The following is a 49,087-nucleotide window of genomic DNA, read 5'->3' on the forward strand; positions in this document are numbered from 1 at the left end:
CACCTTCAAGCCCATCGACCTGGCCGCCGCCCTCGATCACGGCGCCGTCCTCTCACCCGGGCAGCCCGCCTCACCGATCACCCCCGACTCCAAGTTCAACGGCGACGACGGCATCACCATCAAGAACCAGCAGGGCCAGGAAATGCCGGACTCCGGGGACCCCACCGGACTTCTCCACCAGCGCAACGACGTGCCCACGAAGTGGGGTTACATCACCCTGCGCAAGGCGATGGAGCAGTCGGTCAACACCCCCTACGTCCAGCTCGGCGAGTACGTCGGCTACAGCAACGTGGAGGCCGAGGCCCTCAAGGCGGGTCTGCTGCGCAAGAGCCTTCAGTACGACACTCCGGGCTTCTACATCGGCACCTCCACCCCCTCGGCGATCCGCATGGCCGACGCGTACGCCACCTTCGACGACGAAGGTGTCCAGCACGAGCCGTACTCGGTGACCAAGGTCGTCGCCGACGGCCGGGAGCTGCCCGGGTTCGACGCGCCCAAGGGCACCACGGCCATGCCCGCGTCCACCGCCGACACCGTCACCGACGTCCTGCAAGGGGTCGTGAAGAGCGGAACCGGCACGAACGCCCAGGCCCTGGGCCGCCCGACGGCCGGCAAGACCGGTACGACCGACGACTACAAGTCCGCCTGGTTCATCGGCTACACCCCGCAGCTGACCACGGCCGTCAGCATGTTCAAGGAGGACCCGAAGAAGGCGGGCCTGCAGTCGATGCAGGGCGTCGGCGGCTACTCCAAGGTCTTCGGCGCCGACATGCCCACCGAGGTGTGGACGGGTTACATGACCGCGGCCCTCGAGGGACAGCCCGTACGGCAGTTCCCGCCCGCACCCCGACCGGGCCAGAGCACCGACGAATACGGCGCACCCTCACCCACCCCTTCGGTCACCGTCACCCAGAGCACGCCCGCGGCCACCCCGACCGCACCGGTCACACCGAGCCGCACCACCGGACCGTGTCACGGGCAGAAGAAGCATTGCGTCACCCCGAGTCCGACCGACACCTCCGGCACCACGACCGGCGGCACCACCGGCGGTGCGGGTGACGGCGGGCTGCTCGGCGGCACCACCGGTGGTGGCACCTCACCCACCCCCGCGCCCACGACCAGCCCACCGGCCCAGGCCGGCATCCGCAGGGGTGCGGCGCGCTGATCCCGCTGTAGCGGCCTCGGGCGGGGTTGGGCGAAGCGCGCCGGCAGTCAGGATGCGTTCAGGTGCCCTGTGGCATGGTCGGGCAGTGTGACCTATGAAGTGTCTGTGAGTCAGGCGGTTCCGGGGGCCGGTCGGGCCCTCGCTGCTCGGGGTGGCCTGCGCCGGAACAAGGTGCCCGAGGTCACCGTCCACTTCTGGGTCATCAAGGCGCTGTGCACGACGGTCGGCGAGAGCGCGGCGGACCTGCTGAACGAGAAGGCGGGTCTCGGGCTGACCGGTGTTTCGGTGCTGATGAGTGCCCTGCTGGCCGTCGTCCTGGTGGTCCAGTTCCGCTCCAGTGCCCACCGGCCGGGCGTGTACTGGCTCGCGGTGGCGCTGATCAGCGTCGTCGGCACGCTGATCGGCGACAACCTCACCGACCGCATGGGCGTGCCGCTGGAGACGAGCACCGCGGTCTTCGCCATCGTCCTCGCGGTCGTGTTCGTCGTCTGGTACCGGCGCGAGCGGATCCTGTCCATCCACCACATCGACACCATCGGCCGCGAGTCCTTCTACTGGCCGGCGGTCCTGTTGACCTTCGCCCTCGGCACCGCGGCCGGTGACCTGGTGTCCGAGCGCATAGGCCTCGGCCACTGGCTGTCCGCCGTCCTGTTCGCGGCGGCCATCGCCGCGGTGGCCGTCGCGCACTTCGCGCTGGACCTGGACGCGGTGTGGAGCTTCTGGATCGCCTACATCCTGACCCGCCCGCTGGGCGCGTCGATCGGCGACTACCTCTCCCGGCCCACCGGCGACGGCGGCCTCGCCCTCGGCACCGTCGTGACCGGCGCTCTGTTCCTGGCGGTCATCCTCGGGCTGGTCGTCCACCTCTCCGTCACCCGAAGGGATGTCGCCGAACCGGAGCACCCCGACATCCGCTGAACCCGGGTCCGAGCATGGAACACATACACACCGACACCTGACTGGAGATCATGTGGTGACGACCGACACACCGGCCATGCAACCGTCCGAAGAGGTACTCATCAGTATCGTCCTGCCCGTCTACCAGGTGCAGGAGTATCTGCCGGAGTGCCTCGACTCGGTCCTCGGGGCGTCGCGGTCCCTTCAGGGCATCGAGGTCGTGGCCGTGGACGACTGTTCCCCCGACGCCAGCGGCGCCCTGCTCGACGAGTACGCGGCCCAGGACGAGCGGCTGCGCGTGGTCCACCTGCCGCAGAACGTCGGCCTCGGCCGAGCGCGCGGCGAGGGACTGGCCCGGGCCAGGGGCGAGTACGTGTGGTTCGTCGACAGCGACGACCGGCTGGCCGACGGGGCACTCGCCGCGGTCGCGGAGCGGCTGAAGCGAACCGAGCCCGACGTGCTTCTCGTCGACCACGCCCTCCTCGACCCGGAGGGAGGCATGGAGCGCCATGCGCACGCGCACCTGTTCCGGGACGCCCCCGAGACGTTCACGCTCGCGGAGCGCCCCAGCACCCTGGACCTCATCATGACCGCGTGGAGCAGGGTGCTGCGCCGCGACTTCCTGCTGGGCCTGGACCTGGAGTTCGGGCACGGGTACTACGAGGACATCTCCGTCACCTACCCCGTCCTGCTCGCAGCGCGCCGGCTCAGCATGCTCGACCGGATCTGCTACCACTACCGGCGCGGGCGTGCGGGAGCGATCACCAACACCTCCAGCCCGAAACACTTCGATCTCTTCGGCCAGTACGAGCGGATCTTCGCCTTCATCGACCGCGAGGCCGAGATCGCCGAGCCCTTCCGCAGGGCGGTGTTCGACCGGACCGTACGTCACGCGACGACGGTGCTCGCCGCCCCCGGACTCGTGCCGGAGACCATGCGGCGCGACTTCTTCCGGCAGGCGTCGGAACACTTCCGGAGATTCCGGCCACGTGACTACGCCCACCCGTCCGGGCTGCGCGGCCTGCAGTACCGGCTGGTGGAGCGGGGCGCCTACTCCGCGTACGCGGCCCTGGAACCGGTGAACCGGCTTCGTCTCGCACTTCGTACCGCCCTCGGCCGGGCCCGCCGTACGGCACGGCGGGCACCCCGGCTCGTGGCCACCGCGCTGCGGCGGGCCTACTACCGCGCTTGCCTGCTGCTCCCCGTCGACGACGGCCTTGCCGTCTACGCCGCCTACTGGAACCGCGGTTACGCCTGCAACCCCGCGGCCGTCTTCGAGAAGGCCCGCGAGCTCGCGCCCGGCGTCCGCGGGGTGTGGGTGGTCGCCAAGGACAGGACGGGATCCATCCCGCCGGGGGTCGAGTACGTGGTGGACGGATCGGCACGATGCCTGCGCACCATGGCGCGGGCCAAGTATCTGGTCAACAACGTCAACTTCCCCTACGAGCTGCCCAAGCGGCGCGGCGCGGTGCTGGTGCAGACACAGCACGGCACCCCCCTGAAGAAGATGGGAACCGACCTGCGGGACCACCCCGCAGCCGCACGCGGGATGAACTTCGGCCGGCTGGTGGAGCAGTGCGGGCGATGGGACTTCCTGGTCTCGCCGAACCCGCACACCACCGAGGTGTTCACCAGGGTCTACCCCGGCACCTACGAGGTGCTCGAGACGGGCTATCCGCGCGTCGACCGGCTGGTCGACGCCCCGCTCGACGAGGTGAACCGTGTGCGGGACGAACTGGGCATCGCCCCTGGTCAGACCGCCGTCCTCTATGCGCCCACCCACCGCGACCACCAGGACCAGGCGGCACCCCTGCTCGACGTGCAGCGGTTCGCCGACCAGCTCGGTGACGACCATGTCCTGCTGGTGCGTGCGCACTACTTCGACACCCCTCGGGCCGTTCCGTCGCGGGGCGTCCTGGACGTCTCGTCCCACCCGTCGATCGAAGACCTGTGCCTCGCGGCCGACGCGCTGATCACCGACTACTCGTCCGTGATGTTCGACTACGCCGCCCTGGACCGGCCGATCGTGGTCTACGCGCCCGACTGGGAGACGTACCGCCGCGCACGAGGCGTCTACTTCGACCTCCTCGCCGAGTCGCCCGGAGTGGTCGCCACCACGCAGGAGCAACTCGCCGAGATCTTCCTCAGCGGCGAGTACACGGGGCCGCACATCGCCGAGCGGCGCTCCGGATTCCGGGCACGCTTCTGCCCCTACGACGACGGGCACGCGGCCGAACGCGTGGTGCGCCGTGTCTTCCTGGGCGAGCCGGCCGACAAGAACGAACCAGCAAAGGCGGGCAGTTGACCTCGCCGCCGCTCAGCTCCGCACGCGGCGGGCGACCCGTCCCGCCACCACGCGGCGCACCCCGGAAAGGCCGTCCGCGACGCGCACGGCGAGGCAGCCGCTGTTGGTGGCGTACGGCTGGAGCAGCAGCACCCGTCCCCGACGGCCCATCCGCACCAGCCGTCTGAGGCCGGATCCCGCACGAAGCGGCCTCGTGGCCGACTCGCCGTCCCGGAAGGTCAGCGTCACCCAGGCATCCCAGGTGGTGATCGTGCCGCCCGCACAGAGCGCCGCCACGTCCGCAGCGACGACGGCACGCCAGCCGTGCCCGCCCGGCTCGGCTTCCCACTCGGCCTCGTACCGGTGTGCCGCGCCCGTCACCCGGTGCCGCAACTCGACGGTCGCCCGCTCCGGGCCGGCGTGCGCGGTCCTGCCGTAGAGGTCGGCCAGTCGCAGTTCGAGCACGAGCCGGCGACCCGTACCCACGTTCCCGACGACGTGGAAGGGCAGCAGCGCGACTGGGGCGTCGTCGAGACCGTCGAGCACGATCGCGTCCGCTCCCGCGGGGGCGGAATCCGCCTCGTCCCACAGCGGTCGCCGCGCGTCACCGGCGTACGGCGGCGTCAGCCGCGGCGGGTCGGCCGCCAACTCGGCCAGCCGCCCGATGTCCACGGCGTCCCGCTCGCGTCCGAGCAGCACCTCTGTGCGCCAACGGGCAGCGGGAGTGGCCCGGCGCACGGCCTCCGCGTCGAAGGCGCCCACGTGCTCGCGGGCGATCCGCCACCAGAGGTCCTGGTACTCCGGCGTACGCTGTGGCAGTTCGCTCAGGTAGACGGCGAGATCGAACTCGAGGAATTTCGTCTGCGCGGCGATCAGCAGATCCTGGTCGCCGCCGTCCCGCATGATCTCCAGCACCTGCTGATGGGCGGTGACCCGGTCCTGCCAGTTCTGGATCCGGTCCCGGCGCAGTGAGATCGAGGCCCGGCCGGTGCCATAGCGCACATGCCAGATGTAGACGGTTTCGGGAGTGACGGCGAAGCGCGGTCCGGCCGCGTAGACACGCGCGGTGAACACGAAGTCCTCGTAGTGCGCCGCGCCGTCGGGGAAACGGATCCGCCGGGACAGCAGGAAGTCACGGCGGTAGATCTTGTTCACCGACAGCGTGTCCCACAGGGTCTGCGGGCGCCCGGCCACCCCGTCGTGCACCGACTCCGTCGTGAACAACCGCTCCTGCCAGGGGATCTCACGTCCGCCGGGCAGCTCGCGCCGAACGCACAGACCGGCCGTCACATCGGCGCCATTTCGGCGTGCGACGGCGAGCAGCGTGTCCACGGCCTTCGGCGGAAGCACGTCGTCGCTGTCGAGGAAGACGAGCCACGGGTGGCGGGCCGCGTCGATACCGTCGTTGCGCGGGGTGCCGCAGCCGCCGCTGTTGACCGCGCGGCGTACGACGCGCACGCGCGGCTCGGTGGCTGCGAGCCGTTCCAGTACGTGAGGTGTGTCGTCGGTGGAAGCGTCGTCCACGACGACGACCTCGCCGACCGGATCGCCCTGTGCGAGAGCCGAGGCCACCGCCTCCGCGACGTGCTCCGCGTCGTTGTAGGCGATGACCACCACCGTAACCGCCCCGTCTTGCGCGCTGGACAACTCTGCTCCCGTTCGTGGTCGTGACAGGCACCCTCGCTCCCGGATGACCGGAGCCATGCTGCTCGTGCTGCACGAGTGGGGCGAGTGATACATGGTCGCAGTCAGGATGTGTTCAGGTTGCCGCTGGCACAGTCGGGAGGCAGATGCGAGGGGTGTCCCTCCGTGCTGCCGTCCGTTCCATCCGAGGGATACATGACAACTGCGACGACGCCCGAGAGTCTTCGGACGCCTGCCAGGCACATGCTGAACAAGGTTCCCGAGGTCACGATCTGGTTCTGGATCATCAAGATCCTGTGCACCACGGTCGGCGAAAGCTTCGCCGACTGGATCAATATGAACCTCGGCGTCGGCCTGATCAACACCGCATTGATCTTCACCGTCGTTCTGGCGGGCGTCATGGGCTGGCAGCTCACGACCAAGCGCTACATCCCGTTCGTGTACTGGCTCACCGTCGTGGTGGTGAGCGTGACCGGCACGCTCTACACCGACATCCTCACCGACAGCCAGGGCGTTCCCCTCGCGCTGAGCAGCAGCGTGTTCGCCGTCGTCCTCGCCGTGGTCTTCGGGATCTGGTACGCCCGCGAGCGGACCCTGTCGGTCCACAGCATCACGACCCGTCCCCGTGAACTCTTCTACTGGCTCGCGGTCCTGGTCACCTTTGCCCTCGGCACCGCGACCGGCGACTGGACCCTGGACCTGACCGGCTGGACCCCGGGCGTCTCCGTGCTGCTGCCGCTCGGGTTGATCGTCGCGGTCGTCCTGGCATGGCGCGTCGGCGCCAACGCGGTGCTCTCCTTCTGGCTGGCCTACATCCTCACCCGCCCGCTCGGCGCGAACCTCGGCGACTGGCTCGGCTCGCCCAGCGGCGACGGCGGCCTGGGCCTCGGCACCGCCGTCACCAGCGTGATCTTCCTGGCCGCGATCCTCGCCACCGTCGTGTACCTCACGCTCAGCCGCAGCGATGTCATCGAGACCCAGGACCTGACCCACACCCCGCGGACGCCGAACCCGGCGCGCGAGCGGATCATGCTCGGTTACTACGCCGTCGTAGCGGTCGCCACCGCGGCGCTTCTCATCTGGGCACACCACCAGCCCCACGCGGCCGCGGCCGGCGAGGACGACGCCCCCGCACCTGTGACCGCCCACCTCACCCCGAAGCAGGCGACGTCACCGTTCCCTCCGGCTGAGATCGCGAAGTTCCGCACGATCACGGCTGACACCCTGGCGAAGCTCAATTCGGGCAAGCAGTCCGCCGCGACCACCCGCGTGACCGACCTCGAGACCGCCTGGGACGACGCCCAGCCCACCCTCGAGCCCAAGAGCGAGCAGTCCTGGCACTTCCTCGACGGCGAGATCGACCAGGTCCTGAAGGCGCTGCGCGCCCCGAACCCCGACAAGGCCACCGAGGTCAAGGCACTCAACACCCTCCTCACCTCACTCGGCTGACCGACCACGACGACGGACTGCCCCGACGCACCCCCTGCGCCGGGGCAGTCTGGTTTCCGACGCGCGGTCGTCGTTCTGCTCGGCCGGTTGCGGTCGGCGGATCTCCTTGTTGAGCGCGGAGGCGTGCGCTGGTCGGTTATGGTCGCCTCGTGACGGGCGAACCGGCTCCGTCGCCGTGAAATCGATCGGCCTGCGGTGCATCGTGGTTGTGGGGGAGCTCGGGGTAAAGGCGCAGGTCAGACGGGTGCTTTGGGGGCTTAATGCGATTGAGAGTGGAGTTCACGACCGAGCCCTTCGACCTGGACGAGGCGCCCGCGCATGCGCTGGCGGCCCGCGAGGTGATCGAGGCGGCAGAGCTGGACGCGGTGGACGTCGGTCCCTTCGGCAACACGGCGGAGGGCGGCGCCGACGCGGTGCTGAGCGCCGTGGCGGCGCTGCTGCGCAAGTCCCTGGACGCCGGTGCCACCCGGATCTCGCTGCAGGTCAACGTGATCGGAGCGGGCGAATGACCGGCACCGGTGACGAGCCCTTCATCGCGGCCGTGAAACCGCTGGTCGACGCCATGGGCGGGGAGATGATCCCGCCCGACGAGGCCGGCGCCGAGGACGTCGTCCTCGCCTGGGAGGGCGTCGACGTCGTCGCCGTACGCCTGCCTCAGCTCGCCGACTCCCTCGACCACATCCTGGCCGCCATGGAGCGCAGACAGGGCCGGCCGCTGGCCGACCTGGACCGCAAGGCGAAACAGGAGGTCGTCCGGGTGCTGGAGGCGCGCGGCGCCTTCGCCGTGCGGCACGGCGTGGAAACCGTGGCGAGCGCGCTCGGGGTCAGCCGCTTCACGGTCTACAACTACCTCAACCGGGAGAAGGGCGACTGAGCCGGCGCCACGGGATCCCCAGCGTGCGGCCGAATTTTCAACAAAGTGTTGACGCCGTGTTTCGGAGGGCGTTAGCTGTTCGCAGCCCGTTCAGCACGAAGGCCGAAACCGGCCACGGAGGCTCCCGTGACTTCGACTTCCACGCCCCCGGGCCTGGCCCGGTTCAACGATCTGGAGGAGCGCGCGGCCCTCGCCGCCCTCCATGAGGCGTGTGCCTCCACCGAGTGGGCCCGGCGACTGCTCGCCGCCCGCCCCTACGCCACCCCCGACGCGCTCTACGCCGCCAGCGACGCCGCCATGGCCGCGCTCGGCACCGCGGACCTGGAGGAGGCGATGGCCGGGCACCCGCCGATCGGGCGCCCCAGGCCCGGGGACCCGACCTCCGCACGCGAACAGCGCGGCATGGCCGGAGCGTCCGAGGACCTCAAGGCCGAGATGCTCGAACTCAACCTGGCCTACCAGGAGAGGTTCGGCCATGTGTTCCTGATCTGCGCCACCGGCCGCACCGGTGAGCAGATGCGCGACGCGGTCAAGGAGCGGATCGGCAACGCCCCGGAGCAGGAGCGGGAGATCGTCCGCACCGAGCTGGGCAAGATCAACCGCATCCGACTGGCCCGACTCGTCGAAGAGGACGCCTGACACCATGAGCACCAGCACCACCGCCTCCGTGTCCACCCACATCCTGGACACCTCGATCGGCCGCCCCGCCGAGGGCGTCGCCGTCCAGCTCTCCGCCCGCGCCGGGCGCGGCGCGGACTGGCAGGCGCTCGGCGGCTCCGCGACCGACGCCGACGGCCGGTGCAAGGACCTGCCGGCACTGCCGGAGGGGACCACACACGTACGGCTCGACTTCGCGGTGGAGCCGTATTTCGAGAAGAAGCAAGCCGATGCGCAGCAGGACGCCCCCGCGAATCGGGACAGCGGACCGGCCGTGTTCTTCCCGGAGGTGGCGATCACGTTCACCGTCGTACCGGGCGAGCACTACCACGTACCGCTGCTGCTCAACCCGTTCGGCTACTCCGTTTACCGAGGGAGCTAGCAGAAATGCCCACGATCCTGGGACAGAACCAGTACGGCAAGGCCGAGAACCGAGTCGTAAAGATCACGCGGGACGGCGCCACCCACCACATCAAGGACCTCAACGTCTCCGTCGCCCTGAGCGGTGAGATGGACGAGGTCCACTACTCCGGCTCCAACGCCAACGTCCTGCCGACCGACACCACCAAGAACACGGTGTTCGCGTTCGCCAAGGAGTACGGCATCGAGTCCGCCGAGCAGTTCGGCATCCACCTCGCCCGCCACTTCGTCACCTCGCAGGAGCCGATCCACCGCGCCCGGATCCGCATCGAGGAGTACGCCTGGGAGCGGATCGAGACCTCCGACGCCAACTCCAGGTTCATCGGCGCGGACGAGGTCAAGCACTCGTTCGTGAAGAAGGGCCAGGAGACCCGCCTCACCCAGGTCACCTACGACGGTGAGAAGTGGGAGGTCGTCTCCGGTCTGAAGGACCTGACGGTCATGAACTCGACGAACTCTGAATTCTGGGGCTACGTCAAGGACAAGTACACCACCCTGCAGGAGGCGTACGACCGGATCCTGGCGACCTCGGTCTCCGGCCGCTGGCGGTTCAACTGGACCGACGACGAGCAGAAGATGCCCAACTGGGAGAAGTCCTACGAGCAGGTCAAGAAGCACATGCTCCAGGCCTTCGCCGAGACCTACTCCCTCTCCCTGCAGCAGACGCTGTACCAGATGGGCGCGCGCATCATCAACAACCGCAGCGAGATCGACGAGGTCCGCTTCTCGCTGCCGAACAAGCACCACTTCCTGGTCGACCTGGAGCCCTTCGGGCTCAAGAACGACAACGAGGTCTACTTCGCCGCCGACCGGCCCTACGGCCTGATCGAGGCGACCATCCTCCGGGACGGCTGTGAGCCGAGGATCCCGGTCGACATGACCAACCTCTGACACGGGACGCGTGTCCCCGGACCCGCCCACCCGGCCGGGGACACGCCACACCGGAGGGAACACCATGGCACAGCCTGCGAAGGGGTCGGCCCACGCCCCTTGTTCCACCCCGCCGGTGCACACCGGGGACACGGTCAGGTCCGTGCACCCGGTGGCCGCACCGACCTTCCACGCCGGCTTCCCGGCCTGGGCGCAGACCGTGCTCGGCTCCGGCATCAGCGCCGGCGCGCTCGTCGCGGTCCTGCGCAATCTGTTCTTCCACCATCTCGGCACCCGGAGCCGCCATCCGGCCCCGGCACTCAAATCCTCCTAGGGTCCTGCCGTGCCCTCCCCGTGGACATCTCTCCGTCCACGGACCGCCACTGACAGACAAGGAAGCACGATGGCACCATCGGCAGCCCAGCGCATCGTCATCGAGAACTGCGCGATCGCGACCGTGGACGCGGGCGACACCGAGTACGCCTCCGGACACCTGGTCCTCGCCGGCAACCGCATCGAGTCGGTCGGCGCGGGCCAGGCCCCCGAGGGCCTTGAGAACGTGGTGCGTCGGATCGACGGACGCGGCCATCTGGCCACGCCCGGTCTGGTCAACACCCACCACCACTTCTACCAGTGGATCACCCGCGGCCTCGCCACCGACCACAACCTGTTCAACTGGCTGGTCGCGCTGTACCCCACCTGGGCGCGCATCGACGAGCAGATGACGTACGCGGCCGCACAGGGTTCCCTCGCCATGATGGCCCGCGGCGGTGTCACCACCGCCATGGACCACCACTACGTCTTCCCGCACGGCTCCGGTGACCTGTCCGGCTCGATCATCCGGGCCGCCGCCGAGATGGGCGTCCGCTTCACACTGGCCCGCGGCTCGATGGACCGCAGCGTGAAGGACGGCGGCCTGCCGCCGGACTTCGCCGTGGAGACGCTGGAGGGCGCGCTCGCGGCGACCGAGGAGACGGTGCGGCGGCACCACGACGCCTCCTTCGACGCCATGACCCAAGTGGCGGTGGCCCCCTGCTCGCCGTTCTCGGTGTCGACCGAACTCCTCAAGCAGGGGGCGGAGTTGGCGCGTCGGCTGGGTGTACGGCTGCACACCCATGGCTCGGAGACCGTGGAGGAGGAGAAGTTCTGCCACGAGCTGTTCGGCATGGGCCCGACGGACTACTTCGAGTCCACGGGCTGGCTCGGTGAGGACGTGTGGATGGCGCACTGCGTCCACATGAACGACTCCGACATCGCCGCGTTCGCCCGGACGAAGACCGGTGTGGCCCACTGCCCGTCCTCCAACGCCCGCCTCGCGGCCGGTATCGCCCGTGTCCCCGACATGCTGGCCGCCGGCGTCCCCGTCGGCCTCGGCGTCGACGGCACCGCCTCCAACGAGTCCGGCGAACTCCACACCGAGCTGCGCAACGCCCTGCTGATCAACCGGCTCGGTGCGCACCGCGAGGCCGCGCTGAACGCCCGCCAGGCGCTCAGGCTCGGCACCTACGGCGGCGCGCAGGTCCTCGGCCGGGCCGACCAGATCGGCTCGCTGGAGCCGGGCAAGCTGGCCGACGTGGTGCTGTGGAAGATGGACACCCTCGCTCACGCCTCCATCGCCGACCCGGTGACCGCACTGGTCTTCGGCGCGGCGGCGCCGGTCACCGCGTCCTTCGTCAACGGTCGGCAGATCGTCACGGACGGCCGCCTGACCACCGTCGACGAGGACGCCATCGCCCGCAGCACCCGCGAGGAGGCCCAGCGCCTCGCCCGGATCGCGGCCCAGTCCTGATCCCCACCCACACGCCGGTGGGCCGGCCCCGCCTACGCCCGGCCCACCGCACACCTTCGGCGACCGCCCCCAGCGGCCCGCCGACAAACCTGGCGGTCGCCCCGTACGGGCGCTCCGCCGAGGACCCCGGCCGGCGGCCCCACAGCCGACGCGCCACCACCCTCGGCGACTGCCCCCCAAGGCCTGCCGCCGGAGACCTCGGCGGACCGGCCCCTGCGGCCGCTCTGCCGGACACCACGGCGGCCACCTCTCGCGGGTGACCCGCCGGAAGCCTTGGCGGTCGCCTCGTAGGGGCGCTCGTCGGAGGACTTGGCAGGTCGCCTCACACAGGCGGTGTGCTGGAGGCCTTGGCTGGTCGCCCCACGCGGGCGGCTTGCCGGAGATCTCGGCGGGCCGGGTTATGCGGCCGGTCTGCCGGAAGAGTTGGCGGTCGCCTCGCAGGGGCGCTCGTCGGAGGACTTGGCAGGTCGCCTCACACAGGCGGTGTGCTGGAGGCCCCTTGGCTGGTCGCCCCACGCGGGCGGCTCGTCGTAAGACGCGGTGGTCACCCCTGTGGGCGGATCGCCGGAACGCTCCGGTCGGGAGGGACGGCTCTCGACCGGGGTCCGTGGACCCGAGCGGGGTCCACGGCAGCCGTCTCCGGGGTGCGTGTGGACGCACGCGCCCCGGAGACGGTCACCGCTCGACCCCCGTCCTGGTCCCGCACGACCACTCGCACCACCTCCATGAAACCCACGTCGCCAAAGACGTGTTAGCCGCTCGGAGGAGCCGCCGTGGCCGCCCATCCTGTTGACGAGAAACTCCCCGCCCTCAAAATGGCGACCAGCGGCCTGCAGCACGTGGCCGCCATGTACGCGGGAGTCGTCGCCCCACCCCTGATCGTCGGCGCGGCCGTAGGGCTGTCCGGCAAAGACCTCACCTTCCTCACCGGAGCCTGTCTGTTCACCGCCGGGCTCGCCACCTTCCTGCAGACCCTCGGTTTCTGGAAGATCGGCGCCCGCCTGCCCTTCGTCAACGGCGTGACCTTCGCCGGTGTCGCCCCCATGACGGCGATCGTGGCGTCCGCCAAGGACAAGTCCGACGCCCTGCCGATGATCTTCGGCGCGGTCATCGTGGCCGGCCTCCTCGGCTTCATAGCGGCCCCCTTCTTCAGCAAGGCGATCCGCTTCTTCCCGCCCGTCGTCACCGGCTCGGTCATCACCCTGATCGGCGTCTCCCTGCTCCCGGTCGCGTTCGGCTGGGCCCAGGGACCGAACCCGGCCGCGCACGACTACGGCTCGATGACCAACCTCTCCCTGGCCGGCATCACCCTCCTCATCGTGCTGCTGGTGCGCCGGTTCACCCGCGGCTTCGTCAAACAGATCGCGGTCCTGCTCGGCCTGGTCCTCGGCACGCTCGTCGCGATCCCCTTCGGCGTCACCGACTTCAGCCCGGTCGCCCACGCCGCCGTCGTGGGCTTCCCGACCCCCTTCCACTTCGGCACCCCCACCTTCCACATCGCGGCGATCCTGTCGATGTGCGTGGTGATGGTCGTCTCCATGACGGAGTCCACCGCCGACATGCTGGCGCTCGGTGAGATCGTCGAGCGTCCCGCGGATGAGAAGACCATCGCGGCCGGCCTGCGCGCCGACACCCTCGGCTCCGCCCTCAGCCCGCTGTTCAACGGCTTCATGTGCAGTGCCTTCGCGCAGAACATCGGTCTCGTCGCCATGACGAGGATCCGCAGCCGCTTCGTCGTCGCCGTCGGCGGCGGCTTCCTCGCCCTGATGGGCCTGTGCCCCATGGCCGCCTCCCTCATCGCGGTCGTGCCCCGCCCGGTCCTCGGCGGCGCCGGCGTCGTCCTGTTCGGCTCGGTCGCCGCGAGCGGCATCCAGACCCTGGTCCGGGCCGGCCTGGAGAAGGACAACAACGTCCTGATCGTCGCCGTCTCCCTCGCGGTCGGCATCGTCCCGATCACCGCGCCGGACTTCTACCACGCCTTCCCCGACACCGCGAAGATCGTGCTGGACTCCGGCATCTCCACCGGCTGTGTGTCGGCCGTCGTCCTCAACCTCCTCTTCAACCACATCGGCAAGGGCAAGGAGGCGGAGGACGTCACGCACCCGATGGAGGCGGGGCAGGAACTCACGCCCACCCACTGAACACCCGCTGAACGCCCGTGCGGGGCACGGCAATCGCCGTGCCCCGCACGGGCGTGTGCGGCAGTCTTGGGCCATGAACGAGTCCGGCCGGGTCGAGGCCTTCAGCGACGGCGTGTTCGCCATCGCCATCACCCTGCTCATCCTGGACATCAAGGTGCCGACGACGGGTGACCACGGCGGCCTGTGGCACGCGATCGGCACGCAGTGGCCGTCGTACGCCGCCTATGTGGTCAGCTTCCTGGTCATCGGCATCATGTGGGTCAACCACCACCAGTTGTTCAGCTACGTCGCCAAGGTCGACCGGCCGCTGATGTTCCTGAACCTGCTGGTGCTGATGGTCGTGGCCGCCGTGCCCTGGCCGACCGCCATGCTCGCCGAGTACCTGCGCGAGGGCGCCGCCTCGCACGCGGCCGCCGCGGTCTACAGCCTGGTCATGGTCGCCATGGCCCTCACCTTCCAGGCCCTGTGGTGGCACCTCACCCGCACCGGCCACCTCTTCGACGCGCGCGTGGACACCGCGGCGGCCCGGGCCACCCGGGCCCGCTTCGCCCTCGGTTCCCTCGGCTACCCCCTGACCGTGGCCCTCGCCTTCGTCTCCGCGCCCCTCACCCTGGCCGCGCACGGCCTGCTCGCCCTCTACTACGGCTTCAACCAGATCGCGGTACCGACACGTCAGGACCCGGACCGGGCCACGCCATGAGGTTCGCCAGCAACTCGGCCTGCTCGATCGCGTCGTCCAGGGCGTGGTGAGTGTGCCGGCGCCGGGAGAGGAGGTGCCGAGGCATCGTGCCCTTGGCCACCGCCCGCAGCGGCAGCCCGGCCTTGGTGGCGTACAGCGTCTTCATGTCCAGACAGCCGGAGTGCCCGAAGGGACTCTCACCGGTGAACCGGATCAGATACCAGTACAGGAACGTCCAGTCGTACGACGCCGGGTAGCCGCACATCACCGGCTGCGCGCCCGCGCTCACCTCCCGTACCCAGGCACTGAACTCGGCGAGCGCCACGGCCGGTTCGTCGCCTTCCACGGTGAGCCGCTCCCGGTCCAGGCCGCTCACCGCCAGCGCCTCGGGGACGAAGTCCTCGGAGATCGGCCGCAGTTCGCGGTAGAAGGTCTGCTCCTCCGGGTCCGCCGCGGTGAAGCCGTCGGCGTCCTGCGTGCCGGCCACGGCCGCGCCGATGCTCAGCATGGAGTACGGCCCTGGGATCGGCCCGTCGGCCTCGATGTCGACGGAGATGCAGCGGCTGGGCTTGATGCGTCGTGCGGGCATGGTCCCGCAGCATGACAGCCACGGCCGCCGCCGCGCATCCCGTTTCCGGCGCACGACGGCATGCGGGCGGCTGTGCGGAGTCAGGCGCGCGGTCCCACCTGGCAGGGCGTGACCGCGGGCAGCCGGCCGGTGACGTACGACCTGGGCGGCACCCCCATCAGGGCACGGAAGTCGGACGTCATGTGCGACTGGTCGAAGTAGCCGGTGGCGGCGGCGAGTTCGGACCAGCGGGCGCTCCCGGCCCGGGTGACGACCGTACGGACGCGGTCGATACGGGCGTAGTGCTTGGGGGAGACCCCGACGCCCTCGGCGAACAGGTTCCGCAACTGACGCTCGCTGACGGCCAGTTCCCGGGCGACCTCCCGGACCTGCGTGGGCGCCCGGTCCAGCCGTACGGACAACGCCTCCACGCCCGCCCGCAGCAGTGCTGTACGGTCCGGATCCACGGCGTCGGACAGCAGCCCGGGCAGCACCTCGGTGAGGTGCGGCAACGCCTCCCGGGGCTCCAGCCGGCGCATCTCGCGCGCCAGCCGCCGCCCCGCCCCGCCCGGCAGTTCCTCCAGCCTCGCGACCCGGCCGACCAGCCCGGCGGCCGGAACACCCAGCAGGGGCCGGGCCGTACCCGGTGCGAGGCGCAGCTCCACACAGGAGATGCGGCTCTTCCCCTCGTGGTAGGAGGCCCGCACCCGCGGCCCGACGGCCAGCACGTCACGCCGCCCGTCCGCCGTCACCCGCAGCACCACCTTGGTCACCGCGTCGGGCAGATGGACGAACGCCTCTTCGGGTGGCTCGGCGAAGGACACGGTCCGCACCCCGGCGAGCCACGGGCGCAGCACCTCGGGCGTGCTGCGGACCTGCCAGGCGGCGGTGTCGGGCGCGGCGGTGGAGTTCGGCACCCCTCCACGGTAAGCGCCCGGCACCGCCGTCCGGGCCGGCCGGTCGTGCCGGAATTTCCAAGAGACCGGCCCCGCCTGCGGACCACCGTGGACCTCATGATTCTGGTGACGGGTGCCACGGGCACCATCGGGAGTGACGTCGTACGACAGCTGGCCGCGCGTGGTGAGAAGGTGCGCGCCCTGACCCGCGACCCGGCGAAGGCGCGGGTCCCCGCCGGAGTGGAGGTGGTGCGCGGGGACTTCCACGACCTGGCGTCCCTCGGGGCCGCGCTGGAGGGTGTGACGGCCGCCTTCCTGCTGCGTCCGCCCGGCCCCGACGAGGGCCGGGACGCGGCGCTGGTCGCGGCGGCCGGCGCGGCGGGCGTACGACGGCTGGTCAAGCTCTCCGCCATCGGCACCGGCGACCCGGCGGTCGGCCCCTCCGGGCTCTGGCACCTGGACGGCGAGCGTGCCGTGCGCGACAGCGGCGCCGAGTGGACCGTGCTGCGGCCGTCGTCGTTCGCCTCCAACACGCTGAGCTGGGCGGAGCCGCTCCGGGCGGGCGAGCCGGTGCCCAACATGACCGCGGACGGGGCGTCGGGCGTGATCGATCCGCGCGATGTGGCAGAGGTCGCCGTCCGCGCGCTCGTCGACGCCGGGCACGCGGGGCGGACGTACACCCTGACCGGGCCCGAGGCCATCACCGTCCCCGGCCAGACCGCCGTGCTCGCCGACGTCCTGGGCCGTCCGGTCCCGGTCCGGAACCTGTCTCCGGACCAGACCCGTGAATTCCTGCGCACCGCCTGGGGCTTCGACGAGGAGCGGGCGGACGGCATCCTGACCGGCGTCGCGTTCGTCCGTGACGGCGGCAACGCGGTGGTCACCGAGGACGTGCCCGAGGCGCTGGGCCGTCCTGCCCGCAGCTTCCGGGAGTGGGCCGAGGACCACAAGGAGGCCTTCGGCGCGGACTGAGGCGCGCCCGGTGTCACCTGCCCCGCGGCCGCAGCACCGCTCCCGCCAGGACCAGCGCGGCCACCGCGATCCCGGTCGCCACCCGGAACGCCAGCCGGTAGCCCCCCGCCGTGGCCGGGATCAGCTCCGCGCCCCGGTCGAGCAGACCGCCGGTGCGGCTCGCCGCCAGCGTGCTCAGCACCGCCAGACCCAGCGAACCGCCCACCACCTGCGTGGTGTTGAACAGCCCGGACGCCAGACCCGCGTCCTCCTCACGCGCCCCGGCCATCGCGAGCCCGGTCAGCGGCGGCATCGCCGCGGCGAACCCGGCGGAGAGCAGCAGCAGCGGCGGCAGCACGTCCACGGCGTAGGAGGCGCCGACCGGTGCGCGGCTCAGCAGGGCCATACCGGCGACGATCAGCGCCAGACCGGCCAGCAGCACCCGGTACGCGCCGTACCGGGCGACCGTGCGCGCGGACAGGCCCAGCATCAGCAGACCGATCGCGACCGGCGCCGGAAGAAACGCGGTGCCGGTCGCCAACGCGCCGTACCCCAGCACCCTCTGCAGATACAGCGCGCCGATGAACTGGAAGCCGTACATCGTGGCGATCATCAGCATCTGTACCGTGTTGGCGCCGGTCAGCAGCCGGGAGCGGAACAGGCGGGGCCGCAGCAGCGGGCGGGCCGCCCGGACCTGGCGCAGGGTGAACGCCGCGAACAGCACGAGCGCGAGGACCGCGAGCAGCGCGGTGCCGGCCGGGGTACGGCCACCGGCGCCGACGATGACGTACACCGTGAGCATCAGCCCGGCCGTGACCAGCGCGGCTCCCGGATAGTCGGCGCCCCTGCCGAGCCCGGCGCCGCGCTCCGGCGGGAGCACCCGCGCCGCCGCCAGCCAGGCGACCACCCCGATGGGGACGTTGATCAGGAAGATCCAGTGCCAGCTCAGGGCTTGCGTCAGCGCCCCGCCCAGGAAGGTGCCAGGCTGACCGACTGGGCCGAGCGGAACCGGACGTACATCGCCGGGGCCCGGGCGGCCTACGACGCCGAGCACCGGCCCGAGCTGCTCGACGCCTAGGCCCGCGAGGCCTACAGGCCGAACAGGGCGAGGTCCGTCGTCAGCTCCTTGAACACCTCCCGCGGGTCGGCGACCAGCTTGCGCTCCTTGAGATCCAGCAGACCGCCCACCGCGCTGACCTCGGCCGCCAGGGTGCCGTCGGTCTTGCGTATCTCCTGCACGATCCGGAAGGTCTTGCCGCCGCCCCACTCGAACTCACAGGTCACGTCGACCTCGTCACCGGCGAGCAGTTCGCGCCGGAAACGGATGGTCGTCTCCAGCGCCACCGGACCGACATCCCGGCCCACCAGCCGGGCCTGGCTGATGCCGGCCGCCTGGAGCAGCGACCAGCGGGCGTGCTCCGCGTAGTTGAGGTACACGGACTGATTGAGGTGTCCCTGGGTGTCGGTCTCATAGCCGCGGACGGTCACACGGACGGAAAACGGTTCGGACACTGCTTGCCCTTCTCGCGTTCGAATCTCCGGTCGGTCGATCTTGGCACGCCGCTCACACCCGGCGCGGCGAGGCCAGCAGATAGCGCACCCTCGTGCGCGGCTCGGTGTACTCGCCGGCCTGCCAGCCCGCGCGCTCCAGCGTGGCCGCGCAGGCCGCCAGGTGCTCCGCGTCCGGCGCGTACACGGCGACCGCCTCCGGCTGCGGGGTCGCCCGCACCCGGTAACCGTCCGCGCTCCCGCTCGCCGGAGGGTGCCCGGCCGCCTCCAGGGCCAGCGCCGCCGCCCGCACCAGATGCGCCCGCTCCCAGCCGCACGGCCGGTCCACCGCGCCGCCGGGGTTGGTCATCCGACGCAGCTCCAGCAGCCCCTGCCAGGCACTGTGCACCTCACGCAGCCGCGCCGGACCGTCCGCGGGCGGCTCCTCCTCGCCGCCGATGCGCGCCGCGAACACCCCCGCGTCCGGGGCGGGCTTCGCCGACTCCTGTGTCGCCTCGGGCACCGCCTCGCGTATGCGATGTCCCGCCGGGGTGAGAAAGTGCTCGTGCGGCGGCCGCGGATGCCGGAAGGCCAGCCCCCGCTTCACCAGCGCCGCCAGCTGCGCCTCCGTACCGCGCAGCCGCCCGGTGACCGGATCGGCGGCCTCGATCACCCGCCGCTGCGCGGCGGTCGGCGGTCGGCTCACAGCGCACTCCTTCCGGTCCCGTGCCCGTCCGGGGCCGTCCGCCGGACGGCCCATTTCGCAGAGTACGACCCGGGTCCGACAACGCGGCCGCAGCCCCCATCGGGCCCCGTACCCGGGGCCTGTCGGGGCCTACTCCGGCGGCCGGATGTTCCACCCCGCCACCACCGGCCGCTCGTGCTCGGAGCCCAGCCGGCACAGCGTCCCCGTCGCCAGCTGGAACAGCGCCCCGTGCCGGGGCCGCAGGCCGAGGCGGCGGGCGGTGAGGACACGGAGGAAGTGGCCGTGGGCGATCAGCACGACGCCGCCCTCGGCGTCGGCGAGGGCGGCGTCGACCTTGCCCAGCATCCGGTCGGCGCGCTCGCCGACCTGCTCCGGGGTCTCGCCCGGATGGTCCGGCGGCCCCGGCGCGACGCCGTCCGTGAACAGGAACCAGCCCGGCCGGCTCCGCTGGATCTCCACGGTGGTCACGCCCTCGTACCCGCCGTAGTCCCACTCGTGCAGGTCGGCGTCGACCCGCGCGTCCGGGATCCCGATCAGCTCGGCGGTCTCCCGGGCCCGCTGCAGGGGGCTGACGAACGCGGCCGCGATCCGCTGCGAGCGGATCAGCGGCAGCAGCCGGCGCGCCTCCTCCCGCCCGTGCTCGGTGAGGGGTACGTCGGTCCAGCCGGTGTGCCGTCCGGACCGCGACCACTCGGTCTCACCGTGCCGGACGAGAAAGAGGTCACCCACGTCAGCGCCCTTCCCGCTCGCCTGTCAGCACGGTGTCACAGGGATCCGGCCGCCCGCAGGACGGACTCGGCCAGACGGCCGTCCTCCAGGGCGGCGCCCACCCCGGAGGGGAAGGCGAACCGACGCCCGGTGTAGGCGTACGCGATGCCGTTCGCCGGGTCGGCGAAGCCCAGCGAGCCGGTCGCGCCGCTGTGTCCGAAATTGCCGGCGTCGAGGAACGGATAGAGCGCGGGGGTGTACTCGAAGCCGCGCGCGAAGTGGTTCTCACTGCCGGTGACCAGGTCCGGCCCGCCCGGGGTGCGCAACGCGCCGAACCGGGACGCGGTCGCGGGCGTGAGCAGCGGCGGCCGGCCGTCGACGGTGCTGATGGCGGCCGCGAACATCCCGGCGACCCCGCGCGCGTTGCCCACGCCGCCCGAGGAGGCCGGCCCGAGCGCCTTCACCCGGGGGTGATTGCCGAAGGCCACCAGGTCGGTCCGCTCCGGCCCGTGCGCGTTGAAGGCGACGCCCCTGATGGTGTCCGGGGCCGCCACCCGCTCCTTCAGCAGTACGGCCTCCTCCGGGGTCGGCACCAGCGGCTGCACGTCCAACCAGCGCGGCTCCGCCCGAGCCCGCAGACCCAGGTAGTAGTCGAGACCGTACGGCTCCCGGATCCGCTCCTCGTACAGTTCCTGGATGGACCAGCCGGTCACCTGGCGCACCACCTCGCCGGTGAGGGCGCCGATGACGAAGGCGTGGTAGCCCCAGGCGGTGCCCGGCTCCCACAGCGGCGCGCGTCCCGCCAGCCGGGCCGCGCTGATCCGGTCGTCGGCCAACTCCTCGATGGTGAAGGCCTGTTCGGGCCGCCGACGAGTCCGGCGCGGTGCTCCAGCAGCTCGCCCAGCGGCAGCCGGTCCTTGCCGTGGGCGGCGAACTCCGGCCAGTGCGCGGCGACTTCGTGATCCAGGTCGAGCACAGCGTGCTGCACCAGCAGGGCGACGACCAGTTGCGCGACACCCTTGGCGATGGAGTACAGGTTCGTCAGTGAGTCCCCGTCGACGCCGTCGCCGCCCCACAGGTCACCACCCGCCGCCCGTGCCGGTACACCACGAGCTGTGCGCCCGGGTCGTCCCGCTCCTCGGCGAGCACCGAAGCGAACTCCTCGCGGACGCCCTCGAATCCCTGCGCGACCGTTCCGTGCACGTCGATCGGCATGTGTCGTGCCCCCTGTTCGGTGATGGCCGGCGGAGACCGTCAACAGACGGCCGCCGCCGGCGATTCCCCGATTGGTGCACGAACCCTCACGCTCGGTCAGCTGCCGGGTGGGACCAGTGTGTTCTCGGTGCCGAGGGCCTTGGCGCCGGTGTCGGCGTACAGCGAGGTCTCGCCGTCGGACCAGCGCACGACGAGGTCGTTGCCGGTGTGGTCGGCGGTGAGGTCGCCGGCGGCCATGACCTGGGCGTGCTGCCAGGTGCCGTTCGGGCCGATCAGCCGGGAGCGGGTGCCGAGACCGGCGGTCGAGACGCCGGTGTAGCCGTCGAGCGAGCCGTCGGACCAGCGCACGAGCAGGTCCGCGCCGGCCGGGCCCTTGAGGGCGCCGCCGGTCAGCAGTGCGGCCTTGGTCCAGGTGCCGTTCGCCGCGAGGATCCGCTTGCCGGTGCCGAAGGAGCCGGAGCGGATACCGGTGTAGAGCATCAGGCTGCCGTCGGACCGGCGCGCCAGCAGATCGGTCGCGCCCTGGGCGCCGTGGAACTGCCCGGCGGTGAGCTGTACGACGTTCTTCCAGTCGGAGTTGGGCTTCGCCATCTGGACCTCGCGGCCCACCCCCGAGGCGCCGAGGTCCGGGTACAGGGTGACCTCGCCGTCGGACCAGCGCACCAGCAGGCCCGGTCGGCTGCCGCCGCCGAAGGTTCCGCCGGTGATGCTCCGGGCGTGCGTCCAGGTGGAGTTGGCCTTCAGCAGCCGCTGCTCGGACCCGAACCCGCCCTTTCCGTCCCCGGGATACAGCGTGACCCCGCCGTCGGACCAGACGACGAGCAGATCGCCGAGGTGGTCGCCGGTGTAGTCGGCCGAGGCCAGCAGCGCGGCCTTCTGCCAGCGGGCCGCGTCACCGGGCAGCTGCAGGCCCTGGTACGGCGGCAGGTCCGCGGGCGGGTCCTGGTTCGCCACGGCGTCGGCGAGGAGGTTTGCGGCGTCGTCGCCGAACGCCGGGGCGTAGCTGATGTAGTCGACGTCCGCGTCGTTGCCGCCGCCGTTGTAGCCGCCGAGGTCGCCGATGACATGGCCGGTGCCCGCGTCGTCCTGGTAGTCGGTGATCCACGGGCTGCCGGACACGCCGCCGTAGTAGCCGCCGCAGGTCATCGACATCTGCCGGTAGCCGGCAAGTTGACTGGTCGGCACGGTGCACTTGATGGCGCGCCCGGCGCTGTTGTGCCCGTAGGAGGGGTAGCCGACGACGGTCACGTTCTTGTGCGTGTAGCCGTTCGCGCGGGTGAAGGTCAGTCCGCCGCCGACCGCGTCCTGGAGGCTCTGGCCGCGCTGGTTGGCCGAGACCCTGGCGAACGCGGTGTCCAGGTCCGACGCCGGGTTCTTCGTGGTCGACGACCCCTTGTCGGGCACGTACCGGGGATCGATGAAGATCCGCTGGATGTGGAAGATGCCGTACGGCTGCTGGTCCGGTCCCGCCCCCTTCACGAACTTCGGGACGAAGACATAGTCGCCCTTCATGCTCAGGGCGCAGTGGGCCGCGGTGAGGACGACGTCGCGCGCCGGGGTGTCGATCACACTGCCGGTGCAGTGCCAGGCGGTGCCACCGGGCCCGGCGGAACCGAAGAAGGTTCCGACGAGGCGGCTCCCGCCGAACATCGTGCCCTGCGGCCGGCCGGCCGCCGCGGCCGACTGCCCCGGCCCGCTCGGCTGCACCCGCGACGCGTCCAGCGGCCGGGCGTCCGCCATGCGCTGTGCGGTCCAGAACCGCGCGGCCTGCCGGGCCTCCTGCCCGGCGGCCGGCCCCGGCGGCGAGGGCGACGCCGCCTGCGCGGCCGGCGTCGCGAGCCCGGCCGCCGCCCCGCACACCATGGCCACGGCGACGGCCGTCCAACGTATTCGGTACGACAAGATCCTGCTCCCCCTGGTCATATATGGAACCCGGACAGGGAGAACACCGGCGCGGCGCTGGTCAGACGCGCACCGAAGGCCCGTGTACCCGCCCCCCGTGCCGGATCCCCCCTGATCATGCGGGGCGATCTTCGCACAGGCGCCACCGGACGGGCTAATGCTGCCGGTACCCGGCGAGGAACCGGCCGATCCGCCCGATCGCCGCCTCCAGGTCCTCCGCGTGCGGCAGGGTGAGGATGCGGAAGTGGTCGGGGGAGGGCCAGTTGAAGCCGGTGCCCTGGACCACCTGGATCTTCTCGCGCAGCAGCAGATCGAGGACGAACCTCTCGTCGTCGTGGATCTTGTGCACCTCGGGGTCGATGCGCGGGAACGCGTACAGCGCGCCCTTGGGCTTCACACAGGACACGCCAGGGATCTCGTTCAGCTTCTCCCAGGCGGTGTTGCGCTGCTCGTACAACCGGCCGCCGGGCAGCGTGAGTTCACGGATGGACTGGCGGCCGCCGAGTGCGGCCTGGATGGCGTACTGGGCGGGGGCGTTGGCGCACAGACGCATCGAGGCCAGCATGGTCAGGCCCTCCAGATAGTCCTTCGCGTGCTGCCTGGGGCCCGTGACCACCAGCCAGCCGGAACGGAAGCCGGCCACCCGGTATGTCTTCGACAGGCCGCAGAAGGTGAGGACGACCAGGTCGGGGGCGAGGGCCGCGGCCGAGTGGTGGACCGCGTCGTCGTACAGGATCTGGTCGTAGATCTCGTCCGCGAACACCATCAGGCCGTGCCGGCGGGCGAGGTCCAGGATGCCCTCGACGACCTCCTTCGGATACACCGCGCCCGTGGGGTTGTTGGGGTTGATGATGACCACGGCCTTCGTGCGGTCCGTGATCTTCGATGCCATGTCGGCCAGGTCCGGGTTCCAGTCGGCCTGTTCGTCGCACAGGTAGTGCACCGCCTTGCCGCCGGCGAGGGTGGTCACGGCGGTCCAGAGCGGGAAGTCCGGTGCCGGGATGAGGATTTCGTCGCCGTCCTCGACCAATGCCTGTACGGCCATGGAGACCAGCTCCGAGACGCCGTTGCCGAGGAACACGTCGTCGACCCCGACCTCCAGTCCCAGGTTCTGATAGCGCTGGGCGACCGCCCGGCGGGCGGAGAGGATGCCGCGGGAGTCGGTGTAGCCGTGCGCTTGCGGCAGCATCCGGATCATGTCCTGGAGGATCTCCTCCGGCGCCTCGAAGCCGAAGGCCGCGGGGTTGCCGGTGTTCAGGCGCAGCACGCTGTGCCCCGCCTCCTCCAGCGCGTTGGCGTGCTCGATCACCGGGCCGCGGATCTCGTAACAGACCTCGCTGAGCTTGTTCGACTGCCGGAACTCCATGCGCCCCTCCGGAAACTGTTGTTGCTTGGTTTTACCAAGTAGACGCTTGGAAAGTCCAACATCTTGTCTAGACTGCGTCGCATGTCACCACGCCGAAGCTACGACCAGTACTGCTCCGCAGCCCGCGCCCTCGATCTCGTCGGCGACCGCTGGACCCTGCTGATCGTCCGCGAACTGCTGGCCGGCCCCCGCCGCTACACGGACCTGCACGCGGACCTGCCCGGCGTGAGCACGGACGTACTCGCCTCCCGGCTGAAGGACACGGAGCGCGACGGCCTCACGACCCGCCGGAAACTGCCTCCGCCCGGCGCGGCCTACGTGTACGAACTCACCGGACGCGGACGCGAGTTGCTGCCGGTGCTCCAGGCGCTCGGGCGGTGGGGCGAGGCGGACCTGGGAGAGCGGCGGCCGACCGACGCGGTCCGCGCCCACTGGTTCGCCTTGCCGCTGCTGCGGGGTCTGGACGGGGAGGGCCTGGTCGAAGTCCGGCTGGAGGAAGGGGACTTCCATCTGCGCGTCGGCGCGGAGGAGGGACCGGTGTACGGCGACGGGCCCGCGCCCGGCGAACCCGACGCCCGCCTCACCATGGACGCGGCCACCTGCGAAGCCGTGGCCCGGGGGGAGTTGGGTCTTGCCGACGCCGTACGGGCGGGGCGCGTGGCGGTGACGGGGGACGGCACACTGGCCAAGGCGCTGCGGGAGATGTGAGGACGGAAGAGCGAAGGCCCGCCGGAGGCGGGCCTTCGAGCACATCGGGTCACACGTCGGTCGGCACCCGCGACGGCCGGCCGGACCCCCGCGTCAACGCGTACCCGCCGATACCGGCGAGCGCCGCGAGCACGCCCCCGATCGCGGTCCACACCCACCGGTCGGACCACCAGCCGGAGGACCAGCCGTCGTCGGAGCCGAAGCTGGAGAGCACCGCGGCCTTCGAACCGCCCCCGCTCCGCTGCGACTTGACGGCGATGCCGGGAACCAGCGGCTTGCCCAGCGAGCCGTCCACCGCCGCCGCGCCACCGATGTCCTTGGAGTCGGCGCGGACCTCGACGCCGACCGGCTTGCCCAGGTCGGCGGAGCCGAGGTCCACCACGGTCAGCCGGATGTAGTACGTACCCGGCAGCGGGTCGTCGGCCCAGGGCTCCGACCAGCCGCGCACGGTCCGCAGGACGCAGGCCAGTTCGACGGAGGACGCGTCCTGCTCGGCCGTACGGCTCGCCGCGCCGTACTGACAGGCCTGCCGGCGCCGCAGCCCGTCGTACACGTCGATCTGCCAGGTCTGCGCCCCGTGCGTGGCGGGCAGCTTGACCGTCGCCTTGACGGTGGGCCGCTGCCCGGTGTCCGCGGGGAACGACCAGTACAGGTAGTCACCCGTCGAACCGGACGCCGTGGCCCGCTGCCCCTGCTGGATCTCCGTCGCTGTGCGGAAGGACGTGCCCGCCTGCGTGGGTGCCGTGCCGTCGGCGGAGGCACTGGGAGACGGGGAGGAGTCGGCCGCGGCCGGTCCGGCCGCCATCCCGAGTGCCAGCAGCGCGGCACCCAGCACATGTGTGATCCGCATCAGTTCGTCCTCCAGACCGAGACCCGCCAGCGCGACAGCCAGCCCCACAGCAGACCGGCGAGGAAGCCGACCAGCACCAGCGCGCCCAGCAGCCACCAGCCGCGCCCGAGGCCGAAGGAGGCCACGTCCTGGTGCCCCGACGGCCCGTCCACGACATCGACGGTCAGTTCCAGCGGCAGGCCGGGCGTGGTCTTCACGCCCGCCGCGGCCGAGAAGGAGTTGGTGACCTGGAGGCACACCGTCTCCGCCGTCGCCGTGTCGTCGTCGCTCTCCGGCTTCGGGTACCGCAGACCCGTCGAGATCACGTCCGTACGGCCGTCACCGGCGGCCTCGCCGCGCACGATCTCCCGTCCGTGCACGGTCACCGCCCGCAGCAGCACCCCGTAGTCCGGGTTCACGGCGCGGTCGTCGGCCACGCTCACCGAGGCGCGCAGCTCCTTGCCCGGGTCGACGTCGACCTTGTACCAGCGCTGCTGCCCGAACTCCTCACGGTCCGTGTACAGCCCGGACTTCAGCGCCGGCGCCGCCGCGCACTGCGCGGCCCCCTGGGTGGCCACCGGCGTCACGACCGGATCGGCCGCCCGGTCCACCAACTGCCCAACGCGGCTGGACAGTTGCTGCTTGTGCCGTACGTCGGTGTACGTGCCGCCGGTCGCGTCCGCGATGCAGCTGAGCTGGTCGCGGGTCTTGGCGTCCGGCACCAGACCGAGGGTGTCGATGGTCAGGCCGATGCCCTTGGCCGCTATCTCGCGGGCGACCTCGCAGGGGTCGAGCGGCTGGCAGGTGTCCTCGCCGTCGCTGATCAGGACGATACGGCGGGTGCCGGTACCGCCGTTCAGGTCGTCCGCCGCCTTCAGCAGCGCGGGCCCGATCGGCGTCCAGCCGGTGGGCTGCAGCGTGGCCACCGCCGTCTTGGCGTCGGTCCGGTTCAGCGGGCCGACCGGGTAGAGCTGCGCGGTGTCCTTGCAGCCCTCCTTGCGGTCGTTGCCGCGGTAGTTGGCGCCCAGGGTGCGGATGCCGAGCTGGACCTCCTGCGGGGTGGCATCCAGCACGTCGTTGAACGCCTGCTTCGCCGCGGCCATCCGCGAGTCGCCGTCGATGTCCCGCGCCCGCATGGAACCGCTGACGTCCAGCACCAGTTCGACCTTGGGAGCGGGCTGCTCCGTCTCATCGGCGACGGCTCCGCCGGGGAACGCGATCCCGGCCGCCAGGGCGGCGAGGAGAGCACAGACGCCCGCCGCCAGCCGTTGTCTTGTGATCATCGCCGGATCCTATTGATCAGACGCGCCAGGCTCCAAAACGAGCGGGTTCGGCAGGGAGGTCCACTGGTCGCCCGGGGTCTGCGGGGACAGCCGCATCAGGGTCAACGCCTTCGCCGGCAGCGGCCCTTCGCGCAGGGCGCGCAGATCGGGGGTGTCCGGCAGGTCCGGTACGGCGGCCGACAGGGCCGATCCCAGCGCCGGGCCCGAACCCGCTGTACCGGCCAGGGCGCCCGCCACCAGGGAGCCGAACAGCTTGCGGCGCAGGGCCGTTTCGTCGTCGGTGATCAGCCGGCCGGTGAGCGGCGGCGGGGTGATGCCGTGCCGGGTCAGGCGGGCCGGGCTGATCCGGATGTCGGCCAGGTCGCGGTAGACGAGCCGCAGCGGGGTGCCGTCGGCCGCCAGGATCACCAGCAGGTTCTGCCCGTGCGCCTCCAGGGCCACGCCGAGGTCGAGGAGGCGCAGCCCCACGGTCAGCGCAAGCCGGGTGAACGCGGCCAGCCAGGCGCGCGAGCCGGGCAGGTCGGTCGTGGCGAGCGCGGCCACGGGGACCACCCGCTCGCCCGGACCGGCGTACACCTCGGGCGACTCCCGCAGCAGCGCGGCCAGGTCGGGGGAGTGGGCCGAGACCGCGGCCAGCGTGCGGGTGATGTGCAGCAGGCCGTCGGTGCGGGCGGCCAGCTCCTCGCCTAGCGCGGACAGTGGCGCGGCCGCCTCGATCGAATAGCGGGAGATGTCCCGCACGGAGGACGTCAGCCGGGCGCTGAGCGCGGTCTTCACGTGCGGGCCGTCCGGCAGCGCGAGGGTGCGCAGGGAGAGCAGGGGACGGGCCGGGCGCCAGGGGGTGTACGACCGCTTCAGGACGTGGTCCGCCTGCCACGGGTGCACCGGCAGCAGCAGCCGTTCGCCGTCCCGCAGCTCCTGCGGCCAGTCGCCGGTCACCAGGCACCCGTCCGCCGGCACCGGCACCGTCCCGAGCCCCACGACCGGCCGGTGCTCCGGACCGTACGCCAGCTCGTCCGCCACCGAGAAACCGGGCCGGGAACGGCAGCCGGGGTGGTACGGATGCCCGTCGGTCACCCGCTGCTCCCACTCCCAGTCCCTCCCCCAGCCTTCGGCCGGGGGGACCCCGACCGGCCACTCCTTCGGGTGATCCGCGTCGGCCCGTGACAGCGCCAACGAGGCCACGCTGCCGTCCAGTTCGGCCGCGAACGCGGCACCGTGCGGCACCCCGAGGGCGGTCATCAGCGCGGCCGGATCCACCTGGCGCTCCCGGTCCAGGCGGACGCCGGTGACGTACGCGCTCGTGGCGTACGGGTCCGCGTGCGGCCCGTACAACGTCCGGCCGTCGGCGAGCCGCAGCGCGAGGCTGTGGGCGCCGTGCACCCGGCCGGTGACCCACGGCAGCGGCTCATGGGCCAGCGCCCGCCACAGCCGGGTCAGCACCGCGGCGCGGGCGCCCGGCAGCTCCGCCGTGTACCTGGGCAGCAGCCCGGGCCGGACGGCGGCCAGCTCCTCGGCGACCCGGGCCTCGGCGGTGGGGGGACGGTGCACGGTCGGCTCCTCGGGTACACGCGGCACGGAGGATGATTGTCGGCGACGACAGACATACTGATCGCGACCACCCCGGACGAAACGAATGGATCGCGTGGACCTCACAGCCCCCACCGGATCCGTCGGCCGCCTGGCCGACGCCTACGCGGCCGCGCCCCTGCTGAACTGCCTGCTGCGCGAGGTGGCCGAGCCGCTCGGCCACCCCGGTGACCTACGGGTCCACCGGCTGCCGAGCGGGCGGCTGCTGCGCGTGCGGGCCGGCCGGCGCCCCGCCGACCCCGAGGTGTGCGCGGCCGGGACCTGGCACCGGGTCGGCCACACCGAGCTGGTCAAACTGGTCGCCGAGGAGCTGCGCCGGCACACCGGGCTGGCCGGCGGCGACCTGCCCGCCGAGATGATCGACAGCCGGGACGCGGTCGCGGCCCTGCTCACCGCCCGCGCCCGGGCCACGGCGCCCGCGGACCCGTATCTGCGCTCCGAGCAGTCCCTGATCACCGGCCACCCGTACCACCCGGCGCCCAAGGCGCGCGGCGGCGGCCCGGTCGCCTCCTGGCTGCCGTACGCCCCCGAGGCGCACGCCCGCTTCCCGCTGGTGCTGCTCGGCGTCCGCGAGGACCAGGTGGCCGAGGAGGGTGACACCAGCGCCCTGGACGCGCTCGGCCCGGTCCCGCCCGGCTACCGGCTGCTGCCGGCCCACCCCTGGCAGTTGGACCTGGTGGGCAGCGAGCTGGCGGAGGCCTTCGCCGACGGCCGCCTGCTCCGTCTCGGCACGACCGCCTTCGACACCTGGCCGACGGCGGCGATCCGCACGGTGTACGAGCCCCGGCGCGACCTGTTCCTGAAGTTCAGCCTGGACGTCCGCATCACCAACGACATCCGCCGGCTGTGGCGCCACGACCTGCGAAAGCTGCGCCGCACGGACACGGCCGCCCGGCACGCCTTCGCGGCCATGGGACCGCCCGCGGCCTGGCTGAGCGACCGCGGCTACCGCACGGCCGCCTTCGCCTTCGAGGAGCTCGCCGTCCTGGTCCGGGACGGCCTTCGCGGCCATCTGCTGCCGGGCACCACTCCGCTGCTCGCCGCCGGGCTCGCCGAGGGCTTCGACGGCAGTCCGCCGGCCACCGCCGCCGACCCGGCGGCCTGGTGGGAGGCCTATCTGCGCCAGGTCGTGCCGCCCGCCCTCACGGCGTTCGACGACCACGGGGTCGTCCTGGAGGCCCATCTGCAGAACACCCTCCTCGCCGTGGACGCGGCCGGTATGCCCGTCCAGGTGCTGTACCGGGACGCCGAGGGTGCCAAGCTGCTGCCGGACGTGACCCGGGCGGCGGGCTGGGAGCGGCTGGTGTACTGCCTGGTGGTCAACCACCTCACCGAGATCGCCGCCGCCCTCGCCGAACACCGTCCCGGACTCGACCCCTGGCCCGCCGTCCGCCGCGAACTCGCCCGGCACGACCTGCCCGAGATCCCCGCGCTGCTCGGCTCGCCCACGCTGCCCGGCAAGACCAACCTGCTGCTGCGCTGGACCGGCGCGGACGGCGCGGACGCCCGCTACCTGCCGCTGCCGAACCCGCTGGCGGGCGGCTGACCTGCGGTGGGCCTACCGGGCGATGGGCCTACCGGGCGGTGCCGAAGTCCTGGGTCCAGTAGCTGCCCGGCTGGGCGAGACCGACGCCGATCTCCTTGTACGAGCAGTTGAGGATGTTGGCCCGGTGTCCGGGGCTGTTCATCCAGCCCGTCATGACCTGATCCGGGGTGGCGTACCCGTAGGCGATGTTCTCGCCGTAGGCGCTCCAGCTGTAGCCGGCCCGCGTGATGCGGTCACCGGGGGACGATCCGTCGGACCCGGTGTGCGACATGTTCTGGTGGGCCGCCATGTCCGCGCTGTGGGCCTGCGCCGCCTTGGTCAGCTCCGCGTTGACAGTCAGGGGATGGCAACCGACCTTGGCGCGCTCGGCGTTGACGAGCTGCACGACGCGCGCGGTGGCCGAGGAGGCGGTGGGGGTGGCCTTCGGGGCACTCGGCGTGGCGGTGGCCTTGGGGGCCGCGGGGGTGCTGGGCGCAGCGGTCGGCTGGGGCTTGTGTGTGCTGCTGCTCGGCTGCGCGGTGGGCCGGTGCGTGGGGGACGCGGTGGCCTGCGGGGTGCCGGTGTGGTGGTGGCCGTTGCGGTGGTGATGGTGGTGGTGCCGGTGACCGTGGTGCCCCGGCAGCGGGGACGTGCTCGTCGCCGCGACGTCCGCCTGGTCCGTTCCGCCGTGCGGCCAGTCGGAGCAGGCCAGGGCCACGGAGGGCACGCCCACGGCTCCGATGGCGACGGCGGCGACGACTATACGCCGGTAGTGCTGCGTCTTGCGGTGCTTGGCCATTCGTCAACCTCGTTCGGTGATCGCCGGGGCGCTCATTTTCGGGAGGGCTTCACAAGGAGCGCAAAGGGCGGCTTCCACTACCGCGCCTAGTAGGCCCGGAGGGCTCTTGTCAGCCGAGCGAAGAGATGTCGGATTCGCTTCCGCGACGTTTGCTGATCTCTGGCACCCCGTCAGAAAAGCGGCACATCGGGCGGATAGGGGGAGGCGCCGAGCAGGCGTCGCGTCCTGGCCCGATGAACCGTTCGCGCCGACGGCAAGCCGGACAAATCCCCTATGTCATCGGAGCCGCATCTACTATGCAGGACGCCTAGATGCCGAGACCGCTGTGATGGATGTCACTCTTCCGCCTGCTCCGGCGGGCACTGGTGGCTCGCCGGAGCAGGCGGTGGTCAGCAGTCGGGGATGACGGTGCCGTTGTTGTCCTTGGCCTCGTCGTTGCCCCAGCGGGTGAGGTAGCAGGCGCCGACGTACTGGGCCGCCGGTCCGGCGCCGGGGTCGGTCTTGAGCCACCAGCGGTCGTAGCTCGTGGCTTCACCGATCTGACGGCCCCACACCTTGCAGTGGACGTGGTTGGTGCCCGCGTTCAGGGTGCCGGTCCGGGCGGTGCCGGTCGGCGAGGCGTACACCGGCGCGGCAGTGGGAAGTGGCGCCGAAGGCTGCGTCCGGGTGTGGGGCGCCTCCACAGGGGATCACAGGGGTGCCGGGTGCGGGAAACGGCGGGCGTTAGGGGCTGTCGTGGCTGCGGTGATGGCCTAGACGTGGATGTATGGAGAACACCTCGCGTCTGTCCTGGGCGGGCGGGGCGGCTTCGCCGTGCGCATCCGGCGCCGTCGAATGGGGGAGAAGTGATTGAGTTGGCATCTTTCGTGAGGAAAGTGGCTCCGCTGGAGTGGGCCTTTCTCGGCATCGAGCCCGAGCTGAGGGTGATGCATCACCTCGTCGAGGGCGACGGGACGATCTCGCCGAGGCGGCTGACGGCGGCGGTCGCCGCGGCGGCCCGCGTGCATCGCGGGGTCCGGCTGGTCCGGCACGAAGATCGCTGGGTGGACGGCGGCGTGGCCCCCGCCGTACGCGTGCTGGAGGCCGGCTCCCTCGACCCGGCACGACTCGACGCTCCGGCGCTGCGAGAGCCCTTCGACGAGCTGACCGCGACCGGCGAGGTGCTGTTGGTGCCCGGCAACCCGGCCACCGTGGTGTTCCGTGCCGACCACGCCGTGATGGACGGCCGCGGCCTGCTGATGTGGGCGCGCGACGTCTTCCGTGCGCTGCGCGGCGAGGACCCGATGGATGCTGCCGACGACGGAGTCGAGGAGTTGCTGCGGCGGTTGCACCCGGACGGCGAACCGCCCCGCGCCACCGACCGCGCACTGTCGTTCCGCTCGCCGCTCGGTCCCCGACCGCGGGAGCACGGGGGCCTGTTGTGGCGCCGCCGCACCGTTGACGGCACCCATCTCGCGGCCACTTCCAAGGTGGCGGCGGCCGTCGCGGCCGCCCATGGCCCGGGCCGGTTCCACATCCCGGTGGATCTGCGCCGTCACCTGCCGGACCTGCGGTCCACCGCCGTCCTCTCTCACGCCGTCGACCTGGAGGTGGGTGCGGGTGACGGCTGGGAGCAGGTGCAGAGCCGGCTGCTGGCCGCCCTGGCGGACCACCGGGACCTGGCGGGCGGAACCGATCCGGCGATCATGGAGCTGCCGCTGCCGGTGCTGCGCGAGGGCATCGCTCACCTCGACCGCGCCGCCGCCGACGCGGACCGGTACAGCGGTCGGGCCTGCGTCTCGCACCTGGGCGCCGTCGACCCCGACGACTTCAGCGCCGACGGATTCCGGGCCACCGCGGTCTACGCGCTGGGCGGCATGACTCCCGGCGGCCCGCCCGAGATCGGCCTCGTGGAACTTCCCGGACGCACGGAGATCACCGTGAGCTGGTACGACGGTCCTGACGTCGCGGCCCGGGCCGACGCGCTGCTGGACACCGTCGAGGAGGCGCTCTCGCCCCGGGCGCACCGCCGTTGGGCCGGCAACCGCCCGGGGCAGCCGCTGCCCGGCGAGGATTCGGTGGTACGGCTCTTCCGCGAGCAGGTCGAGCGCACGCCGTACCGCACCGCACTGAGCGGCCCGGAGGGCGAGGTGAGTTACCTGGAACTCAGCCGTCGCGCCGACGCGGTCGCGGCCGAGCTGCGCCGCCTGGGCGCGGGGCCCGGCACGGTGGTCGGACTGCTCGCCGGCCGCACGGTGGCGTCGATCGCCGGCCTGTGGGGCGTCCTGAGGGCGGGCGCCTGCTATCTCCCGCTGGACGTGCGACACCCGGACAGGCGCCTGTCCGAGCTGCTGACGGACGCGGGCAGCACCCTGTGCCTGGCCGAAGCCCCCTATCAGGAGCGCAACTGCTTCCCGGTCGGCTGCCGCACGCTGCCGCTGGACGCCCTCGCCGCAGGCGGTGCCCCGGCGGACGACCCGCGGCCGGATGACGCGGAGACCCACCCCGGCGACCTTGCCTACGTCATCTACACCTCCGGGTCGACCGGCCGGCCCAAGGGGGTGCAGATCGAGCACCGCAATCTGCTCAACTACGTGCACTGGGCCACCCGCGAGTTCGGCGTCGACGCCGACACCTGCCTGCCGCTGCTCACCTCCCCCTCCTTCGACGTCTCCGGCACCTCCGTCTTCCTGCCGCTGCTGACGGGCGGCGAGGTGGTGCTGATGCGGGACGACCCCCATCACCTGTCGCTGCGCCGCCTGTTGACCGGGACGCGGGCCAACATGCTGAACCTGACCCCCTCCCACCTCGACCTGATCGGCGGGCTGGACATCGCGCCGGACGGTTACCGCAGCGTGGTCGTGGTGGGTGAGCAACTGCGCGTGGAGGTCGCCGCCCGGGCCCAGGAGATGTTCGGGCCGAAGTGCCGGATCATCAACCTGTACGGGCCGACCGAGGCCACCATCGGTTGCACCGCGCACACCTACGACGAGGAGACCGACCTCGAAGGGACGGTCGTACCCATCGGCCTGCCCGCGGACAACACCACGGTGTTCCTGCTCGACGCCGAGCGGCGGTTCGTCGCACCCGGCGAGGTGGGCGAGATGTATCTCGGCGGTGCCCAGCTGGCCCGCGGTTACCTCGGCCGGCCCGACCTCGACCGCGAACGCTTCCCCAGCCTGGCCGACGGCACCCGCGTCTACCGCACCGGCGATCTGGCCCGCGTCCTGCCGTCAGGAGAGCTGCAGTTCGTCGGGCGCATCGACGACCAGGTCAAGATACGTGGTCATCGGGTGGAGCCGGCCGAGGTGGCGCGGGCGCTGGAGGAGCACCCGGCGGTGGACCGGGCCCTGGTGGTTGCGCGAGCGGCGGCGGGCCACACGGGCAAGGCACTGTACGGCTACCTGCTGGTGAACGAAGCGGTCGGTACGGGGGAGTTGAGGGGATACCTGGCCGAGCGGCTGCCGGCCCACATGATTCCCGCCGCCCTGGTCGTGGTGCCCGAACTGCCGTACACGGTCAGCGGCAAGGTGGACGTACGGGCCCTGCCGGACCCGCTCGGGGGCAAGCCCGACGGCAGCGTGCACGCTCCGCACGCGGCCTTCCCCGCCGACCCGGTCGCGGAGGCGGTGGCCGAGACATGGGCGCGCACGCTCGGGGTCGAACGGTCCCGGCTGGATGGGCAGTCCGACTTCCAGCGACTCGGCGGTGACTCGTTGTCGCTCCTGGCGATGCTCGCCGGCGTGGGCCGCGTACTGCTCGACACCGCCGCCGAGGAGGCCTTCATGGCCAGGCTGCCCGAAATTCTCCGGGAACCGACGCTGGAACGCGTCACCGCGCTCGTCCGGCAGGCGTGCATCGAGCCGACAGGGGTGTGAGTAACGCTACATCGAACACGGGTCGTCAAATGGAACCACCAGTAGGCCCAGTACCCCGGGCGGTTCCCGCGGAGCCCGGCCCCAAACCTAGGGGTACCCCCTAGATCAAGCCCTCTGCTAGACATGGATTGGTCGAGGCGACGGCAGGAAGTGCCGGAAAGGATTCGGCAGCGATGACCGTGTTCGAGACCGGCACAGGAGGGTCGTCCTTGTCGCTGACAGACAATCTCAGGAAAGAGTTTTGGTGCAGTGGGTGAATTCCAGGACCCCAGCCGATGGATACGCCGTTTCCACCCCGCTGCGGAGAGCGGAGTGCGTCTCGTGTGCCTCCCGCACGCCGGCGGGTCGGCACCCTTCTACTTCCCGATGTCACGCGCGCTGTCTCCCGAGGTGGATGTCGTCTCGGTGCAGTACCCGGGACGACAGGATCGCCGCATGGATCCGGCCGTCGAGGACATCGGTGAATACGCGGACGCGATCGCGGCCGAGCTGAAGCCGTGGCTGGACCGCCCGGTGGCGCTGTTCGGGCACAGCATGGGAGCAGTGCTTGCTTTCGAGGTGACCAGGCGTCTGGAACGGGACCTCGGCCTCGTGCCTCTCGCCGTGTTCGCCTCGGGCCGCCGGGCCCCTTCACGGTACCGTGACGAAAACGTCCACCGTCGTGACGACGACGGAATCGTCGAGGAGATGCGGCTGCTGAGCGGAACGGACGCCCAGATCCTCGGCGACGAGGAGATCCTGCGGATGGTGCTGCCCGCGATCCGCAGCGACTACACCGCGATCGAGAACTACCGCGCCGCTCCCGGGCTCACGGTGAGCGCCCCGATCACCGTGCTGACCGGCGACAACGACCCCAGGACCAGCCTGGAGGAAGCCGAGGCGTGGCGCGGTCACACCACCGGGGCCTTCGACCTGCGTGTGTTCTCGGGCGGTCATTTCTTCCTGGCGAACCACCAGGAAGAGATCCTGAAGATCGTCTCGGAAACGCTCAGCACCTCCCTTCCCAGCGCGGGCGCTTCCCTTACCTGACCCCGGGGGACCGCGCTGACCAGCGGTCCCCCGGCTGCGATCAGGCCCGCGATGCCCGATTCGCATGCATTCCGCCGCCCCAGAAGTCACCGCTCTTCAGCACACCACCGCCGCGTCCTGCCCCACTCAGTGATTCGGGCGGACAGCGGTTTTCGGGGGATAAAAATGACCTTGTCATCGAAGTTGGTCGAACGAGAGAGCCACCTGAGCGCACTGAACGAGCAGTTGCTCAGCGCCGGCACCGGACGGGGCCGCGTCGCCCTGCTCAGCGGCCCGGTCGCCAGTGGCAAGACCGAACTACTGCAAGCCTTTACCGAGCAGGCGATCGACGAGGGCGCGATACTGCTCGACGCGACTGCTTCTCGCGCCGAAAGCGCTTTGCCCTTCGGCATCCTGAGAAAGATTTTTGACCACACGTCAATGGCCCCCGAAGTCCGCGCCGAGGCGCTGCGACTGATGGACGAGGCCGCGCACGAAACGAGCCAGCGCGACCGAATGCGGCCCATGCCCTATGCCGCCTGGGCCCTTCTGCAACTCGCCCATGAACATCCGATCATCATCGCGATCGACGATGTCCACTGCTCCGACGAAGAATCTTTGCAATTTCTCCTCTATCTGGCCCGGCGAATACGGCAGGCGCACATACTGATCGTGCTCACCGAGGCCACCCGGCTGCGCCAGGAACAGCTCGTGTTCCACGCCGAACTACTGCGCCAGCCGCACTGCAGCCGCATCCACGTCGGCATGCTGTCCCCGCAGGGCACCGCGGGCGTCATCGCCGGCCACTTCGTTCCCGCGCTGGCCGCCCGGCTGGCCCCGGAGTTCCACGCCATGACCGGCGGCAACCCGCTGCTGCTGCGTGCGCTGCTCGAGGACTGCCAGGGCGCCGCCGATCGCAACGAACCCTTCCAGCGCGTCGTACCGGCCGACAAGTACGCCCAGGCCGTGCGGGACTGTCTGCACCGCGGCGAGCCGGACATGCTGACCGTCGCCCGGGGCGTCGCCGTGCTCGGCGACGCCGGCTCGCCCACCCTGCTCGGCCAGGTGCTCGGCATCCAGGCCCAGCAGGCGGAGCAGGGTGTGCAGGACCTCGTCCGGTGCGCGGTGCTCCACGGCGGAGCCTTCCGCGATCCGTCGGCCCGCGCCGCCGTTCTGGAGGTCACGCCGCCCCAGACCCTCGCGTCGCTGCACCAGCGGGCCGCGGCCCTCCTGCACCGCGACGGCGCCTCGGCCCTGGAGGTGGCCCAGCACCTGCTGTGCGGTCGGCAGGACGTCGACCCCGGCATGATCCCGGTCCTGCAGGAGGCGGCCGAGTACGCGCTGATCGACGACGACATCGAGGTGGCGCTGCGCTGTCTGGAACTGGCCCACCAGGCCTGCCGGGACCGCGTGACGCGGACGGCGATCAAGGCCCGGCTCGTCAGCCTGGTGTGGCGGCTCAACCCCGCAGCCGCCGAGGCCCATCTGCCGCAGCTGACGGCCGAACTCGACCCGGAGCGGCTGCCCGGAGGCGACCTCGCCACGTCGGTGTCCTACCTCGGATGGTCCGGACGGCTCGGCCAGGCGAGTGACGTGGTGCACGCCCTGTCCCAGGGCCCGGAGCAGCCGCCCGCGCACCAGGCGGCCGCCCTGGAGTCCGCGCGCCGCTGGCTGACGATGATCAGCCCCTCGCTGGAACCGGTTCTCCCGGAAGCCGAACCGCGCCGGTACCCGGCCCCCGGCGGCCACGGCACCGTCGATGACGCCCACGCTCTGGCCGCCTCGGCCATCTCCGCCGCACTGACCGGCACCCTCGGCGACAACGCTGTCGCCGAGGCCCAGCGCCTGCTGCAGCGGCACCGCATCAGCGACAACTCCCTGCAGCCGCTGGTCTTCTCGCTCCTGGCGCTCATCTACGCCGACCGGGCCGACCTGGCGCTGGCCTGGTGCGAGCGGCTGCTCGGCGAGTGCTCCACGCGGCGCGCGCCCGGCTGGCAGGCGCTGCTGTCCGCGGTACGGGGCGACATCGCGCTGCGCCAGGGCGACCTCCCCGGCGCCGCGCACCACGCCGGCGCCGCCCTGTCGCTGATCTCGCTGCAGAGCTGGGGCATCGGCATCGCGCTCCCGCTCAGCACGCTGATCCAGGCGGAAGTCGGCATGGGCCGGCACGACGAGGCCGTGGTCCTGCTGGAGCAGCCCGTGCCCGAAGCGCTGTTCGACACCCTGCTGGGCCTGCAGTACATCCGCGCCAGGGGCCGCTGCCATCTGGCCACCGGCCGCTACCACGCCGCCGTGGAGAACTTCCTGACCTGCGGCAGGCTGATGGAGAAGTGGGGACTCGACGCCCCGGAACTCGTGCCCTGGCGCGTCGACGCCGCCGAGGCGTGGCTGGCCCTCGGCGAGCCGGAGCGAGCCCGTGCCCTGGCCGAACGGCAGCCGCGCCGCGGCGGTGCGGCCCCCAGCCGTACCCGCGGCGCCCAGCTCCTCGTCCTGGCCCGCACCGTGGAGGTCAAGCGCCGGCTGCAGCTGCTCAACGAGTCCGTGGAGATCCTGGAGAACAGCGACGACCGGCTGCACCTGGCCGCCGCCCTGGGCGAACTGGGCAACAGCTACCGGTCGCTCGGCGACTTCAACCGGGCCCGGCTGCTGGTCCGCAAGGCATGGCACGTGGCCAAGGCCTGCGGCGCGGAACCGCTGTGCCAGGAGCTGATGCCGGGCGACGCCGACGCCGATCCGGCCGGCGGCCGCGACGGTGACATCTCGCGCGAGGCCGAGGCGCTCACCGAGGCCGAGTCGCGCGTCGCCGTCCTCGCCGCACACGGGCACACCAACCGGGAGATCGCCACCAAGCTCTACGTCACGGTGAGCACCGTGGAGCAGCATCTGACCCGCATCTACCGGAAGTTGAACGTAAAACGGCGCCGTGACCTGCCGTCCAAGCTCTCCGACAGCAGTCTCGCCGGTATCGCCTGACCCCCGCCCGGGCCACGCGGCCCACCGCCGGGGCCGGCCGTTCCAGGACCTCGCCGCCGTCACAACAGCCCGCGCTCGAACGCGGTGACGGCGGCGGCGGTCCGGTCGGTCACGTCCAGCTTCCGGTAGGCCCGCAGCAGGTGGGTCTTCACGGTCGCCTCGCCGATGAACAGCTTCCGCCCGATCTCCGCGTTCGTCAGTCCCTGGCTGACCAGGCGCAGCACCTCGCGCTCGCGCTCCGACAGTTGCGGGACGTCCACCGTCCGGGCCCGGACCAGCTTGCCCGCCAGCGACGGCGTCAGCACGGTCTCACCCCGGGCGGCGGCCAGCACCGCGTTGATCAGCTCCGCCCGGCTGCTGCCCTTGAGCAGATACCCGGCGGCACCCGCCTCCACCGCGCGCAGGATGTCCGCGTCACTCTCGTACGTGGTGACGATGACGACCTTGGTGCGCGGGCACTGGCGCAGGATGTGCCCGGTGGCGGCCACCCCGTCCATGCCGCCCATCCGCAGGTCCAGCAGCACGATGTCGGGTTCCAGCCGGGCCGTGAGCGCGACCGCCTCCTCCCCGGAGCCGGCCTGACCGACGACGCTGATGCCGTCCGCGGACTCCAGGATGGCGCACAGTCCCTCCCGTACCACCGGATGGTCGTCGGCGAGCAGGACCCGCAGGCCGTCCCCGGCCGCCGGCTCGGTGTGCTTCGTCATCTTCTTGCCGTCCGCCTTCTCATCGCTCATCGGCGAGCTCCCCGGCAGCCGCCAACGGGACCGTCACCTCGATGGCCGTGCCCCGGCCGGGCCGGCTCCTGACGGTGGCCTCCCCGTTGATCTCCTGCACCCGTGCCCGCATGCCGCTCAGCCCGAAACCCTTTTCGTCCAGGCGCACTTCGAAACCCTCACCGTCGTCACGGACCAGCAGCCCCACCCTGTCCGGCGCATAGCTCAGCACCACGTCCACGCACCGGGCCCGCGAGGCGTGCTTGCGCACATTCGCGAAGGCCTCCTGCACCGTGCGCAGCAGGACCACGCCGACCGCCATCGGCAGAGGCACCTCCGGACCCTCCACACGGCACCGCACCGTCAGCCCGGTCTGCGCCACCAGGTTGTCCGCCTGCCGCTGGACCGCCTGCGCCAGCGAACTCTCGCGCAGCGAGGGAGGCGTCAGCGCGGCGACGAACTCCCTCGCCTCCACCAGACTGTCCTTCGCCACCCGCCCGGCCAACTCCAGATGCCTGCAGGCCAGCTCGGGCAACTCGGCCACCTCCGACTCCGCGGCCTGCACCAGACTGATGATGCTGGTCAGCCCCTGAGCCAGCGTGTCGTGGATCTCCCGGGCCAGCCGCTCGCGCTCCGCGGCGATCCCCGCCTCGCGGGACAGCTGAGCCAACTGCTCGCGGCTTTGCCGCAACTCCTCGATCAGCTCGGCGCGTTCCCTGCTCTGCCGCACCACCCTGGTGATCCACAGCCCCTGCAACACCGACAGCGCGATGCCCAGCAGCGAGATGGGCAGCACCGCGCCGATCTGCCCGCCGGTCAGCCACACCACCGTCACCGGCACCAGGTTGGCCAGCAGCACCACCGCGATCGCCGGGGTGGTGGACAGCGCCATCATCAGCATGGGCACCACGGCGAACAACGCGAACGACGCGGCGATGTCGCACGCGGTGGCGACCGTGAACAGCAGGAACAGACCGACCCCGAAGACCACATTGCGCGGGCCGAAGCTCCGGTGGCCCGTGTTGTGCACCATCAGGCCACGGCCGAGCGCCGCGTACCACGGCACGCCCAGCGTCAGGGCGCCGATCGCCATGGCCCGGTAGGCCTGGTCACCGCTGGTGGCGAACAGCAGCACGGTGGTCACGGCGTAGCTGATGGCGAAGTAGCCGTCCCACAGGGCGAACCACCGGTTGCCCGCCTCGGGCGGCCGGCCGCCGCGTCGCTCCGCCACGTTCACCTGGGTGTGAGTGCGCACAGCACAAGTCGTACCACCTGCGGCCCCCCGCCGTGTCCACCGGTCGGCGGACAGCCGGTTCAACCGGTCGGTCGTCCCGGCGACGCACCACCCCGGCCTACGTTGGATGCAACGGCGCAGGCAGACGAGCGCCACCACGAAAGGCCACACCTCACATGAGCCCGTTCCTCACTGCGCTCATCGCCAGCGCGACGATCCTCACCATCATTCTCGCCACCGACCTGGGGCGCAGGAAAGTCACCAACATGCGCATGCTGCGCTCGCTCCTCGCGGTCGCCATCGTCATCGCGCTGTTCGTGCACTCGCTGCCGACGGCCGGGAACGATGTGTCGCTGCAGCTCGCCGGTATCGGAGTGGGCGCCATCTGCGGCCTGATCGCCGGAGCACTCCTCCCCGCTCACCGTGAGGCCTCGGGCGAGATCTACACCCGCGGAGGCATCGGATACGCTGTGCTCTGGATCGTCTTGTCCAGCAGCCGCGTGCTGTTCGCCTACGGCACGGAACACTGGTTCCCCCAGGGCATCATCAAGTTCAGCATCGACTACAAGCTCAGCGGGCAGGACGTCTACGCCAACGCCTTCGTGTTCATGTCGCTCGCCATGGTGCTGGCCCGCACCGGAGTCCTGCTGGCCCGTCGCCGCCGGCTGAACGCAGAGGGCGCCGAAACCACCGTCCCCAGCCGGCCCGAACAGCGCGCCGACACCGCCACGCGGTGACCGCCGCCCAACGGCCGGCCGCCCCTCCCGGACTGGAAGCAGAAAGACATGGATGACGTGAGGCTCCGGCCGCCGCGCAATCGCGTCGAGCGCCGAGCCATCGCCTGGTGGACCACGCAGTCGTCGATCTTCGCACTGCCCCTGCCGATCGTGTTCGCGGTGCTCTACCTCTTCATCCCGCCGGCCCGCACCTGGTTCGGCTGGTGCCTGGCGGCGACGCTGGTCCCCGGCCTGGCCTACATGGCGATCATGCCGGCCTGGCGCTACCGGGTGCACCGCTGGGAGACCACCGACGAAGCCGTCTACGCGGCCTCGGGCTGGGTGTGGCAGCGCTGGCGCGTGGTCCCGCTCGCCCGGGTCCAGACCGTCGACATCCTGCGCGGACCGATCCAGCAGATGTTCGGACTGTCCGGCGTGACGGTGACCACCGCCTCCAGCGCCGGAGCGGTGAAGATCAAGGGGCTCGACCAGCGGGTCGCCACCGACGTCGTCGAGCACCTCACCAAGTACGCGCAGGCCGCGCCCGGAGACGCCACATGACCCAGCAGACCGCGGTGGACCGCACGGCGGCCACGGAACCGGCCGACTCCTGGCAGCGGCTCAACGCCCGCCTGATCCTGGTCCACCTGAGCGTCCTGGCCGCGCCGGTCGCGTCCTGCGCCGGCACCCTGCTGGTCTCCGGCGGGACCTTGAACCTGCAAGCACTGATCACTCTCGGCTCCCTGGCGATCACCGCCCTGGTGATCACCGGCATCGGTCTGATGCGGTTCCTGACGACCCGTTACCGCATCACCGACGAGAAGATCGAACTGCGCTCGGGACTGCTCTTCCGCAGCCACCGCTCCGTCCGGCTCGACCGGATCCGCGGCGTCGACCTGACCGCCAACCCGGTCCACCGCCTGTTCGGACTCACCTCGGTGCGTATCGGCACCGGCGACCAGACCTCCGCCTCCAGCCGACGGCTCTCCCTCGACGGCGTCAGCCGGGCACAGGGCGCCGAACTGAGGCAACGGCTGCTCAGCCGCCGTGACGCGGTGCGCGGACACGTCGCCGACGAACACGACGCGACCATCGCCGACCTGGACTGGTCCTGGATACGCTACGCGCCCCTGACCATCTGGGGCGTCGGCGGTGTCCTGCTCGGCGTCGGCACCGTCTACCGCACGCTGCACGAGATGCGCATCGACCCGCTCGAACTCGGCTTCGTCAAGGACATCGAGCACCGCTACGGGTCCGTCCCGCTGTGGTTCGGAATCCTGGTCACCGTGCTGATCCTCGTCGTCCTCGGCATGATCGGCTCCACCGCCACCTTCACCGAGGGCTGGTACGGATACCGCCTCGAGCGCGAGGACCCCGGCACCCTCCGAGTGCGGCGCGGACTGCTCGTCACCCGGTCCGTCACCATCGAGGAACGCCGGTTGCGCGGAGTGGAGCTCAGCGAGACCATGCTGCTGCGCTGGGCGGGCGGCGCCCGGCTCAACGCCGTCGCCAGCGGCCTGGGCGACCGGGACGAGAACCGCAAACGGCGGATGCTCACACCCCCCGCGCCGCGCGCCGAGGCACTCCGGGTCGCCGCCGACGTACTCGGCGAGAACGAGTCGCCCACCACGGTCACCCGCCTCCGGCCGCATCCGCGCGTCGCCCTGCGCCGCCGCGTCAATCGCGGGCTGACCGTCACGGCGCTGATCACCGCCGTCCCCGCCGTGCTCGGCGCGCTGCTGTGGACACCGCTGCTCTACGTGGCCGCCGCCTGCGCGGTGCTGCTCCTCCCGGTCACCGTAACGCTCGCCCGTGACGCCTACCGCACCCTCGGCCACGGCCTGCACGGCCGCTACCTGGTGACCCGTTACGGCACCTTCTCGCACCGCACGGTCGCTCTGCAGCGCGAGGCGATCATCGGCTGGAGCGTGTCGCGGTCCTTCTTCCAGCGGCGCGCCGGCCTGCTCACCCTGGGAGCCGCCACGGCGGCAGGCGACCACTGCTACAAGGTCCGCGACGTGGCCGTGCCGGACGGGCTGACCCTGGCCGAAGAGGCCGTACCCGGACTGCTCGCGCCCTTCCTGGAGCGACAGCCCGCCCCCCGGCGCGGCCACCGGCGCCGCTGACCCCACAGACCATCTGTCCCTCCCCCGGGAACCGGAGGGGCGACTCCCCCGTCGCCCCTCCGCTTCCGGTGTCCGCAGGACTCAGCCGGCGGCCAGTTCCTCCAGCCGCGGCACCACGAGCGCGGGAGTGGGCATGCCCTCGATCTCCTCCCGCACCTCCGCCGCGACCGCGCGCATCTTGTCGTCCGCCACCAGCTGCCGCAGCAACTGCGCGTCGATGTCCTCGGCCCGGGCACTGATGCCCGCGCCGCGCTCGTGCACCGCGGCCGCGTTGACGAAACGGTCCGCGCCGTCCGGCAGGACGATCTGCGGCACACCGGCGTTCAGCGCCGCCAGCGTGGTCCCCGAACCGCCGTGGTGCACCGCGCCGACACAGGTGCGCAGCAGGATCGTCAGCGGCACCCAGCCCACCACCCGCACGTTCGCGGGCAGTTCACCGAGCGCAGTGGTGTCGACGTCACCGAGGGCCAGCACGAACTCCGCGTCCACCGACTCGGCCGCGGCCAGCAGCCGCTGGACCGGCCCCAGCCCCGTGACATGAACCGACGCCGTGCCGAGAGTGACACCGATGCGCGGCCGCTCCGGCCGCCGCAGCACCCAGTCCGGCAGCACCGCACCGCTGTTGTACGGCACCGGCCGCATCGACCAGCCGTCCGGCTCGGGTTCCACCATGCTCGGCGGCGCGATGTCGAGGGTCGTGACCCGCTCGGGCACCCCCTCCACACCGTGCCGGCGCATGGTCTCGCCGAGCTGGGCGACGGTCATCGCACGGATGTCCGCCCCGCGCGCGAAACCGAAGTTGTGCTGCACGGCGGGCACGCCCAGCTTGCGAGCGGCGATCAGCGCCGAGACGAAGATCTGCTCGTAGACCACCAGATCGGGGCGGAAGTCCTCCGCGGTGCGTACGATCGCGTCGGTCAGATGGTCGTTGAGGTGGGCGAACAGCTGGATGCCTGCGATCGGATCCGGACCCTCCGGGTTCCGCACCCGCGTCAGCAGGTCCGGAACGGTTTCCTGGAAGAAGCTCTCCATGTCCAGGCCCGGGGCGACATCCGCCACGTGCAGACCGGCGTTGGCCGCTTCCAGACCGGTGCACCCGGTCGCGACCAGCACCTCGTGACCGGCCGCACGCAGGGCCCAGGCAAGCGGAACCGTCGGGAAGACATGGCCGATGGCCGGATAGGCGACGAACAGGACGCGCATGAGGACGCGCTCCCTTCTGACTGGTGAATTGCAGTCGTATTCTTGACTTTTCGTCCTTGTCGCGTGCATTCTCGGCGGGGTGCCGGGAAGCCGTCAAGGCAACGGAAATACCTCCGGAACACCCCCCTCGGCGAACACCGCGAAATGCAGGGAACTCCCGTTGCGCACCGACGCAGAACCCTTGTCCGGCACCCGAAGATAGGGGTTCATAGGGGGTTTGGAGGGGTTTCTCGCGCACCCCACCCATGGCAGGCTGTGAAATGGTCGTTGGATTCTGTCTGTCAGGGTAATGGAGCGCGTTGATGAGTGGATCCGAGGATTTCACGCCCGAGCACTGCGACGTGAAGGACCTGGGTCCGAACGGCGCGCCGGACCGGACGAGCGAGAACCGGCCGTCCTGGCGGGAGCGGCTCACCGGTCTGGCCGAGGCCGAGCAGGAACAGCAGCTGACCGACTGGGTCGTCACCCTCGTGCGGGCCGCCCTGCGGGACAAGGCCCCGCAGGCCCTGGACCCCCACCGCCCCTTCCTCGACCTCGGCTTCGACTCGCTCGCCGCCGTCGACCTGCACAGCAGGCTCACCGCGGCCACCGGCCTGAAGCTGCCGGTCACCCTCGCGTTCGACCACCCCACACCGGCCGCCCTGGCCCGCCTGCTGCGCACCGAGATCCTCGGCCTGACCCCGCAGCCCGCCGACGCCGGCATCCACGCCGCCGGCGCCGCGGACGACGAGCCCGTCGCCATCGTGGGAATCGGCTGCCGCTACCCCGGAAACGTGCACTCGCCCGAGGACCTGTGGCGGCTGGCACTCTCCGGCACCGACGCGATTTCCGAATTCCCCGCCGGACGAGGCTGGGATATTTCCGGCCTCTACGACCCCGACCCCGACAACCCCGGCACCAGCTATGCCCGCGAAGGCGGATTCCTGCACGACGCCGACCGGTTCGACCCCGGATTCTTCGGGATCTCCCCGCGCGAGGCACTCGCAATGGACCCCCAGCAGCGACTGCTGCTGGAAACCTCCTGGGAGGCGTTCGAACGCGCCGGAATCGACCCCGGTGAATTCCGCGGCCACCAGGCAGGTGTCTTCGTCGGCGCCGAGAACCAGGATTACGGCCCCCGCCTCCACGAGGCCGAAGAAGGCATCGAAGGCTATCTGGTCACCGGCAACGCGGCGAGCGTCGCCTCCGGCCGCATCGCCTACACCTTCGGTTTCGAGGGTCCCACCGTCACCGTCGACACCGCCTGCTCCTCCTCCCTGGCCGCCCTGCACCTCGCCGTGCAGGCACTACGCAGCGGCGAATGCTCCATCGCCCTCGCCGGCGGCGTGGCCGTCATGGCCAACCCCGGCTCCTTCATCGCCTTCAGCCGGCAGCGCGGCCTCGCCCCCGACGGCCGCTGCAAGCCCTTCGCCGCGGCCGCCGACGGCACCGCCTGGGGCGAAGGCGTCGGCATGCTCCTGGTCGAGCGGCTCTCCGACGCCCGCCGCAACGGCCACCCCGTGCTGGCGGTCGTCCGCGGATCGGCCATCAACCAGGACGGCGCCAGCAACGGCCTGACCGCCCCCAACGGTCCCTCCCAGCAGCGCGTCATCCGCCAGGCCCTGGCCAACGCCGGGCTCTCCGCGGCGGACGTCGACGTGGTCGAGGCCCACGGAACGGGCACCCGGCTCGGCGACCCGATCGAGGCGCAGGCGCTGCTGGCCACCTACGGCCAGGAGCGCGCCGAGGACCGTCCGCTGCTGCTGGGCTCGATCAAGTCGAACATCGGTCACACGCAGGCCGCGGCCGGTGTGGCGGGCGTCATCAAGATGGTGATGGCGATGCGGCACGGCGTACTGCCGGGCACGCTGCACGTCGACGAGCCGACGCCGCACGTGGACTGGTCGGCGGGCGCGGTGGAGTTGCTGACGAAGGCGCGGGAGTGGCCGGAGTCCGGCCGCCCGCGCCGCGCGGGCGTGTCCTCCTTCGGAATGAGCGGCACCAACGCCCACACCATCATCGAAGAGCCGCCGGCGATCGCCGAGGCGGAGCCGGCCGAGACCCCGTCGGCCCGCGTCCCCTCGGTCGTGCCGTGGGTGCTGTCCGCCAAGGGAGCGGACGCGCTGCGGGACCAGGCTGCCCGTCTGCGCGCACAGCTGCTGGCCGACGAGGACGTGGACCTGGTCGACGTGGGTTACTCCCTCGCCACCGGTCGTGCCACCTTCGATGAGCGGGCGGTGCTGGTCGCCGGTGACCGCGAGGAGTTCCTGCGGCAGCTGAGCGCCCTGGCGAGTGCCGACTCGTCCGCCGGCACGATCAGGGGATCACGCGCCGGCGGCAAGCTGGCGTTCCTGTTCACCGGCCAGGGCAGCCAGCGGCTGGGGATGGGCCGGGAGCTGTACGAGGAGTACCCGGTCTTCGCCGACGCGCTGGACGACGCGCTGTGGTACCTGGACGAGCAGCTCGAACGCCCCCTGGGCGACGTACTGTTCGCCGAGCCGGGCTCGTCCGACGCCGGGCTGATCGACGACACCGCGTATACCCAGCCTGCGTTGTTCGCGGTCGAGGTGGCGCTGTTCCGGCTGCTGGAGTCGTGGGGTGCGCGCCCGGACTTCGTCTCCGGTCATTCGATCGGTGAGATCGCTGCGGCGCACTGTGCGGGTGTGCTGTCGCTGGAGGACGCGTGCACGCTGGTGGCGGCGCGTGGCCGTTTGATGCAGGAGTTGCCGTCCGGTGGTGCGATGGTGGCGGTGCAGGCGGCCGAGGACGAGGTGGTGCCGTACCTGACGGACGCGGTGAGCATCGCGGCGGTCAACGGGCCGACCTCCGTGGTGGTCGCCGGTGACGAGGACGCCGTACTGGAGATCGCCGCTTCCTTCGAGGAGCAGGGCCGCAAAACGAAGCGCCTGACGGTCAGTCACGCCTTCCACTCCCCGCACATGGACGACATGCTCGCGGAGTTCCGGCGCATCGCGCAGGTCCTTGAGTTCCAGGCTCCCCGCATTCCGCTCGTCTCGAACCTCACTGGTTCTGTGGTGGGTGTCGAGGAGATCTGCGCGCCGGAGTTCTGGGTGCGGCATGTGCGGGAGGCTGTGCGGTTCCTGGACGGTGTCCGGGTGCTGGAGGCCGAGGGCGTTACGGCGTTTGTCGAGCTGGGTCCGGACGGTGTGCTGTCGGCGATGGCTCAGGACTGTGTGAGTGGGGACGGGTATGTGTTCGTGCCCGTGCTGCGCAGGAGCCGTCCTGAGGCGGAAGCGTTTGTCTCGGCTGTTGCCCAGGCGCACGTCAGGGGCGTCGGCATCGACTGGGCGGCGTATTTCGCGGGGACGGGTGCGCGTCGGGTGGAGTTGCCGACGTACGCGTTCCAGAGGGAGCGGTTCTGGCTTGAGGTACCGGCTGTTGCCGCTGCCGACTCCGCAGCTGCGGTCGAAGCCGGTTCGGTGGACGCGCGTTTCTGGGAGGCGGTGGAGCTGGGGGATGTGCAGTCGCTGGCTTCGGAGTTGGAGGTTGGTGCTGAACAGCCGTTGAGTGAGGTTGTGCCGGCGTTGTCGGCGTGGCGGCGGCAGGTGCGTGAGCGGTCGGTGGTGGACGGCTGGCGTTACCGGGTGGTGTGGAAGCCGGTGGCCGGGCGTGCGGCCGGGGTGGTGTCCGGCCGTTGGCTGGTGGTCGTGCCGGATGAGGGTGTGGAGGCCGGTCTGGCGGGGGCGGTTGCCGGGGTGTTGTCGGCGCGGGGTGTGGATGTGTGCACCGTGGCGCTGTCGGCGGGGTTGGCGCGGCATGAGGTTGCCGAGGTGTTGCGGTCGGCGGTGCCCGCGGAGGCTGGTGTTTCCGGTGTGCTGTCTTTGCTGGCGTTGGACGAGTCTGCTGGTGTG

General features: G+C 71.4%; 38 protein-coding genes and 4 pseudogenes (1 of these 42 running past the window's edge). 24 read left to right on the forward strand and 18 right to left on the reverse strand.

From position 1 onward, the window contains the following. The 3 genes from ACWCQS_RS35710 to ACWCQS_RS35720 form a co-directional block, all read left to right on the forward strand. On the forward strand, positions 1 to 1,165 hold the end of the coding sequence (locus ACWCQS_RS35710; RefSeq protein WP_451008319.1) for a transglycosylase domain-containing protein. The gene continues 1,355 nt to the left of window position 1, outside the view; the window shows 1,165 of its 2,520 coding nt (coding positions 1,356–2,520); its start codon lies off the left edge, out of view; the stop codon is at positions 1,163 to 1,165. A gap of 105 nt (positions 1,166 to 1,270) precedes the next feature. Then, positions 1,271 to 2,083 (forward strand): COG4705 family protein, encoded by an 813-nt coding sequence (locus ACWCQS_RS35715; RefSeq protein WP_451008320.1) that lies wholly within the window; start codon positions 1,271 to 1,273, stop codon positions 2,081 to 2,083. A 76-nt stretch (positions 2,084 to 2,159) separates the two neighbouring features. Next, positions 2,160 to 4,367: a bifunctional glycosyltransferase/CDP-glycerol:glycerophosphate glycerophosphotransferase gene (locus ACWCQS_RS35720; protein WP_451008321.1), complete on the forward strand. Its 2,208-nt coding sequence runs from the start codon at positions 2,160 to 2,162 to the stop codon at positions 4,365 to 4,367. Positions 4,368 to 4,379: 12 nt separating this feature from the next. Here ACWCQS_RS35720 and ACWCQS_RS35725 read toward each other — a convergent pair whose 3' ends face one another. After that, positions 4,380 to 5,993 carry a glycosyltransferase family 2 protein gene (locus ACWCQS_RS35725; protein ID WP_451008322.1) on the reverse strand — a complete coding sequence of 538 codons (1,614 nt, stop codon included), beginning with the start codon at positions 5,991 to 5,993 and terminating at the stop codon, positions 4,380 to 4,382. 240 nt (positions 5,994 to 6,233) lie between these two features. Here ACWCQS_RS35725 and ACWCQS_RS35730 point away from each other — a divergent pair, with 240 nt between their 5' ends. The 10 genes and pseudogenes from ACWCQS_RS35730 (at position 6,234) to ACWCQS_RS35775 (ending at position 14,890) form a co-directional block, all read left to right on the forward strand. Continuing rightward, complete coding sequence (locus ACWCQS_RS35730) at positions 6,234 to 7,439, forward strand: COG4705 family protein (protein ID WP_451008323.1); 1,206 nt, start codon at positions 6,234 to 6,236, stop codon at positions 7,437 to 7,439. 260 nt (positions 7,440 to 7,699) lie between these two features. Next, positions 7,700 to 7,948 (forward strand): hypothetical protein, encoded by a 249-nt coding sequence (locus ACWCQS_RS35735; RefSeq protein WP_451008324.1) that lies wholly within the window; start codon positions 7,700 to 7,702, stop codon positions 7,946 to 7,948. After that, entirely contained in the window at positions 7,945 to 8,313 is a 369-nt protein-coding gene (locus ACWCQS_RS35740) for a helix-turn-helix domain-containing protein (RefSeq protein WP_451008325.1), read from the forward strand. The genes ACWCQS_RS35735 and ACWCQS_RS35740 overlap by 4 nt, the downstream gene beginning before the upstream one ends. A 126-nt stretch (positions 8,314 to 8,439) precedes the next feature. Continuing rightward, entirely contained in the window at positions 8,440 to 8,952 is a 513-nt protein-coding gene (gene uraD / locus ACWCQS_RS35745; RefSeq protein ID WP_451008326.1) for a 2-oxo-4-hydroxy-4-carboxy-5-ureidoimidazoline decarboxylase, read from the forward strand. 4 nt (positions 8,953 to 8,956) lie between these two features. Next, entirely contained in the window at positions 8,957 to 9,352 is a 396-nt protein-coding gene (uraH, locus tag ACWCQS_RS35750) for a hydroxyisourate hydrolase (protein WP_451008327.1), read from the forward strand. A gap of 5 nt (positions 9,353 to 9,357) precedes the next feature. Beyond that, positions 9,358 to 10,281: a factor-independent urate hydroxylase gene (gene pucL, locus ACWCQS_RS35755; protein WP_451008328.1), complete on the forward strand. Its 924-nt coding sequence runs from the start codon at positions 9,358 to 9,360 to the stop codon at positions 10,279 to 10,281. Between the two features lie 148 nt (positions 10,282 to 10,429). Further along, positions 10,430 to 10,594, forward strand: a pseudogene (locus ACWCQS_RS35760) (purine permease); the annotation flags it as partial. Positions 10,595 to 10,663: 69 nt separating this feature from the next. Next, positions 10,664 to 12,049: an 8-oxoguanine deaminase gene (locus tag ACWCQS_RS35765; protein ID WP_451008329.1), complete on the forward strand. Its 1,386-nt coding sequence runs from the start codon at positions 10,664 to 10,666 to the stop codon at positions 12,047 to 12,049. A gap of 773 nt (positions 12,050 to 12,822) precedes the next feature. Then, positions 12,823 to 14,190: a nucleobase:cation symporter-2 family protein gene (locus tag ACWCQS_RS35770; RefSeq protein WP_451008330.1), complete on the forward strand. Its 1,368-nt coding sequence runs from the start codon at positions 12,823 to 12,825 to the stop codon at positions 14,188 to 14,190. Positions 14,191 to 14,263: 73 nt separating this feature from the next. After that, positions 14,264 to 14,890 carry a TMEM175 family protein gene (locus tag ACWCQS_RS35775; protein WP_451008331.1) on the forward strand — a complete coding sequence of 209 codons (627 nt, stop codon included), beginning with the start codon at positions 14,264 to 14,266 and terminating at the stop codon, positions 14,888 to 14,890. On the opposite strand, the gene ACWCQS_RS35780 is transcribed toward ACWCQS_RS35775, so the two are convergent. Next, a complete protein-coding gene (locus tag ACWCQS_RS35780) occupies positions 14,838 to 15,458 on the reverse strand; it encodes a 3'-5' exonuclease (protein WP_451008332.1) in 621 nt (206 codons plus the stop codon). The genes ACWCQS_RS35775 and ACWCQS_RS35780 overlap by 53 nt on opposite strands. A gap of 80 nt (positions 15,459 to 15,538) precedes the next feature. Continuing rightward, the gene (locus ACWCQS_RS35785) at positions 15,539 to 16,354 is read right to left on the reverse strand and encodes a helix-turn-helix domain-containing protein (RefSeq protein WP_451008333.1); all 816 of its coding nucleotides are present in this window, start codon (positions 16,352 to 16,354) and stop codon (positions 15,539 to 15,541) included. A gap of 87 nt (positions 16,355 to 16,441) precedes the next feature. On the opposite strand from ACWCQS_RS35785, the gene ACWCQS_RS35790 reads away from it, so the two are divergent. Further along, positions 16,442 to 17,305 (forward strand): NAD(P)H-binding protein, encoded by an 864-nt coding sequence (locus ACWCQS_RS35790; RefSeq protein WP_451008334.1) that lies wholly within the window; start codon positions 16,442 to 16,444, stop codon positions 17,303 to 17,305. A 13-nt stretch (positions 17,306 to 17,318) separates the two neighbouring features. On the opposite strand, the pseudogene ACWCQS_RS35795 reads toward ACWCQS_RS35790, so the two are convergent. Beyond that, positions 17,319 to 18,275 (reverse strand): annotated as a pseudogene (locus tag ACWCQS_RS35795) (MFS transporter); the annotation flags it as partial. Here ACWCQS_RS35795 and ACWCQS_RS35800 point away from each other — a divergent pair. Beyond that, positions 18,267 to 18,362: pseudogene (locus tag ACWCQS_RS35800) on the forward strand (winged helix-turn-helix transcriptional regulator); the annotation flags it as partial. The pseudogenes ACWCQS_RS35795 and ACWCQS_RS35800 overlap by 9 nt on opposite strands. An 11-nt stretch (positions 18,363 to 18,373) precedes the next feature. On the opposite strand, the gene ACWCQS_RS35805 reads toward ACWCQS_RS35800, so the two are convergent. From ACWCQS_RS35805 to ACWCQS_RS35830, 6 genes and pseudogenes are all read right to left on the reverse strand, one after another. Continuing rightward, the gene (locus ACWCQS_RS35805) at positions 18,374 to 18,796 is read right to left on the reverse strand and encodes an acyl-CoA thioesterase (RefSeq protein WP_451008335.1); all 423 of its coding nucleotides are present in this window, start codon (positions 18,794 to 18,796) and stop codon (positions 18,374 to 18,376) included. Between the two features lie 52 nt (positions 18,797 to 18,848). After that, a complete protein-coding gene (locus ACWCQS_RS35810) occupies positions 18,849 to 19,478 on the reverse strand; it encodes a hypothetical protein (RefSeq protein ID WP_451008336.1) in 630 nt (209 codons plus the stop codon). Positions 19,479 to 19,607: 129 nt separating this feature from the next. Next, complete coding sequence (locus ACWCQS_RS35815) at positions 19,608 to 20,207, reverse strand: histidine phosphatase family protein (protein WP_451008337.1); 600 nt, start codon at positions 20,205 to 20,207, stop codon at positions 19,608 to 19,610. A gap of 35 nt (positions 20,208 to 20,242) precedes the next feature. Beyond that, positions 20,243 to 21,401 (reverse strand): annotated as a pseudogene (locus tag ACWCQS_RS35820) (serine hydrolase domain-containing protein). A 96-nt stretch (positions 21,402 to 21,497) separates the two neighbouring features. Then, entirely contained in the window at positions 21,498 to 23,303 is a 1,806-nt protein-coding gene (locus ACWCQS_RS35825) for a trypsin-like serine peptidase (RefSeq protein ID WP_451008338.1), read from the reverse strand. Positions 23,304 to 23,457: 154 nt separating this feature from the next. Next, the gene (locus ACWCQS_RS35830; RefSeq protein ID WP_451008339.1) at positions 23,458 to 24,669 is read right to left on the reverse strand and encodes a pyridoxal phosphate-dependent aminotransferase; all 1,212 of its coding nucleotides are present in this window, start codon (positions 24,667 to 24,669) and stop codon (positions 23,458 to 23,460) included. A gap of 81 nt (positions 24,670 to 24,750) precedes the next feature. On the opposite strand from ACWCQS_RS35830, the gene ACWCQS_RS35835 reads away from it, so the two are divergent. After that, entirely contained in the window at positions 24,751 to 25,377 is a 627-nt protein-coding gene (locus tag ACWCQS_RS35835) for a winged helix-turn-helix transcriptional regulator (protein ID WP_451008340.1), read from the forward strand. A 49-nt stretch (positions 25,378 to 25,426) separates the two neighbouring features. Here the strand turns inward: ACWCQS_RS35835 and ACWCQS_RS35840 are convergent, their stop codons facing one another. The 3 genes from ACWCQS_RS35840 to ACWCQS_RS35850 are packed head-to-tail and all read right to left on the reverse strand — an operon-like array spanning position 25,427 to position 29,040. Further along, positions 25,427 to 26,227 carry a hypothetical protein gene (locus ACWCQS_RS35840; RefSeq protein WP_451008341.1) on the reverse strand — a complete coding sequence of 267 codons (801 nt, stop codon included), beginning with the start codon at positions 26,225 to 26,227 and terminating at the stop codon, positions 25,427 to 25,429. Then, complete coding sequence (locus tag ACWCQS_RS35845) at positions 26,227 to 27,489, reverse strand: VWA domain-containing protein (RefSeq protein WP_451008342.1); 1,263 nt, start codon at positions 27,487 to 27,489, stop codon at positions 26,227 to 26,229. The genes ACWCQS_RS35840 and ACWCQS_RS35845 overlap by 1 nt, the downstream gene beginning before the upstream one ends. A gap of 9 nt (positions 27,490 to 27,498) precedes the next feature. After that, positions 27,499 to 29,040 (reverse strand): IucA/IucC family protein, encoded by a 1,542-nt coding sequence (locus ACWCQS_RS35850; protein ID WP_451008343.1) that lies wholly within the window; start codon positions 29,038 to 29,040, stop codon positions 27,499 to 27,501. A gap of 85 nt (positions 29,041 to 29,125) precedes the next feature. Here ACWCQS_RS35850 and ACWCQS_RS35855 point away from each other — a divergent pair, with 85 nt between their 5' ends. Further along, positions 29,126 to 30,625, forward strand: coding sequence for an IucA/IucC family protein (locus ACWCQS_RS35855; RefSeq protein ID WP_451008344.1), 1,500 nt, complete (start codon positions 29,126 to 29,128; stop codon positions 30,623 to 30,625). Positions 30,626 to 30,653: 28 nt separating this feature from the next. On the opposite strand, the gene ACWCQS_RS35860 is transcribed toward ACWCQS_RS35855, so the two are convergent. Both ACWCQS_RS35860 and ACWCQS_RS35865 read right to left on the reverse strand, forming a co-directional pair. Continuing rightward, positions 30,654 to 31,403 carry a CAP domain-containing protein gene (locus tag ACWCQS_RS35860; RefSeq protein ID WP_451008345.1) on the reverse strand — a complete coding sequence of 250 codons (750 nt, stop codon included), beginning with the start codon at positions 31,401 to 31,403 and terminating at the stop codon, positions 30,654 to 30,656. Between the two features lie 389 nt (positions 31,404 to 31,792). Continuing rightward, the gene (locus ACWCQS_RS35865; protein ID WP_451008346.1) at positions 31,793 to 32,029 is read right to left on the reverse strand and encodes a hypothetical protein; all 237 of its coding nucleotides are present in this window, start codon (positions 32,027 to 32,029) and stop codon (positions 31,793 to 31,795) included. A gap of 249 nt (positions 32,030 to 32,278) precedes the next feature. On the opposite strand from ACWCQS_RS35865, the gene ACWCQS_RS35870 reads away from it, so the two are divergent. The 3 genes from ACWCQS_RS35870 (at position 32,279) to ACWCQS_RS35880 (ending at position 39,241) form a co-directional block, all read left to right on the forward strand. Continuing rightward, entirely contained in the window at positions 32,279 to 35,260 is a 2,982-nt protein-coding gene (locus ACWCQS_RS35870; protein ID WP_451008347.1) for a non-ribosomal peptide synthetase, read from the forward strand. A 249-nt stretch (positions 35,261 to 35,509) separates the two neighbouring features. Continuing rightward, positions 35,510 to 36,289, forward strand: coding sequence for a thioesterase II family protein (locus ACWCQS_RS35875; RefSeq protein WP_388623923.1), 780 nt, complete (start codon positions 35,510 to 35,512; stop codon positions 36,287 to 36,289). A 165-nt stretch (positions 36,290 to 36,454) separates the two neighbouring features. Beyond that, positions 36,455 to 39,241 carry an AAA family ATPase gene (locus ACWCQS_RS35880; protein WP_451008348.1) on the forward strand — a complete coding sequence of 929 codons (2,787 nt, stop codon included), beginning with the start codon at positions 36,455 to 36,457 and terminating at the stop codon, positions 39,239 to 39,241. Positions 39,242 to 39,300: 59 nt separating this feature from the next. On the opposite strand, the gene ACWCQS_RS35885 is transcribed toward ACWCQS_RS35880, so the two are convergent. Both ACWCQS_RS35885 and ACWCQS_RS35890 read right to left on the reverse strand, forming a co-directional pair. Beyond that, positions 39,301 to 39,948, reverse strand: a complete 648-nt coding sequence (locus ACWCQS_RS35885) for a response regulator (RefSeq protein ID WP_451008358.1) — start codon at positions 39,946 to 39,948, stop codon at positions 39,301 to 39,303. A gap of 19 nt (positions 39,949 to 39,967) precedes the next feature. Further along, positions 39,968 to 41,212 (reverse strand): sensor histidine kinase, encoded by a 1,245-nt coding sequence (locus ACWCQS_RS35890; protein ID WP_451008349.1) that lies wholly within the window; start codon positions 41,210 to 41,212, stop codon positions 39,968 to 39,970. A 155-nt stretch (positions 41,213 to 41,367) separates the two neighbouring features. Between ACWCQS_RS35890 and ACWCQS_RS35895 the strand changes: the two genes are divergently transcribed. The 3 genes from ACWCQS_RS35895 to ACWCQS_RS35905 are packed head-to-tail and all read left to right on the forward strand — an operon-like array spanning position 41,368 to position 44,033. Then, complete coding sequence (locus ACWCQS_RS35895; RefSeq protein ID WP_388623914.1) at positions 41,368 to 41,928, forward strand: hypothetical protein; 561 nt, start codon at positions 41,368 to 41,370, stop codon at positions 41,926 to 41,928. A 48-nt stretch (positions 41,929 to 41,976) separates the two neighbouring features. Next, positions 41,977 to 42,468 (forward strand): PH domain-containing protein, encoded by a 492-nt coding sequence (locus tag ACWCQS_RS35900; RefSeq protein WP_451008350.1) that lies wholly within the window; start codon positions 41,977 to 41,979, stop codon positions 42,466 to 42,468. After that, positions 42,465 to 44,033 (forward strand): PH domain-containing protein, encoded by a 1,569-nt coding sequence (locus ACWCQS_RS35905; protein WP_451008351.1) that lies wholly within the window; start codon positions 42,465 to 42,467, stop codon positions 44,031 to 44,033. The genes ACWCQS_RS35900 and ACWCQS_RS35905 overlap by 4 nt, the downstream gene beginning before the upstream one ends. A gap of 81 nt (positions 44,034 to 44,114) precedes the next feature. On the opposite strand, the gene ACWCQS_RS35910 is transcribed toward ACWCQS_RS35905, so the two are convergent. After that, positions 44,115 to 45,236, reverse strand: coding sequence for a nucleotide disphospho-sugar-binding domain-containing protein (locus ACWCQS_RS35910; protein WP_451008352.1), 1,122 nt, complete (start codon positions 45,234 to 45,236; stop codon positions 44,115 to 44,117). A 299-nt stretch (positions 45,237 to 45,535) separates the two neighbouring features. Between ACWCQS_RS35910 and ACWCQS_RS35915 the strand changes: the two genes are divergently transcribed. Beyond that, on the forward strand, positions 45,536 to 49,087 hold a 3,552-nt coding region (locus ACWCQS_RS35915), incomplete at its 3' end, for a type I polyketide synthase (protein WP_451008353.1).

The sequence above is a fragment of the Streptomyces sp. NPDC002076 genome, from assembly GCF_053593835.1.

Bases quoted from the DNA above. Each gene is read 5' to 3' on its own strand.
- ACWCQS_RS35765 (WP_451008329.1), top strand. From the start codon at position 10,664: ATGGCACCATCGGCAGCCCAGCGCATCGTCATCGAGAACTGCGCGATC.
- ACWCQS_RS35835 (WP_451008340.1), top strand. From the start codon at position 24,751: ATGTCACCACGCCGAAGCTACGACCAGTACTGCTCCGCAGCCCGCGCC.
- ACWCQS_RS35900 (WP_451008350.1), top strand. From the start codon at position 41,977: ATGGATGACGTGAGGCTCCGGCCGCCGCGCAATCGCGTCGAGCGCCGA.
- ACWCQS_RS35885 (WP_451008358.1), bottom strand. From the start codon at position 39,948: ATGACGAAGCACACCGAGCCGGCGGCCGGGGACGGCCTGCGGGTCCTG.
- ACWCQS_RS35735 (WP_451008324.1), top strand. From the start codon at position 7,700: ATGCGATTGAGAGTGGAGTTCACGACCGAGCCCTTCGACCTGGACGAG.
- ACWCQS_RS35720 (WP_451008321.1), top strand. From the start codon at position 2,160: ATGCAACCGTCCGAAGAGGTACTCATCAGTATCGTCCTGCCCGTCTAC.
- ACWCQS_RS35730 (WP_451008323.1), top strand. From the start codon at position 6,234: ATGCTGAACAAGGTTCCCGAGGTCACGATCTGGTTCTGGATCATCAAG.
- ACWCQS_RS35780 (WP_451008332.1), bottom strand. From the start codon at position 15,458: ATGCCCGCACGACGCATCAAGCCCAGCCGCTGCATCTCCGTCGACATC.
- ACWCQS_RS35860 (WP_451008345.1), bottom strand. From the start codon at position 31,403: ATGGCCAAGCACCGCAAGACGCAGCACTACCGGCGTATAGTCGTCGCC.
- ACWCQS_RS35905 (WP_451008351.1), top strand. From the start codon at position 42,465: ATGACCCAGCAGACCGCGGTGGACCGCACGGCGGCCACGGAACCGGCC.
- ACWCQS_RS35895 (WP_388623914.1), top strand. From the start codon at position 41,368: ATGAGCCCGTTCCTCACTGCGCTCATCGCCAGCGCGACGATCCTCACC.
- ACWCQS_RS35740 (WP_451008325.1), top strand. From the start codon at position 7,945: ATGACCGGCACCGGTGACGAGCCCTTCATCGCGGCCGTGAAACCGCTG.
- uraH (WP_451008327.1), top strand. From the start codon at position 8,957: ATGAGCACCAGCACCACCGCCTCCGTGTCCACCCACATCCTGGACACC.
- ACWCQS_RS35855 (WP_451008344.1), top strand. From the start codon at position 29,126: ATGGATCGCGTGGACCTCACAGCCCCCACCGGATCCGTCGGCCGCCTG.
- ACWCQS_RS35830 (WP_451008339.1), bottom strand. From the start codon at position 24,669: ATGGAGTTCCGGCAGTCGAACAAGCTCAGCGAGGTCTGTTACGAGATC.
- ACWCQS_RS35880 (WP_451008348.1), top strand. From the start codon at position 36,455: ATGACCTTGTCATCGAAGTTGGTCGAACGAGAGAGCCACCTGAGCGCA.
- ACWCQS_RS35845 (WP_451008342.1), bottom strand. From the start codon at position 27,489: ATGATCACAAGACAACGGCTGGCGGCGGGCGTCTGTGCTCTCCTCGCC.
- ACWCQS_RS35775 (WP_451008331.1), top strand. From the start codon at position 14,264: ATGAACGAGTCCGGCCGGGTCGAGGCCTTCAGCGACGGCGTGTTCGCC.
- ACWCQS_RS35910 (WP_451008352.1), bottom strand. From the start codon at position 45,236: ATGCGCGTCCTGTTCGTCGCCTATCCGGCCATCGGCCATGTCTTCCCG.
- pucL (WP_451008328.1), top strand. From the start codon at position 9,358: ATGCCCACGATCCTGGGACAGAACCAGTACGGCAAGGCCGAGAACCGA.
- ACWCQS_RS35840 (WP_451008341.1), bottom strand. From the start codon at position 26,227: ATGCGGATCACACATGTGCTGGGTGCCGCGCTGCTGGCACTCGGGATG.